The sequence below is a fragment of the Afipia dichlorophenoxyacetatis genome, from assembly GCF_055386385.1.
On sequence record NZ_AP029250.1, the window covers coordinates 1,421,752 to 1,479,140 of the forward strand.

52 protein-coding genes (2 of these 52 only partly in view) are annotated in these 57,389 nt (G+C 58.7%); 42 read left to right on the forward strand and 10 right to left on the reverse strand.

The annotated features are described in order from the left end of the window. The 6 genes from ACZ5C3_RS06600 to ACZ5C3_RS06625 all read left to right on the forward strand — a co-directional run. Positions 1–634, forward strand: partial view of an adenylate/guanylate cyclase domain-containing protein gene (locus ACZ5C3_RS06600; protein WP_464044608.1) — the 3' end only. 707 nt of this gene lie to the left of the window's left edge; the window shows 634 of its 1,341 coding nt (coding positions 708–1,341); its start codon lies off the left edge, out of view; it ends in the stop codon at positions 632–634. A 404-nt stretch (positions 635–1,038) separates the two neighbouring features. Beyond that, positions 1,039–1,851 carry an ABC transporter ATP-binding protein gene (locus tag ACZ5C3_RS06605; protein ID WP_464038274.1) on the forward strand — a complete coding sequence of 271 codons (813 nt, stop codon included), beginning with the start codon at positions 1,039–1,041 and terminating at the stop codon, positions 1,849–1,851. Beyond that, positions 1,851–2,639 (forward strand): ABC transporter permease, encoded by a 789-nt coding sequence (locus tag ACZ5C3_RS06610; protein WP_464036238.1) that lies wholly within the window; start codon positions 1,851–1,853, stop codon positions 2,637–2,639. The genes ACZ5C3_RS06605 and ACZ5C3_RS06610 overlap by 1 nt, the downstream gene beginning before the upstream one ends. A gap of 92 nt (positions 2,640–2,731) precedes the next feature. After that, complete coding sequence (locus ACZ5C3_RS06615; RefSeq protein WP_464044780.1) at positions 2,732–3,736, forward strand: ABC transporter substrate-binding protein; 1,005 nt, start codon at positions 2,732–2,734, stop codon at positions 3,734–3,736. A gap of 538 nt (positions 3,737–4,274) precedes the next feature. Next, complete coding sequence (locus tag ACZ5C3_RS06620; protein ID WP_464038275.1) at positions 4,275–5,393, forward strand: efflux RND transporter periplasmic adaptor subunit; 1,119 nt, start codon at positions 4,275–4,277, stop codon at positions 5,391–5,393. Further along, positions 5,390–8,542: an efflux RND transporter permease subunit gene (locus ACZ5C3_RS06625; protein ID WP_464036240.1), complete on the forward strand. Its 3,153-nt coding sequence runs from the start codon at positions 5,390–5,392 to the stop codon at positions 8,540–8,542. Before ACZ5C3_RS06620 ends, ACZ5C3_RS06625 begins: the two co-directional genes overlap by 4 nt. Positions 8,543–8,576: 34 nt before the next feature. Here the strand turns inward: ACZ5C3_RS06625 and ACZ5C3_RS06630 are convergent, their stop codons facing one another. Continuing rightward, on the reverse strand, positions 8,577–9,350 hold the full coding sequence (locus tag ACZ5C3_RS06630) for a FadR/GntR family transcriptional regulator (RefSeq protein ID WP_464036242.1): 774 nt from the start codon (positions 9,348–9,350) through the stop codon (positions 8,577–8,579). Positions 9,351–9,494: 144 nt separating this feature from the next. Here ACZ5C3_RS06630 and ACZ5C3_RS06635 point away from each other — a divergent pair, with 144 nt between their 5' ends. The 10 genes from ACZ5C3_RS06635 to ACZ5C3_RS06680 all read left to right on the forward strand — a co-directional run bounded on the left by ACZ5C3_RS06635 (position 9,495) and on the right by ACZ5C3_RS06680 (position 19,956). Then, positions 9,495–9,995, forward strand: a complete 501-nt coding sequence (locus ACZ5C3_RS06635; RefSeq protein ID WP_464036244.1) for a TIGR02444 family protein — start codon at positions 9,495–9,497, stop codon at positions 9,993–9,995. 234 nt (positions 9,996–10,229) lie between these two features. Further along, entirely contained in the window at positions 10,230–11,618 is a 1,389-nt protein-coding gene (locus tag ACZ5C3_RS06640; protein ID WP_464036246.1) for a UbiD family decarboxylase, read from the forward strand. 133 nt (positions 11,619–11,751) lie between these two features. Next, positions 11,752–12,768, forward strand: coding sequence for an ABC transporter substrate-binding protein (locus ACZ5C3_RS06645; protein ID WP_464036248.1), 1,017 nt, complete (start codon positions 11,752–11,754; stop codon positions 12,766–12,768). 38 nt (positions 12,769–12,806) lie between these two features. Further along, on the forward strand, positions 12,807–13,607 hold the full coding sequence (locus ACZ5C3_RS06650) for an ABC transporter ATP-binding protein (RefSeq protein ID WP_464036249.1): 801 nt from the start codon (positions 12,807–12,809) through the stop codon (positions 13,605–13,607). Beyond that, positions 13,604–14,389 (forward strand): ABC transporter permease, encoded by a 786-nt coding sequence (locus ACZ5C3_RS06655; RefSeq protein WP_464036251.1) that lies wholly within the window; start codon positions 13,604–13,606, stop codon positions 14,387–14,389. The genes ACZ5C3_RS06650 and ACZ5C3_RS06655 overlap by 4 nt, the downstream gene beginning before the upstream one ends. A 26-nt stretch (positions 14,390–14,415) precedes the next feature. Continuing rightward, on the forward strand, positions 14,416–15,039 hold the full coding sequence (locus ACZ5C3_RS06660) for a UbiX family flavin prenyltransferase (protein WP_464036253.1): 624 nt from the start codon (positions 14,416–14,418) through the stop codon (positions 15,037–15,039). A gap of 137 nt (positions 15,040–15,176) precedes the next feature. Further along, entirely contained in the window at positions 15,177–15,869 is a 693-nt protein-coding gene (locus ACZ5C3_RS06665; RefSeq protein ID WP_464036254.1) for a GntR family transcriptional regulator, read from the forward strand. Positions 15,870–16,036: 167 nt separating this feature from the next. Beyond that, on the forward strand, positions 16,037–17,146 hold the full coding sequence (locus ACZ5C3_RS06670) for a phosphotransferase (RefSeq protein WP_464044609.1): 1,110 nt from the start codon (positions 16,037–16,039) through the stop codon (positions 17,144–17,146). Between the two features lie 4 nt (positions 17,147–17,150). After that, positions 17,151–18,479 (forward strand): aspartate aminotransferase family protein, encoded by a 1,329-nt coding sequence (locus ACZ5C3_RS06675; protein WP_464038276.1) that lies wholly within the window; start codon positions 17,151–17,153, stop codon positions 18,477–18,479. 52 nt (positions 18,480–18,531) lie between these two features. Beyond that, on the forward strand, positions 18,532–19,956 hold the full coding sequence (locus tag ACZ5C3_RS06680; protein ID WP_464036257.1) for an amidase: 1,425 nt from the start codon (positions 18,532–18,534) through the stop codon (positions 19,954–19,956). Between the two features lie 49 nt (positions 19,957–20,005). Here ACZ5C3_RS06680 and ACZ5C3_RS06685 read toward each other — a convergent pair whose 3' ends face one another. Continuing rightward, a complete protein-coding gene (locus tag ACZ5C3_RS06685) occupies positions 20,006–20,488 on the reverse strand; it encodes an N-acetyltransferase family protein (RefSeq protein ID WP_464036259.1) in 483 nt (160 codons plus the stop codon). 120 nt (positions 20,489–20,608) lie between these two features. Between ACZ5C3_RS06685 and ACZ5C3_RS06690 the strand changes: the two genes are divergently transcribed. From ACZ5C3_RS06690 to ACZ5C3_RS06700, 3 genes are all read left to right on the forward strand, one after another. Continuing rightward, entirely contained in the window at positions 20,609–21,991 is a 1,383-nt protein-coding gene (locus ACZ5C3_RS06690) for an aspartate aminotransferase family protein (protein ID WP_464036261.1), read from the forward strand. Positions 21,992–22,055: 64 nt separating this feature from the next. Continuing rightward, positions 22,056–23,648 (forward strand): gamma-glutamyltransferase, encoded by a 1,593-nt coding sequence (gene ggt, locus ACZ5C3_RS06695; RefSeq protein ID WP_464036262.1) that lies wholly within the window; start codon positions 22,056–22,058, stop codon positions 23,646–23,648. 45 nt (positions 23,649–23,693) lie between these two features. Further along, positions 23,694–24,473, forward strand: coding sequence for a GntR family transcriptional regulator (locus ACZ5C3_RS06700; protein WP_464036264.1), 780 nt, complete (start codon positions 23,694–23,696; stop codon positions 24,471–24,473). On the opposite strand, the gene ACZ5C3_RS06705 is transcribed toward ACZ5C3_RS06700, so the two are convergent. Continuing rightward, positions 24,474–24,935: an Lrp/AsnC family transcriptional regulator gene (locus ACZ5C3_RS06705; RefSeq protein ID WP_464036266.1), complete on the reverse strand. Its 462-nt coding sequence runs from the start codon at positions 24,933–24,935 to the stop codon at positions 24,474–24,476. 130 nt (positions 24,936–25,065) lie between these two features. Between ACZ5C3_RS06705 and ald the strand changes: the two genes are divergently transcribed. From ald to gabD, 6 genes are all read left to right on the forward strand, one after another. Beyond that, positions 25,066–26,181 (forward strand): alanine dehydrogenase, encoded by a 1,116-nt coding sequence (ald, locus tag ACZ5C3_RS06710; RefSeq protein ID WP_464036268.1) that lies wholly within the window; start codon positions 25,066–25,068, stop codon positions 26,179–26,181. A 330-nt stretch (positions 26,182–26,511) separates the two neighbouring features. Further along, positions 26,512–27,336, forward strand: a complete 825-nt coding sequence (locus tag ACZ5C3_RS06715) for an ABC transporter ATP-binding protein (RefSeq protein ID WP_464036270.1) — start codon at positions 26,512–26,514, stop codon at positions 27,334–27,336. Further along, entirely contained in the window at positions 27,336–28,190 is an 855-nt protein-coding gene (locus tag ACZ5C3_RS06720) for an ABC transporter permease (protein ID WP_464036271.1), read from the forward strand. Before ACZ5C3_RS06715 ends, ACZ5C3_RS06720 begins: the two co-directional genes overlap by 1 nt. A gap of 35 nt (positions 28,191–28,225) precedes the next feature. Further along, positions 28,226–29,272: an ABC transporter substrate-binding protein gene (locus ACZ5C3_RS06725; protein WP_464036273.1), complete on the forward strand. Its 1,047-nt coding sequence runs from the start codon at positions 28,226–28,228 to the stop codon at positions 29,270–29,272. A 351-nt stretch (positions 29,273–29,623) separates the two neighbouring features. After that, a complete protein-coding gene (locus ACZ5C3_RS06730) occupies positions 29,624–30,070 on the forward strand; it encodes an acyl-CoA thioesterase (RefSeq protein ID WP_464036275.1) in 447 nt (148 codons plus the stop codon). Between the two features lie 226 nt (positions 30,071–30,296). After that, positions 30,297–31,760 (forward strand): NADP-dependent succinate-semialdehyde dehydrogenase, encoded by a 1,464-nt coding sequence (gene gabD, locus ACZ5C3_RS06735; RefSeq protein WP_464036277.1) that lies wholly within the window; start codon positions 30,297–30,299, stop codon positions 31,758–31,760. An 81-nt stretch (positions 31,761–31,841) separates the two neighbouring features. On the opposite strand, the gene ACZ5C3_RS06740 is transcribed toward gabD, so the two are convergent. Beyond that, on the reverse strand, positions 31,842–32,972 hold the full coding sequence (locus tag ACZ5C3_RS06740) for a M20 family metallopeptidase (protein WP_464036279.1): 1,131 nt from the start codon (positions 32,970–32,972) through the stop codon (positions 31,842–31,844). 259 nt (positions 32,973–33,231) lie between these two features. Here ACZ5C3_RS06740 and ACZ5C3_RS06745 point away from each other — a divergent pair, with 259 nt between their 5' ends. The 6 genes from ACZ5C3_RS06745 (at position 33,232) to ACZ5C3_RS06770 (ending at position 38,391) form a co-directional block, all read left to right on the forward strand. After that, a complete protein-coding gene (locus ACZ5C3_RS06745; RefSeq protein WP_464036281.1) occupies positions 33,232–34,461 on the forward strand; it encodes an ABC transporter substrate-binding protein in 1,230 nt (409 codons plus the stop codon). A gap of 18 nt (positions 34,462–34,479) precedes the next feature. After that, a complete protein-coding gene (locus ACZ5C3_RS06750; RefSeq protein ID WP_464036282.1) occupies positions 34,480–35,379 on the forward strand; it encodes a branched-chain amino acid ABC transporter permease in 900 nt (299 codons plus the stop codon). Next, positions 35,379–36,350 carry a branched-chain amino acid ABC transporter permease gene (locus tag ACZ5C3_RS06755; protein ID WP_464036284.1) on the forward strand — a complete coding sequence of 324 codons (972 nt, stop codon included), beginning with the start codon at positions 35,379–35,381 and terminating at the stop codon, positions 36,348–36,350. Before ACZ5C3_RS06750 ends, ACZ5C3_RS06755 begins: the two co-directional genes overlap by 1 nt. After that, positions 36,347–37,066, forward strand: coding sequence for an ABC transporter ATP-binding protein (locus ACZ5C3_RS06760; RefSeq protein WP_464036285.1), 720 nt, complete (start codon positions 36,347–36,349; stop codon positions 37,064–37,066). Before ACZ5C3_RS06755 ends, ACZ5C3_RS06760 begins: the two co-directional genes overlap by 4 nt. Then, positions 37,063–37,806 carry an ABC transporter ATP-binding protein gene (locus ACZ5C3_RS06765; protein ID WP_464036287.1) on the forward strand — a complete coding sequence of 248 codons (744 nt, stop codon included), beginning with the start codon at positions 37,063–37,065 and terminating at the stop codon, positions 37,804–37,806. The genes ACZ5C3_RS06760 and ACZ5C3_RS06765 overlap by 4 nt, the downstream gene beginning before the upstream one ends. A gap of 69 nt (positions 37,807–37,875) precedes the next feature. Continuing rightward, complete coding sequence (locus tag ACZ5C3_RS06770; RefSeq protein ID WP_464036289.1) at positions 37,876–38,391, forward strand: ureidoglycolate lyase; 516 nt, start codon at positions 37,876–37,878, stop codon at positions 38,389–38,391. 26 nt (positions 38,392–38,417) lie between these two features. On the opposite strand, the gene ACZ5C3_RS06775 is transcribed toward ACZ5C3_RS06770, so the two are convergent. Continuing rightward, positions 38,418–39,320: a LysR family transcriptional regulator gene (locus tag ACZ5C3_RS06775; RefSeq protein WP_464036290.1), complete on the reverse strand. Its 903-nt coding sequence runs from the start codon at positions 39,318–39,320 to the stop codon at positions 38,418–38,420. Between the two features lie 129 nt (positions 39,321–39,449). Between ACZ5C3_RS06775 and ACZ5C3_RS06780 the strand changes: the two genes are divergently transcribed. The 3 genes from ACZ5C3_RS06780 (at position 39,450) to ACZ5C3_RS06790 (ending at position 43,565) form a co-directional block, all read left to right on the forward strand. Further along, entirely contained in the window at positions 39,450–40,673 is a 1,224-nt protein-coding gene (locus ACZ5C3_RS06780) for an HlyD family secretion protein (protein ID WP_464036292.1), read from the forward strand. Between the two features lie 115 nt (positions 40,674–40,788). Continuing rightward, positions 40,789–42,390, forward strand: a complete 1,602-nt coding sequence (locus ACZ5C3_RS06785) for an MDR family MFS transporter (protein WP_464036294.1) — start codon at positions 40,789–40,791, stop codon at positions 42,388–42,390. A 35-nt stretch (positions 42,391–42,425) separates the two neighbouring features. Continuing rightward, positions 42,426–43,565, forward strand: a complete 1,140-nt coding sequence (locus tag ACZ5C3_RS06790; protein WP_464036295.1) for an adenylate/guanylate cyclase domain-containing protein — start codon at positions 42,426–42,428, stop codon at positions 43,563–43,565. Here the strand turns inward: ACZ5C3_RS06790 and ACZ5C3_RS06795 are convergent. From ACZ5C3_RS06795 to ACZ5C3_RS06805, 3 genes are read right to left on the reverse strand one after another with little or no spacing between them, the layout of a single operon-like run. Continuing rightward, entirely contained in the window at positions 43,562–44,437 is an 876-nt protein-coding gene (locus ACZ5C3_RS06795) for an ABC transporter permease (RefSeq protein ID WP_464036297.1), read from the reverse strand. The genes ACZ5C3_RS06790 and ACZ5C3_RS06795 overlap by 4 nt on opposite strands. Further along, complete coding sequence (locus ACZ5C3_RS06800) at positions 44,434–45,243, reverse strand: ABC transporter ATP-binding protein (RefSeq protein WP_464036299.1); 810 nt, start codon at positions 45,241–45,243, stop codon at positions 44,434–44,436. The genes ACZ5C3_RS06795 and ACZ5C3_RS06800 overlap by 4 nt, the downstream gene beginning before the upstream one ends. Before the next feature lie 5 nt (positions 45,244–45,248). Next, positions 45,249–46,256, reverse strand: coding sequence for an ABC transporter substrate-binding protein (locus tag ACZ5C3_RS06805; RefSeq protein ID WP_464036301.1), 1,008 nt, complete (start codon positions 46,254–46,256; stop codon positions 45,249–45,251). A 193-nt stretch (positions 46,257–46,449) separates the two neighbouring features. On the opposite strand from ACZ5C3_RS06805, the gene ACZ5C3_RS06810 reads away from it, so the two are divergent. Then, positions 46,450–47,790, forward strand: a complete 1,341-nt coding sequence (locus ACZ5C3_RS06810) for an acyclic terpene utilization AtuA family protein (protein ID WP_464036303.1) — start codon at positions 46,450–46,452, stop codon at positions 47,788–47,790. Next, the gene (locus tag ACZ5C3_RS06815) at positions 47,791–48,123 is read left to right on the forward strand and encodes an AtuA-related protein (protein ID WP_464036305.1); all 333 of its coding nucleotides are present in this window, start codon (positions 47,791–47,793) and stop codon (positions 48,121–48,123) included. 8 nt (positions 48,124–48,131) lie between these two features. Here ACZ5C3_RS06815 and ACZ5C3_RS06820 read toward each other — a convergent pair whose 3' ends face one another. Then, positions 48,132–48,818 carry a GntR family transcriptional regulator gene (locus ACZ5C3_RS06820; RefSeq protein ID WP_464036307.1) on the reverse strand — a complete coding sequence of 229 codons (687 nt, stop codon included), beginning with the start codon at positions 48,816–48,818 and terminating at the stop codon, positions 48,132–48,134. Positions 48,819–48,995: 177 nt separating this feature from the next. Between ACZ5C3_RS06820 and ACZ5C3_RS06825 the strand changes: the two genes are divergently transcribed. From ACZ5C3_RS06825 to ACZ5C3_RS06850, 6 genes are all read left to right on the forward strand, one after another. Beyond that, positions 48,996–49,844, forward strand: coding sequence for an alpha/beta fold hydrolase (locus ACZ5C3_RS06825; RefSeq protein WP_464036309.1), 849 nt, complete (start codon positions 48,996–48,998; stop codon positions 49,842–49,844). Between the two features lie 43 nt (positions 49,845–49,887). Then, on the forward strand, positions 49,888–50,664 hold the full coding sequence (locus ACZ5C3_RS06830; RefSeq protein ID WP_464044610.1) for an SDR family oxidoreductase: 777 nt from the start codon (positions 49,888–49,890) through the stop codon (positions 50,662–50,664). A gap of 81 nt (positions 50,665–50,745) precedes the next feature. Further along, positions 50,746–51,909, forward strand: coding sequence for an alpha-hydroxy acid oxidase (locus ACZ5C3_RS06835; RefSeq protein WP_464036310.1), 1,164 nt, complete (start codon positions 50,746–50,748; stop codon positions 51,907–51,909). A gap of 12 nt (positions 51,910–51,921) precedes the next feature. Next, positions 51,922–52,890: a 2-hydroxyacid dehydrogenase gene (locus ACZ5C3_RS06840; RefSeq protein WP_464036312.1), complete on the forward strand. Its 969-nt coding sequence runs from the start codon at positions 51,922–51,924 to the stop codon at positions 52,888–52,890. A gap of 90 nt (positions 52,891–52,980) precedes the next feature. Then, positions 52,981–54,183 (forward strand): ABC transporter substrate-binding protein, encoded by a 1,203-nt coding sequence (locus ACZ5C3_RS06845; protein WP_464044611.1) that lies wholly within the window; start codon positions 52,981–52,983, stop codon positions 54,181–54,183. Between the two features lie 202 nt (positions 54,184–54,385). Continuing rightward, entirely contained in the window at positions 54,386–56,833 is a 2,448-nt protein-coding gene (locus ACZ5C3_RS06850) for a bifunctional diguanylate cyclase/phosphodiesterase (protein ID WP_464036316.1), read from the forward strand. A gap of 21 nt (positions 56,834–56,854) precedes the next feature. Here the strand turns inward: ACZ5C3_RS06850 and ACZ5C3_RS06855 are convergent, their stop codons facing one another. After that, positions 56,855–57,389: the 3' end of an NAD(P)H-dependent oxidoreductase gene (locus tag ACZ5C3_RS06855; RefSeq protein WP_464036318.1), read on the reverse strand. Its footprint extends 827 nt past the window's final position; 535 of the gene's 1,362 nt are visible here — the last part of the coding sequence; its start codon lies beyond the right edge, outside the window — the gene reads right to left on this strand; its stop codon occupies positions 56,855–56,857.

The window sequence follows — 57,389 nt, forward strand, 5'->3', positions numbered from 1 at the left end:
GCACGCGCGCTACATGGCCTCGCATATTCCCGGTGCGAAGCTTGTTGAATTGCCAGGCGAAGATCACATGCCATGGTTTGGCAATCAGGTCTCGGTTCTTGATGAAGTCGAGCAATTTCTGACGGGCCGGCGGCACGCGCACGAACCGGATCGCGTACTGGCGACCGTTCTATTCGCGGATATCGTGGACTCGACAGCGCAGGCGGCGGCGCTGGGCGACAGTTCGTGGCGAGAGTTGCGCAATGCATTTTATATCAAGATACGCCGGGTGCTGGAGCAATACCGGGGCCGTGAGATCAACACGTCAGGCGACGGATTCCTGGCAGCGTTCGATGGGCCCGCACGCGCGGTCCGTTGCGCCACCGCGATCCGCGATGCAGTGCGTCCGCTCAATCTCGAAGTGCGCTGCGGTCTGCACACTGGCGAATGCGAGGTGGTCGGCGATGACATCGCCGGCATTGCGGTTCATACCGGCGCACGCGTTGCTGCACTTGCCGCTCCGGGCGAAGTCCTGGTCTCGCAAACAGTCTGTGATCTCGTCGCCGGTTCTGGGCTAGCGTTCGAAGAAGGCGGCACCTTCAAGTTGAAGGGCGTCCCGAATGAGTGGCGCCTGTTCAGAGCAGTCGCGACCTGAGCCGCTCAATCTTTTCGTCGCGCCTTTCCAGATGATTCTCGGAAAAAGCGCGTAGCGCAGCGGTGACATCGGATAGTCCGATGGATCGAAGAATACGTTGCGTAACGAATTAATGAAGCGCTGATCGTCGCCTGTGGCCTGGCTCTATGCCGCCCTTGGTCGCCATTTATCGAAAATATGTCGTTATTTCAATGCCTTGTGACGTGACCGATGTGTCCGGCGCGGACCTCACTACACCGCACCATCATAGAGTCCAAGCTCCGCCGATGAGGCCTTGGACCTGAAAGTCGGGCTTTCTTCCAGGCATGCGCTTCCCTCGCGGTTTTGATATGCACCATCAGAGGCTTCTCACAGAAGAAGGCCGGCGAGGGAGGGAGCAGATCTTGGCAGGTACGACAACGGGGCTGCATTCAGCCTCGCACGCAGCCGTCGCCCTCACAAATGTCGATGTCACGTTTCGGCTGACTGGCGGCGCCAGCTATCGCGCCGTGGAAGGCGCGACGCTGAACGTGGCCGACGGAGAATTCGTGGCTATCGTTGGCCCGACAGGCTGCGGCAAGTCGACACTGCTCAACATCGCCGCCGGATTGATCGCCCCCGCTGCCGGGCGCGTTGAGATTTTCGGGACGCCGATCATCGGCCTGAATCAGCAGGCCGGCTATCTGTTTCAGGCCGACGCGTTGTTTCCCTGGAAGACGGCCATCGAGAACGTTGCTATCGGTCTGGAAACAGCCGGGATGCATTCTTCGGAAGCGCGCGTGAAAGCACAAAGCTGGCTAGTCCGCGTTGGCCTCGGCAACTTCGCCAACCATTATCCACATATGCTGTCAGGCGGACAGCGCAAACGCGTGGGTCTCGCTCAGGTTCTGATCCGCGATCCAAAAATTCTCCTGATGGATGAGCCATTCGGCCCGCTCGACGCGCAAACACGTCAGATCATGGGCAATCAGCTGCTGGACCTCTGGAGCGCGGACCGCAAGGCGGTGATATTCGTCACGCACGATCTTGAGGAGGCCATCGCGCTGTCCGACCGGGTGGTCATCATGTCGGCGGGACCATCGGCCCGCATTCTCGGGGATTGGAAAATAACGCTCCCGCGCCCGCGCGACATCGCCGAAGTGCGATTGGACGCCGCTTTTTTCGACATCCATCGTGACATCTGGCGCACCCTCAAGGCAGAAGTCCTGAAAAGCTACGAACAGACGGCGGTCGTGTAATGCAGCGTTTGAAACTCGGTCTCCTGCAAATTCTCGTCGCGGTCGTCTGTGTCGTCGTCTGGCATTTAGCAACAACTATCCCGGTCAACGGAAAGCCGCTGTTTCCGCCGTTCTTCTTTTCGACGCCGCTTGATGTCGCTTCGCGTATCGTGAAGTGGTTTGCGGACGGTACCATCTGGCGTCATCTCTGGATCACGCTCTCGGAGTCGATGCTGGCGTTTGTTGCGGGCTCTGTCGGTGGTGTGCTGGTCGGGTTCTGGTTCGCGCGTCAGCCGCTGGTGGCGGCGATCTTCGACCCTTACGTAAAGATGGCGAATGCTCTGCCGCGCATTGTGCTGGCGCCGATTTTCACCCTGTGGTTCGGGCTCGGAATCTGGTCAAAAGTGGCGCTCGGCATCACGCTGGTGTTCTTCATTGTGTTTTTCAACGTCTACCAGGGTGTTAGGGAAGTCAGCCCCACGGTGCTTGCCAACGCCCGCATGCTCGGAATGAACGAACGGCAACTGATGCGCCATGTCTACTGGCCTTCAGCCATGTCGTGGATGTTCTCGTCCTTGCATACATCGGTCGGCTTTGCCGTGGTGGGCGCTGTCGTGGGCGAATATCTCGGCTCTGCGGCAGGGCTCGGCTATCTCATTCTGCAGGCGGAGGGCACTTTCGATATTGCCGGCGTTTTTGCGGGCATGTTCGTGCTGGCGGCTTTCGTGCTCGTCATCGACGCCATCGTGACGATGGTAGAACGGCGGCTTCTGGTCTGGCGGCCGGTGCAGGCTGATGGGCGGACTTGAACGCTTCCCAGACCACGCCTGGTCGCTTAGTGTTGGAAACCAATGGTGGCCAAACAAACAGGATCACCAATCATGCGGAGAAAACGATCATGATGGCGCTCTGTCTGCGGCGAATGGTGTCTTGCCTGGCCGCGCTTGTGCTGATGTCCGGTGCTGCGTTCGCGCAGGCGAAAGTGACAATCGCTGTCGGCGGGGCCGCCTGCCTCTGTTATCTACCAACCGTGCTGGCAAAACAGATCGGCGAATACGACAAAGCCGGCTTGAACGTCGAGATCGTGGACTTCAAGGGAGGCTCGCAGGCGCTGACGGCGGTGCTCGGCGGAAGCGCGGATGTAGTCTCCGGCTATTTCGATCACTGCGTCAATCTCGCGGCCAAGAACCAGAGCCTGCAGGCCTTTGTGGTCTATGATCGGTATCCCGGGCTGGCGCTTGTCGTGGCACCGAAAAATACCGCTGCCATCAAGTCGATCAAGGATCTTGCCGGCAAGCGCATCGGTGTCAGTGCGCCCGGGTCGTCCACTGACTTCTTTCTGAAGTATCTGTTGAACAAAAATGGTGTCGATCCGAACTCTGTCGGTGTGATCGGCGTCGGACTTGGTGCGACGGCCGTCGCGGCGATGGAGCAGGGCAGTGTCGACGCAGCCGTCATGCTCGATCCGTCGGTCACCTTGCTTCAAGGCAAGAACAAGGATCTCAAAATTCTGAGCGATACGCGCACGCAGCATGACACGCTGGAGGTGTTCGGTGGCGAATATCCGGGCGGCGCGCTCTATACGCGAGCGGACTGGATCGCCGCGCATCAGAAGGAAACGCAGGCGCTGACCAATGCGATCCTGGCGACGTTGAAGTGGATCCATTCCCACACGCCGGAAGACATCATGGCGAAGATGCCTCCTGAACTCGTCGGTGCGGACAAGGAGCTTTATCTCGCGGCGCTGAAGAACACGATTCCGATGTTTTCACTGACCGGAAAAATGGACCCCAAGGGCGCGCAAGCGGTGCTCGACGTTTTCAGTCAATCATCTCAGGAAGTGAAGAACGCCAAGATCGACCTGTCGAAGACATATACCAACGCATTTATTGAAAAAGCCAACTAGGAGAGACCAGAGTTTGCGCGGCGATCCGGCAGGATTGCCCGCGCTCCGGAGGAAACTCTCATTCGTTGTAAAGTCTTTGCAATGGCTGCTCAGGCGCGCATGACTATGCAGTGAGCTGCATGCGCGGCCGCTGTCATTTCGCATCCAAACGCAGCTTTGTCTAAAAGAAAACAGTTCCCGTCCGGACAGAACCGAGGAATAATCGTCATGAGCGACCGGTACGAATAAACTGGTCGGCCTAGTGTGGTGGTTCAGAAGTTCGCTTCAATTTCTCGGCGCGTCCTCTGAGCGAACTTCTGAACCTAAACCACACTAGAATTATGGGTTGCTAGTGTCCTTTCGAATCCGAAGTTCGCTAGCGGGTGCGCTGCACTATGAGGCGAACTTCGGATTCGGGACACCTGATCGCTGCAAGATAATTGCCCTACGGTTCTTTATTTGTGCGGAGATGGTCGTGAATGGTTTTCTCAATTCGCCCGGCGTTTCGGGCTTGGTCGCAGCCTCTTCACATCGGCGCCTTCAGGTTTTCCCACTTCTTGTGCTGCTCACGCTTGGGGCGTGCGGCGAAAAGAAGGAACAGGCCGCAGCTCCACCCCCGCCGGTTACCGTCGCAGAACCCACCAAGCGGGTCGTAACCGATTGGGATGAATTCACCGGACGCTTCGACGCCATCGAACAGGTGCTGATCCGGGCGCGGGTGACCGGCTTCGTCATGAGCGTGGACTTCAAGGACGGCGCCATCGTCAAGGAAGGAGACCTTCTCTACACGATCGATCCCCGGCAATACGAGGCCGCCGCCGAACAGGCACAAGGTCAGCTTAATGACGCGAATGCGAAAATCGACTTTGCGAAGCGTGAGCTGGAGCGTGCTGAAGCCCTGGTCAAGACCTCGGCGGTATCCGAATCCATTGTCGATCAGCGGCGCCAAGCTCTTCAGGTCGCTCAGGCTGCAGCATTGCAGGCCGAAGGCGTGTTGAAGCGCGCCCAGCTCGATCTCGAGTACACCAAGGTTCGCGCGCCGATCGATGGACGCATCAGTCGCCACCTCGTGACGATCGGAAATCTGGTGCAGGGAAGCGAAACCGGCGCGACGCTGCTGACTTCGATCGTGTCCATGGACCCGATCCACGTCTATTTCGATATGGACGAGTCCATTTACCTGAAGAACAGCCGTTTGTGGTTTGAGGGCAAGCGGCCAAGTTCGCGGGACACGCCAAACCCGGTGCAAGTTTTGCTCGCCGGTGAGACCAAGCCTTCCCATGAAGGCCGGATGGATTTCCTCGACAACCGACTGGATCTTGGGACCGGCACGTTGCGGGGCCGCGCGCTGGTGGACAACCACGACCTGTCGATCCTGCCCGGGCAGTTTGCCCGTGTCCGCGTGCTTGGCAGTGCGCCATATGAAGCGTTGCTATTGCCGGATACGGCCGTTGCCACGGACCAGTCGCGCAAGATCGTCTTTGTCGTAAAGAGCGACGATACCGTTGAAGCCAAGCCGGTGACGCTTGGTCCATTGGATGATGGCCTCCGGGTGATCAGGGAAGGGCTGAAGCCTGAAGACAGGGTGATTGTCGAAGGTCTGCAACGCGCACGCATCGGGGCAAAGGTTGCGCCTCATGCACAGACAACCGCCAGCAACAGCGGCGCAAAGCCATGAATCTCGGCCGTCTGTCTATCAACCAGCCGATCTTAGCGATGGTGCTGTCCATCGTTCTCCTGATCGTCGGCGCAATCGCCTATACGACATTGCCCGTTGCGGAGTATCCGCAGATTGCACCGCCGACGGTCGTTGTCACCACGCAATACCCTGGCGCATCAGCACAGACAGTCTCGGATACGGTTGCGACGCCGATTGAACAGCAGATCAACGGCGTCGAGGACATGCTGTATCTCTACAGCCAGGCGACCTCTGATGGCCAATTGAACATCACGATCACCTTCAAGCTCGGGACTGATCTCGATAAAGCACAGGTTCTTGTCCAGAACCGGGTGGCCATCGCGCAGCCGCAGTTACCGGAAGAAGTGCAGCGAAACGGCGTCACCACACGGAAGAACAGCCCCGACCTCCTGATGGTCGTTTTCATGCTGTCGCCGGATGATACCTACGACCAGCTCTACATCAGCAACTACGCGCTCCGGCAGGTGCGCGATCAATTGCTGCGTCTTGATGGCATCGGCGACATCCAGATATTCGGAGCGCGCGATTATTCGATGCGGCTTTGGTTGGATCCTGACAAGATCGCAACCTTGGGGATGACGGCGGGCGACGTCCTGACCGCCATTCGCGCGCAGAACCTGCAAATTACCGGCGGCAGAGTTGCTGAGCCTCCGATTGCGGATCGCGCGTTCCAGCCAAACCTGACTTTCACCGGCCGCTTAAAAGACCCGCAGCAATTTGAAAACATCGTCATCAAGGCAGGCGCGGATGGCCGCACGGTGCGACTGCGCGATGTCGCGCGTATCGAGCTGGGCGCGTTGGCCTATACCACCAACAGCTTCTTGTTACGCAAATCAGCGGTTGCGATGCTGGTCTCGCAGCGCCCCGGTTCGAATGCGCTGGCCACCGCGAAGAACATTTCCGACGCGATGGTCCGGCTGAAGGCCGATTTCCCTCCGGGGCTCGAATACAATATTGGCTATAACCCGACCGAATTCATCGCACAATCCGTCCACGAATTGATCAAGACGATCTACGAGGCGATGGTTCTGGTGGTCATCGTTGTGCTGGTGTTCCTGCAGGGGTGGCGGCCGGCGATCATTCCCATCATCGCTATTCCGGTGTCTCTGGTCGGCACCTTCGCTGTCATGGCCGCTCTCGGCTATTCGATTAATAATCTGACGTTGTTCGGCCTGGTGCTGGCGGTTGGCATTGTGGTCGATGATGCCATTGTCGTCGTCGAAAATGTTGAACGTCATCTCGGGGCCGGGATGGGGCGCCGTGATGCGGCGCTTCTCACCATGCAGGAGGTCGGTGGTGCATTGGTGTCCATCGCGCTCGTCCTGTGTGCGGTGTTCGTGCCGACGGCTTTTCTGGGAGGAATCTCTGGCCAGTTCTTCCAGCAGTTCGCGGTGACCATTGCAGTCGCGACCGCGATTTCGTGCTTCTGTTCACTGACGCTATCACCGGCGCTCGCCTCATTGATCTTGAGACCGCATGAACACCATCGCCCGCCGGCGAGCTGGAATTTCATCGCGCGCGGATGGGAAAAATTCACCGGCGCGTTCAATCGCCTCTTCGATCGTCTGTCCCATGGCTACGCAGCCACCGCTGAATTCGTCATCCGGCATTCGGTTGCGATGTTGCTGGTTTATGCCGTCCTGATCGGAAGCGCGGGATGGCTGCTTGTCACCACGCCACAAGGGTTCATCCCGGCGCAGGACCGGGGCTACGTCATCGTCTCCGTGCAATTGCCGGGGGCAGCGTCGCTGGCGCGCACCACCGAAGTCGTCCGCCAGATCGAGAAGATCGCGCTCGAGGTGCCCGGCGTTGTTCGTGTGCCGTCATTTGCGGGTCTCAACGGCGCAACGCGGACGTCAGCCAGTAATGCTGCGGCGCTCTTTCCCGTGTTTGACGAGCCAGAGGCGCGCGTCAAGAAAGGCCTGACGGCCGCTGTCATCACCGCTGAATTGCGCAAGCGGCTGTCGGCGATTGAGAACGCGTTTGTCATCGTCGTGCCGCCGCCCGCCGTTCCTGGTATCGGCACCGGCGGTGGTTTCGCCATGCGCGTGCAAGATCGTCAGGGGCGGGGACCCGAGCTGCTCGCTGCTGCGACCGATGAGCTGGTGAATGCGGCGCGTAAGGCGCCTGGCCTGACCGCAGTGTTCTCGCCGTTTAGCGCGGACACACCGCAGGTTTTCGTCGGCATCGATCGCCAGAAAGCGCAGATGCTGAGCGTGCCGATCCAGAACATTACCGATGCTATCGAAACTTATTTCGGCTCGGCTTACGTTAACGACTTCAATATTCTGGGGCGCACCTATCACGTCACTGCGCAGGCTGATTTTCCGTTCCGCAAGGAGACCGCTGATCTGGCGCGCCTGCAGACGCGCAATTCGGCTGGCCAGATGGTTCTTCTCGGAAGCGTAGTCGATTTCCGCGATATATCGGGTCCTGATCGCGTCGCGCGCTATAATCTCTATCCGGCAGCGGAGTTGCAGGGCGATACACTGCCGGGCACAAGCTCGACGACCGCACTCAACATCATGCAGCAGCTGGCACACGAAACACTGCCGAGCGGCTTCTCATTCGAATGGACGGATCTTTCCTACCAGCAGGTAACCGGCGGGCAGACCGGTCTCTATGTGTTCCCGATCTGCGTGCTGTTCGTGTATCTGGTGCTGGCTGCCCAGTATGGCAGTTGGAGTCTGCCGTTTGCTGTGATTTTGATCGTACCGATGTGCCTGCTGGCGGCGACGATCGGTGTTCGCATCATGGGGCAGGACATCAACATCCTGACCCAGATCGGCTTCGTTGTGCTGGTGGGACTTGCCGCGAAGAATGCCATTCTGATTGTCGAGTTCGCGCGGGACATCGAACGCGAGGGAAGCGATCAGCTCTCAGCCGTGATCGAAGCGTGCCGGCTGCGCTTGCGCCCCATTCTGATGACGTCGTTCGCCTTCATCCTTGGCGTGCTGCCGCTTGTCATCTCGACAGGGTCGGGCTCGGAAATGCGTCAAGCCGTAGGCGTGGCAGTATTCTTCGGCATGCTGGGTGTGACGTTGTTCGGCCTGATTTTCACGCCGATCTTCTACATCCTGGTGCGGCGCCTTGCGGGCGGAAAGTTCGAGCCGGTCGAGAAGACCTGATCTCAAGCTAAGCGGCCTCAAGGTGACGAGCGGATCACCTGAGCGAGGGCTTCTCGGCAGCCGGCCCCGCCTTGTCGGAAGTCTTTCGTCCCTGCGCCTGCAGACTGTTCTGCATTCTCCGAAGGGTGCCTTCGAGCACGCTTCTCACGGCAATGCGCGCGCGGCGCTTATCGCCGGCCGCAATGGCGTTGTAGATTTCGAGATGTTCGTCGTAAGCAGCTTCTGCGGTGTCTGCCTTCTTGGCAGAGGTCGCCCTTGCCGAGGCAATGGCCTCGTACAAATGCGGCTGAAGGAATTCCACGAAGCCGATAATCAGCGGATTTTGCGTGGCAACCGCAATGGCGCGGTGAAACTCGATATCAGCCGACAAAGCTTCGTCGAATGATTTCCGCGACGGCTCCATGGCCTTCAGGCACTTCTCCATTTTCTTGAGATCGGCAGGTTTTCGCCGCTCGGCTGCAAGGCTGGCGGCCTGAACCTCGACACCCATGCGCAACTCCAGCACCTCCAGAATGGCGCGAGCCTTCTCATTGGACTTGGCCAACCGGAACGGCCGATCGATGGTGTCCTTGGCAACGAACACGCCTTTGCCTTGGCGCGAGTCCACAAGGCCATCGGCCTTGAGGCGCGACAACGCCTCGCGAATGACTGTGATGCTCACGCCATAGTTCAGCGCCAGATCCTTGCCCGCGGGCAGCTGCTCGCCAAGTCCGTATTGACCGCTCACGATCGTCTCTCGCAGAGCAATGGTGATGCGGTCTGCGAGACTCTGCGGCGCAACGGTTTGTTCAATTCGTCTGGAAGGCATGATTGCTTTCGGGTGCGCGTGTCATTTCACCGAGGAATGTGCTTTGCCAGAATTGCCTTAACTCAATGAAGTACAGCATAATGCTTACTGCAATACCTAGGAAATTCGCAAACGACCTTCAATGTCTCCCCCAAGGTAGTCCTGATGGCTCAGCCAAGCGTATCGTTCTGGGAATTCTCACTCTCTGTCTATTCAAAGTCCGGTGTTCCGGAGGCCTGCCTGGAGCTCCAGGACAAGCACGGGGCTGACGTCAACATCGTGCTGTTCATGCTGTGGGTCGCGGATCAGGGGCGCCGCCTGAGCGCCGATGACATCGGCAGGATAACCAACCTCATCGCGGATTGGCAAAATGAGCTTGTGAGGCCGCTTCGCCTCGCGCGGCGTTTTTTGAAGGCGCCGGCTTCCGAATGGCAGCTTCAGGAAACGGCCGCGCTTCGGGCGCGGATCAAGGCCGATGAGCTGGAGGCTGAACGCTTGCAGCAAAGTGTCATGGCAAACTTCTTTCATAGTCATTCCATGGGGCAGGCGGATGAGGTCGATGCTGCTGCGATCGCCAATCTCGAAGCTTATGCAGCGTCACTCAACACTGTTTTCCCCAAACAGATTGTCTCACTGCTGATGAAAGCGGCACGTCACGAGGTGTGAGACAGTTCGTCTGCAACGCGCTGTGTGACGACGATTTATCTTTTCAATTCTGCTGTTTGCTTCGCATTTCGTGCTGTTGCTGCGGTTGCAGTGTGCTGCCTAAACTTCATTGTGTGCTGCAGAAGAGCTTGCGCGGTGCATCATATGTAGTCAGCCGCTGCCTCTGATTTAGGATTGCCTCGGTCAACTTATAATATAAGCTGATAAGATAACCTCAGCCGGGGAGATCTTCAGGTGTCGGACAATCAGAGTTTACGGGGCTTCCTAGAGAACACCGAAAAGCAATTTCCGGATGAAGTCCTCAGGATCAAGGAGCCAGTTAGTAAGCAGCTTGAGATGACCTCGGTGGTCTTCGAGCTCGATCGCCTGAACAAAAGCCCGGTGGTGATCTTCGAGAATGTCGAAGGCTCCGATATGCCGGTCGTGACCAATATCGCGGGTAACCGGGATCTGTTGGCGCACTGTCTCAAGACGAGTGTCGCCGATTTGCCGACCACATTCCGGAACCGGTGCCAGAACTACATCCCTTGCGATGTTGTCCCCAAAGGCGAATGGGATGACGTTGTGATCGAAGGCGATGACATCGATCTCACGAAGTTGCCGATTCCGTTCCAATTCACTGTGGATGCTGCGCCTTACATTACGGCAGGGCAGATCACGGCGCGCGATCCGGAGACCGGCATCGATACCACCGGTTTCCACCGCCTGATGTTGAAAGGCAAGAACAGGCTCGGCGTTTCGCTCCACTCGCGCCGGCGCATGTATGAATTTCATCGCCGCGCAGAGGCGCGAGGACAGTCGCTGCCGGCTGCGATCGTGATCGGCAATCATCCCCTGCATTACATGGGATCGATGGTCTACGCTTATCCGCCGAATGTCCGGAAATATGAGATTATCGGCGGACTGTTCGGCGAACCCTACCGCGTGGCGCGTTGCGGTGTAGGCGATCTGGAGGTTCCCGCGGGCGCGGAAATCGTCATCGAAGGCGAGATCCTGGCGAACGTCCACGAGCCGGAAGGTCCGTTCGGCGAGTTTACCGGATACGCGTCTTACCGCAGCACACAAAATGTTTTCGTTGCACATCGCGTGCGGATGAAGCGAGATGCATTCTTCCACAGTGTGGTGTCCGGCATGTCGCGTGACCACATTCTGATTTCGTGCATTACGCGTGAGGGCGAGATCCTCAACGCGCTTCGGCGGAATCTGCCAAACGTACGGGCTGTGCATGTGCCGCACAAAACCTGCGGCGCATTCCTCGCCATCGTCTCGATGAAGAAGATCGCGGAAGGCGAGCCGAAGATGGCCATGCTGACGGCGCTTGGAACGGAGCTCTATACGAAGCAGGTCATCGTAGTCGATGACGATGTTGATATCTTCGACATGGAGGACGTGATGTGGGCGGTGGCCACGCGCGTGCGGGCCGAGAAGGACATTCTCCTGGTGCCGGGCGTAAAGTCGGCGATCATTGATCCGACATCGGACCCCAAGAATTTCACGGTGACCAAGATGGGCATCGATGCAACTGCTCCGACCGAGGATGGGTTCGCTGAGCGGCTGGTCATCTCAGACGAGCAGCGTGCACGTGCGCGTGAGATTTTGGCGAAAGCCAACGTCGCGGTGTGATGCACAGTAGCATCACATCGGATGGACTGAAGACGATTGCGACGAAGGAAAATTCAAGAAGCCGGGGAATTGGCCCGGTTTGTGCAACACGCAGGCAACTAACGACTGATACACATCTTCATGGAGTAGAATGATGAAACGACGTTATATTGCGTGGCTTTCCTTAGCTCTTGCGATCGTTGCCGCGCCACACTCCGCAAGTGCACAGACGAAGGTGAAATTCACCCTCGACTGGATTCCGGGAGCAACGCATGGCGCTTTCTTCGTTGCACTCCAGAAAGGCTATTACAAAGCCGAGGGACTCGATGTCACCATCGACCGCGGCAAGGGATCGGCTGAAGTCGTGCGGCAACTGGCTGCCGGTTCGTACGACATGGGATTTCCCGACATCAACGTCGTAATGGATTTCAACTCGAAGAATCCCGAGCAGGGCTTTCCGGTATTGATGAGCGGATATGAAGAGGCGCCTGCGGCGATCTTCGTACTGAAGTCGAGCGGCATCACCGAGCCCAAGCAGCTCAACGGCAAGAAGCTCGGTTCGGCGGCGAACGACTCGACCTTCAAGCTGTTCCCGATTTTCGCCAGCAAGACTGGTATTGACCCGGCTTCGATGCAAATCCAGTACATTGAGCCTAGCCTTCGTGAAGTGCTTCTTGCGCAGAACAAGGTGGATGCCATCCCCGGTCAGGTCTTCAACTCCTTGCTCGAACTGCAGGCCAAGGGCGTCAAAAAGGACGACATCAAGTACTTCATGTACAAGGATTACGGCCTCGAGCTCTACGGCAACTCGATTGCGGCCTCGCGCACGTTCCTGAAAGAGCATCCCGATGCGGTTAAGGGATTTCTCCGTGCCACTTTGAAGGGCCTGAAGGATATCGCGAAGGATCCTGAAGTTGCCGTGAAGGCTGCCCTGACGTTCGAACCCCTGTTGAACGCGGATATCGAGCGGGAGCGCCTCCGTGTCGCGCTCGATTGCTGCATCATCACGGACCACGTCAAGAAGGATGGCTTCGGCGACGTCAATCGCGAGCGGTTGCAGAACATCATCACGCTAATCACCAAGGCCTACAACCTGCCGCGCCAGCCTTCTCTCGAGGAGGTATTCGACGGATCCTATCTGCCGCCCAAGGCAGAGCGGATGGTCAACTGACCGAAAGCGTTCTGCAGGTCGAGAAGGGTATCCCGCCGATGTCGTTTATCCAACTGACTGACGTTGATTTGGTCTATGGATCATCCTCCGGCGGAAAGCCATCCGGCGATCAGACGCTCGCTGTCTCCGGGGCCAATATCACCATTGGACATGGCGAGTTCATCGCCATCGTCGGTCCGAGCGGTTGCGGAAAGTCCACGCTGCTCAAGCTGATTGCGGGATTGGTTCGGCCGAATCGCGGAAGCGTCAAGGTTAGTGGCGAGGAAGTTTGCCGGCCTCAGAAAGTCGGCATGGCGTTCCAGAATGCCACGCTGCTGCCGTGGCGAAATATCCGCGACAACGTGATGTTGCCGCTCGAAATCGTCGAGCCCTACCGCAGCCGTCAGAAGGCAGATTACGAGAAGAATTGCGCGCGGGCGGAGGAACTGCTGGCCACTGTCGGGCTGTCGGGCTTCGCTGACCGTATGCCGTGGCAACTCTCTGGAGGCATGCAGCAGCGTGCGCAGCTCTGCCGGGCCCTTATTCACGAGCCGTCGATCCTGTTGCTGGATGAGCCGTTCGCGGCGCTCGATACTTTTACCCGCGAGGAGCTCTGGGGCGTGCTGCAGGACCTATGGTCTTCGCGAAAGTGCACGATCATCCTGGTGACGCATGAACTCCGGGAAGCGGTTTATCTCGCGGAAACGGTTCACGTGATGAGTGCGCGTCCCGGACGGATCGTGAAAACCAGCAGTGTCGATATCGCGCGCCCGCGCACGTTGGAGTCCACGTTCCAGCCGGACTTCGTCGAACTGGTTCACGATCTGCGGGATCATATCGGCCGGGGGAAGAAATCTTGACCAACGAATCGATCGGGCGCCTCGCTCCGTGGCTGACAGCGCTGGCCTGTGTATTTCTATGGTGGTTGGTCATAGCCCTATTCGGAATCAAGAGTTTTATCCTCCCGACACCGTGGGAGACCCTGAAGGCTCTTTACACGTTTCGCGGACCGCTCTTTACGAATGGAATGGCGACGCTTTTTACCACGCTTCTAGGGTTCGGCATCGCGGTCGGCGTCGGCTTGCTACTCGGCATTCTGGTCGGGTCGTCGCGTCTCGCTTATCAGGCGCTTTATCCGCTTCTCGTCGCGTTCAATAGCGTGCCGAAGGCCGCGCTGGTGCCGATCTTCGTTATCTGGTTCGGGACGGGAACGGTGCCGGCGGTGGTCACGGCATTCATGCTGTCGTTCTTCCCCGTGGTCGCGAACGTGGCGACTGCGTTTGCAACCATCGAGCCAGAGTTGTTGGAGGTGATGCGGTCGCTGGGCGCCTCGCAGCGGGACATGACGATCAAGATCGGGATTCCGCGGTCTCTGCCATTCTTCTTCGCATCCTTGAAAATTGCGATTACGCTGGCGTTCGTGGGATCGGTGATCGCTGAGATCGTGGCGGGTAACAGCGGCATCGGCAACGTGATGCTGGTCGCGGGATCGAACTTCAATGTGCCGCTGGTTTTCGCAGCTTTGTTCGTGGTCGGCGCAATGGGCGCCGGCATGTATGCAATCTTCGATTTTCTGGAACGTAGGCTGACGAGCTGGTCGGTACGTGGCGCAGGCATGGCGCAGCACGCGACAGGCGGATGAATTGTAACGATATGCGCAGAGAGATCATGAGCAATCAGACGGGCGTGCGGAAGGCGAAAGAGACGAATGCCCCGCGTGTCATCGTGGGCATTACAGGGGCGTCGGGAGCCGTTTACGGTCTGACTGCGCTGAAGGCCCTGCGCGCTGCCGGAGTAGAGACCCACCTCGTCGTGTCCCGGTCCGGACAGATCACCATGGCCCATGAGACCGAGACCAAGTTCTCGGATTTGTCGGCTCTGGCTGATGTCGTCTATCGGATAGACGATATTGCGGCCGCCATTTCCAGCGGGTCGTTCCAGACCATGGGCATGATCATCGCGCCGTGCTCGGTTCGTTCGCTGGCAGAGATTGCAAGCGGCGTGACGTCCAGCCTGTTGACGCGTGCTGCCGATGTGGTCCTGAAAGAGCGCCGGAGGCTGATCTTGATGGTGCGCGAGACGCCGTTCCATCTGGGCCATCTCCGGTCGATGACACAGGTCACCGAAATGGGGGCCATCGTTATGCCACCGATACCTGCGTTCTACGCTCGTCCGGCGACACTGGACGACATGGTCAATCACTCGGTTGGCCGTGCGCTCGATCTGTTAGGAATCAACAACGATCTGGTGCGGCGATGGGGCGAGACGGTCGGAATTGGCGACGGGCGTTGAACTTGAAACCTGAACTTGCCGATTGCATTCGTTCGCGGCCACGGTTCTTTAGGCCGGAATGGGATATTCGGTAAACTTCCAACGATGCATGAACATCTTGTATGATGGGGCAAGTGTTTCCATCACTGGATGTTCAAATGGACGTTGAACTGAAAACCATCGACCATGAGAACCTCAGTCGAACAGTTTACCTCGCGCTCTGCGATGCGATCACGAAGGGCCAGTTTCGCTCGGGCGACCGGCTGAAGATTCGCGATATCGCAGCCCAACTGGGCACGAGCGTCACGCCGGTGCGGGACGCCATCCTGCGGCTTGCGCATGATGATGCCGTGGTCTTTCGCTCGGCACGCGATATCCGCATCCCGCATCTCAGCAAGGCGCGTTATCTCGAAATCCGCTCGATCCGTCTAAAGCTGGAGGGTCTCGCGGCGGAGAATGCCGCACGGCTGGTGACGGACGAAGATATCGCCGAGCTGGAAGCTATCGTAAAAAGCAACGAAGAGGCGCTTGCCCGCGGTGATTTCATCCGTGGGGCTGAACTCAATCAGGCCTTCCATTTCCGGATCATGCAGATCGCCAGAATGCCGGTGTTGTCCGGCGTCATTCAGCGCATCTGGCTGCAGATGGGGCCGGTGATAGCGGATGCTTACATCGATGGCGGACGCTCGATGATCGAGCACCATTATCCGGTGATCGACGCGTTGAAGCGGAGAGACCCTGACGCTGCGGCGGCGACCATCATGAATGACCTCATCAAGGGCGGACAGGCTGTCTACGACCGCGTCTCGACACTTGATCAGGACAACCAAAGCGACGAGGCCGCGAAGTAGGTTCTTCTGCGTAGCGCTGTGAAGATCAGCACGTATCGAGGCAGGGATGGTTAGATATCTAAGTATAAAGGCTTGCCGACATCTCGATTATGATGCATCATACATCAAATTGACTAGGCGAGCTGGATAAGAGGTTAAGGGCCTCTATCCGCTGGAGTTTTCGTCCGATGACGTTGAATGCAAGTCGACACGAACGGCCAGCTTCAAACGGCGATGCCGATGGCGGAGCGACGCTGGAGAAGCTCGGGGAGCTGCTTGAGGTTGCGGCGCCGCCCGTCTCCGACGCTGAAGCGCGAGAGCTTGCGCGTGTGCATTTTGGCCTCGATGTTACCGTCGAGCCGCTGGTCGGCGAACGCGACCGCAATTTTCATCTGCGCGACAGCAACGGCCGCGAATACGTGTTGAAGGTCATCCATCCGGCTGAAGATGAGGCGGTGACGGATTTTCACAGCAAGCTGCTGTTGCACATCCAAATTGCGGATCCGGAGCTGGCGGTGCCGCTGCTCATACGTCCGCGCAACACCGATGCGAATGAGGCGGTGTGGCGAACGGAACAACATCCGCCGCGTCGCGTGCGATGCCTCACTTATCTTGCAGGGTGTCCGCTCTATCGGGCGGAGCGAAGCGCCGCTCAGAAACGAAGCATCGGTACATTCCTCGCCCGGCTCAATCTCGCGCTTCGTGGCTTCCGCCATCCGGCAGATGGTCATGAGCTGTTGTGGGACACCAAGCATGCCGACCGGGCGCGTGCTCTGCTGAGTAATCTGGACGAAGCGCGCAAGACCTTGGCCAATCGTGCGCTCGACCGTTTCGCGGAGCATGTCTTGCCGCAGCTATCGCAGTTCCGCACGCAAGTCATTCACAACGATTTCAATCCGCACAACGTGCTTGCGGGCGAGCCTCGCAATGAAGAGATCGCAGGCGTGATCGATTTCGGCGATTCCGTGCATTCGCCGATCGTGCAGGATCTTGCGGTGGCGGCGGCTTATCAATTCGAGCCAACCGGTCATCCGCTCGAAGGTCCTGCCGAAGTCGCTGCGGCCTTTCACAAACTGCATCCGCTGCTGCCGGAAGAGGTCGAGATCCTGCCGGACTTCATCGGCGCACGGTTTGCGCTCGCCATCGCAATCAGTTTCTGGCGTGCCGCAAGGCACCCCGACAATGCGGCCTACATCATGCGGAACCAAAATGCCGCATGGTCCGGACTTCAGCGCTTGAACGAAATCTCCCGTGATGAAGCCATCGATTGGCTTCACACCCGTATCGGAACGAGGTGACCAGATGACGATGATCAATGCCTTCGATGCCTCAAACGCAACGAATATGGCAGAGCAGGAGCGCGCGCTGATTGCGCGCCGTGAGCGTGCGCTCGGTCCTGCGTATCGTCTGTTTTACGCCAATCCTGTGCATCTGGTGCGCGGCGAGGGCGTCTGGCTGTACGATCCTGATGGCAATGCGTATCTGGATGTCTACAACAATGTCGCCTGCGTCGGTCATTGCCATCCTCATGTGACGGCGGCGCTCAGCAAGCAGGCTGCGACGCTCAACACGCATACGCGTTATCTGACCGACGGCATTGTCGATTATGCCGAGCGGCTGTTGTCGAGTTTCCCGAAAGAATTATCCAACGTGATGTTCGCCTGCACGGGCAGCGAAGCGAACGATCTCGCCTATCGCGCGGCACGGACATACACCGGCGGAACCGGCGTGATCGTCACGCAGCTTGCCTATCACGGCGTGACGATCGCGATTTCCGAAATGTCGCCCTCTCTCGGCAGCGGGATCGAATTAGGTTCGCACGTCCGCACCGTGCCGGCCCCGGATCTTTATCGCAGCGGCGGCAAGGATGTCGGCGAGACTTTCGCAGAGAATGTGCGCAAGGCGATCGCGGATATGCAGGCGCATGGCATCAAGCCTGCCGCGCTGCTCGTGGATTCGATCTTCGCAAGCGATGGCGTCTTCTCCGATCCGGCCGGCTTCCTCGCTCCGGCTGTCGAGGTGATCCGCAAGGCTGGAGGCGTGCTCATCGCTGATGAAGTACAGCCCGGCTTTGGGCGCACCGGTGAGGGCATGTGGGGCTTTGCGCGCCATGGCCTGATCCCCGAGATCGTGACCATGGGCAAGCCCATGGGGAACGGTCATCCCATGGCGGCGATGGTCGCCCAGCCGAAAATTCTGGACGTGTTCGGGCAGCGCACGCGTTACTTCAATACGTTCGGCGGCAATCCGGTGTCCTGTGCAGCAGGGATGGCGGTGCTCGAAGTCATCGAGCGGGAAGGGTTGATCGCGAACGCAAAGGATGTTGGTTCACACATGCGTGATGGTTTGCGCGCGCTGGCGCAGCGCCATGCATTGATCGGAGATGTGCGCGGGGCGGGACTGTTCGTCGGCGTTGAACTGGTCAAAGATCGCACCACGCGTCAGCCTGCGCCGAATGAGACCGCTCGCCTCGTCAACGGCTTGCGGGAGAAGCGTGTGCTGATCAGCGCTTGCGGTCCGGGCGCGAACATTCTGAAAATTAGGCCGCCGCTCGTCTTCTCGCGGGCAAATGCCGATATTTTCCTCAACGCGATGGATGAGGTGCTGACGGATATTGCCCAAGGCAAATGATCGACGCATAGTGCCGCCCGTCCAAAAAGGATGATCCAAAAAGGAGACAAGGATGTCTGGTGGCAATGAGCTGATCCGTGCAACCGCCTGCGCGATCGTTGATAAGTTGAACGCAGGCGACGTCACGCCGCTCGAGCTGCTGGACGTGCTGGAAGCGCGTATCGCCGAGGTGGACGGCAAGGTCAATGCGCTGCCGACCCTTTGCTTCGATCGCGCGAGAAAGAACGCCAAGGCGCTGATGGAGAGGCCGCGTGGCCAGCGCGGCGTTCTCGCGGGCCTGCCGGTGCCGATCAAGGATCTGACGGACGTGGCTGGGGTGCTGACCACCCAGGGCTCGCCGATCTTCAAGGACCGCGTTCCTGAACAATCCGGCACGGCGGTGCTGCAGCTCGAATCCAGCGGCGGCATTGTCTACGCCAAGTCCAATACGCCGGAGTTCGGTGCCGGCGCCAACACTTTCAACGAGGTTTTCGGCCCGACGCTCAATCCATGGGATCTGTCGAAGTCGGCAGCGGGATCGTCAGGCGGCGCCGCTGCGGCGCTTGCCAGCGGCACGGCCTGGATTGCCCATGGCTCGGACATGGGCGGCTCGCTGCGCAATCCGGCAAGCTTCTGCGGCGTGGTCGGCATGCGGCCCAGCATCGGCCGCGTTGCAGTGACGCCGGCGGCTGCGATTGCCCGGACACTGAACGTCAACGGGCCGATGGCGCGTAACGTCGAAGATCTCGCGCTGATGTTAGACGCCATGTGCGGCGAGCACATCGGCGATCCGGTGTCGCTGCCCGCGCTTCCAATTTCCTATCTTGATGCGGCGCGATCGGGCCGCAAGCCCAAGAAAGTTGCGTATTCACCCGATTTCGGAATTACGCCTGTCGATCCGGAAGTTAGAGCACTCACGCGCAAGGCCGCGGAGCGTTTCGCGGAAGCGGGTGTGATCGTCGAGGAAGCGCATCCGGATATGAAGGAGGCGCACGAATGCTTCCAGACTTTGCGTGCCTATGACTTCGCCATCAGCAAAGCTCAACTGCTGCGGACCAAGCGCGATCTGCTCAAGCCGGAAGTGATCTGGAACATCGAAAAGGGGCTGAAGCTCACGGTCGAGGATCTGGAGCGTGCCGAAGCCCAGCGCCTTGCAATGATGAACCGCGCGATCGAGTTCTTCAAAACCTACGACCTGTTGCTGGCGCCCGCCACCATCGTGCAGCCGTTCCCGATTGAAAATCGCTATGCCGCCGAATGCGACGGCGTGAAGTTCGACAACTACGTCCAGTGGCTGGCAATCGTGTATGCCATCACTTTGATCTGCAGCCCGGCGATGTCGATCCCCTGCGGATTTACAAAGTCTGGCCTGCCAGTCGGACTGCAGGTTATTGCCGCGCCGCGTGGCGAGGCGCAGCTTCTGGCCGGTGCGAAAGTGCTGGAAGACATTCTCGGATTGCGCGGCTCGACGCCGATCGATCCGCGGCCAGCGCGCTAAGTCTCTCATCGATCAACGACGGCGGGCGTCTTTGGCGCCCGCTGTTTCATTAGATGTCCCGCGACCAGAGATAGAAGTCCTGGCCGTGCCAATGGTTCTTGAGCTCGCAGAGTGGCTCGAACCCAAGTTCTTCCAACAGCGCGATTGAGCCGACGTTGTTTGTCCGCGTATCGCACCAGATCCGCGTTCCTCCGCGCTCAGGTGCAGAGGCGATCATGTGCTGCAGGATCGCCCGCCCGACGCCGTGTCCGCGGTGATCGGGATTCACGCCGTACCAATGGATCCAGATCGGTCCGTGCTGGTCTTCGGTGATCGCAAATCCTGCGAGTTTATCGTTCACAATGGCGAGCGAAATTGCGCGGGCATCTTCAGCGATCCGCCGCTGTAATTCGGCTTGCGAGAATTTCCGGATTTCATCCGACCGCGCCGCTTGCGAATAAATGTCGAGCGGCTCGACGACGCGAGAGAATAGCGCCACGATGTCGTCGGCATCTTTTGCGGTTGCGTACCGGATATCGATTGCCGAATTCATGGGCAGCTCCCTGATGTTGAGAAGCCTAAACGCCGATTTACATGGATGCAAGATCGTATACAATATTGATCTTATCCCCCGGGGCCATGGGCTCATTCCAGGAATTCGCGGAGCAATATCATGGGCATACGTCCAAATTCGATCGAGGCACGGGACGTCGCTCATGTTCTGCATCCCTATACGAATGCCATAGTCCACGAGAAGGAAGGCCCCCTCGTTATTTCACATGGCGATGGGATCTATGTCGTCGACAACGAAGGCAATCGGTACATCGAAGGCCTTGGCGGACTGTTCTGTGCGTCCCTCGGTTTCAGCGAGAAACGGCTGGTGGATGCTGCCGTCGCGCAGATGCAGAAGCTGCCGTTCTATCACTCGTTCGGTGGCAAATCGCATGAGACCGCTATTGAATTGGCCGAGCGGCTGATCGCGCTTGCGCCCGTTCCGATGTCGAAAGTGTTCTTTGCGAATTCGGGATCGGAAGCGAACGACACGGCGGTCAAGATCGTCTGGTACTACCACAATGCAATCGGGAAGCCGGCCAAGAAAAAGATCATTTCGCGCATCCGTGCGTATCACGGGGTGACGGTCGCTTCAGCGAGTCTCACGGGGCTGCCGAACAATCACCGCGCGTTCGACCTGCCGATCAACGGCATTCTGCACACGGATTGCCCGCATTACTATCGCTATGCCAATCCGGGCGAGACGGAAGAGGAATTCGCGACGCGTTGCGCGGACTCACTTGAGCAGATGATCCTGCGCGAAGGGCCGGAGACTGTCGGTGCGTTCTTTGCAGAGCCGCTGATGGCGTCAGGTGGCTGTATCGTGCCGCCGCCGACCTATTACGAGAAAATCCAGGCCGTCCTGCGCAAATACGATGTTCTGTTCGTCGCTGACGAGGTGATCTGCGGCTTCGGGCGCACCGGCAACATGTTCGGCTGTGAAACGTTCGGCATCAAGCCGGACATGATCTCGATGGCGAAGCAGCTTTCAGCGGCATACCAGCCGATCTCGGCACTGATGATCAACGAGAAGGTGTATCGCGCAATCGCTTCCGAAAGTGGAGCAATCGGCACCTTCGGTCATGGTTTTACCTATGGCGGACATCCTGTTGCAACCGCCGTGGCCGTCGAGACTCTGAAGATCTACGAAGAGCGCGACATCGTCGGCCACGTTCGTTCCATCGCTCCGGCCTTCCAGGCCGGGATGCGAGAACTCGGCAATCATCCGCTGATTGGCGAAGCGCGCGGGGCGGGCTTGATCGCAACGCTGGAAGTGGTGCGTGACAAGGCGACGAAGGAACCGTTCGATCCTTCCTTGGGTGTGGCCACCTATGCCGGCAAGCGGGCGCAGGCGAACGGCGTGATCACGCGGGCGTTGGGGGACACCGTGAACCTTTGTCCGCCGCTGATCATTACCGCAGCGCAGATCGAGGATATGCTGGAAAGAATCAAGCTATCGCTTGATGAAACTCTGGCGTGGCTCAAGAATAGTGGTCTTAAATAACGGCACGACTCTGCTGGATCATTGCGAGTCGCCGACGACAATATTTGGGAAGGGTTGAACACTGATGCGGAATTTTGAAGCTCCTGGCCGTTCATTGGCTGTCGCGCGAAACGGCATGGCGGCGACATCTCATCCGGCTTCAACCCTTGTCGCGGTGGATGTGTTACGGGCAGGCGGCAACGCGATGGACGCGGCTATTGCGGCCTGCGCGGTCCAATGCGTTGTGGAAGCAGGATCGACCGGCATCGGAGGCGATTGCTTCGTGTTGTGGTCGCGCGGTGGCTCAACCGACATCGTGGCCTACAACGGCTCCGGCAAAACTCCGGCTGCCGCGACGCTCGACTGGTACCGCAACAAGGGCATCACGACGATCGATCGGCAGACGCCCCATGCCGTCACCGTGCCGGGGGCGGTTGAAGCCTGGTGCCGTCTCAACAAGGATCATGGCCGCATGCCGATGGCGGAGGTGCTGGCCCCCGCGATCGAATTGGCGCGCGGTGGTTATCCCATTACGCCGCGTGTCTCCTCGGACATTGCTAATCAGCTTGATCTTCTGAAGGCGGATCCATCGTCGCGGAGGACTTTCCTGACTGGAGATCAAGCGCCGCCTGTCGGCCACATCCAGTATCAGCGTGAGCTCGCGGCAACGATGGAACTGATCGGCCGCGAAGGCCCTGATGCGTTCTATCGTGGCGATGTCGCCGACGATATGGTGAGCTATCTGCAGAGCATCGGCGGATTGCACACGAAGCAGGACTTTGCAGAAGCCAAGGGCGAATACGTCACCCCCATCAAGACGAATTTTCGCGGACGTACCGTTTACGAGTGCCCGCCGAATGGCCAGGGCATCATCGCGCTGATGATCCTGAACATCCTGTCGCGCTTCAAGGTGAAGCCAGATCCGCTCAATGCGGACAATCTCCACATCGAGATCGAGGCGACGCGGCTTGCCTATGCAGCGCGCGATGCGTTCGTCGCGGATATGGCGATATCGCACGTGCCCGTTGACTATCTTCTCTCGGACAAGCTCGCCGATGAACTCGCCGCAAAGATCGATCTGTCCAAGGCGATTCAGCCGATGCCGGCGTTTGAGGCAGCCGAACACAAGGATACGGTCTACATCTCCGTCGTCGACAAGGATCGTAACGTCGTCAGCTTCATCAACTCGCTGTTCCATCCGTACGGCACCGGACTGATGGCTCCGAAGTCAGGCGTGCTGTTCCACAATCGCGGCATCAGCTTCGTTGTTGAAGAGGGCCATCCGAATGCGATTGGGCCGCGGAAGCGCCCGATGCATACGATTATCCCGGGGATGGTGGTCGAAGGTGACAAGGTCTGCATGTCGTTTGGCGTTATGGGCGGACACTATCAGGCCATGGGCCACGCGCACTTCCTATCGAAGGTGTTCGACCATGGTCTCGATCTTCAGAGCGCGATTGATCAGCCGCGCCTGTTTCCCTTGCCGGGAACGGCCAATGTGGAAATGGAGAAGATCCTGCTCGATTCAGTCGGGCCCGAACTTGCGCGTCGCGGCTTCCATGTCCAGCCGCCACGGTGGCCGATCGGCGGCGCGCAAGCGATCTGGATCGACTGGGACAATGGCACGCTTTTCGGCGGCTCGGATCACCGCAAGGACGGTTGCGCGCTCGGGTTCTGAACGGATAAGGATGATGGGCTTGAATTGGCAAGCCTGAGAACATTGATGAGCAAACCGGCGATCGTCAAAAAGCAGTCGCGCCAATCGGTGCGGCATACGACTTATGACCGTCTCAAGGACATGATCCTGACGGGGCGGCTGCGCCCGTCGGAACGATTGTCGGAAAGCCGACTTGCCGAACGCATCGGTGTCAGCCGCACGCCGCTGCGCGAAGCCCTGATGAAGCTCGAGGAAGAGGGGCTTGTCATCGGGCAAAGGAACGTCGGTTACACCGTCGTCGACCTCAACGTTGAAGCCGTTTGCGATCTTCTTGTCGTGCGCGAAGCGCTCGATGCGTGTGCGGCTGAACTCGCCTGCAAGACCGCAACGGACCAAGATCTCGACGTGATCCGCGACATTGTCGCGCAGATGGCGGAGCTTCATAAGAGCAAGAAAACCACACCCGCCGATGTCGCACGTGATCTCGAACTCGGAATTCGAATCCATAAGGTGATCGTGGAATCGACGCGCAATATTGCGCTCATCAAGATGTCCGAGCAGGTTTATCAGCAGCTTCAGCTCGCGCTGTGGCTCGAAGTGCTGTGGGTCGATATCGAGGACACCGGCCTCGACGAACACCGCGCTATTGCAGATGCGATTTGCGCGCGCGACGGTGCGGCAGCGGCCAAGGCAGCACGTCGCCACGTGCGCAGCTCGCTGCAAAACATGACCAAGGTGCAGGAAGTTTACCGCTATCGCCGCATGGCTGTTGATGGTGAGGCGGCAACCGCCGTGGTTGCTGCTGCACGCCCCCGGCGTGCAAGGAACGGTGCGAAAACAGTTTAACTAAACAGGAAGCGCGGGCCGATCGATCACCTGCCGCAGCGCGAAGCTCGACTGGATGCGAAAGACGTGAGGCAGACGGGACAGCTGGCTCTTGTGGATGTGTTCGTAGTCTTCGATATCGCGAGCCGCGACGGTGACGAGATAGTCGTCAGGGCCTGACATCAGAAAGCAGCGCACCACGGACGGGCATCGCTCGATGGCCTGCTCAAAACTGCGGAGCACGTCTTCGCTCTGGCTGTCGAGTGTGATGCGGACGATAACGTGGACGCCCAGACCAAGAGCCTTGTCACCGAGAATAGCCTGATAGCCGGTGATTACGCCTTCTTGTTCGAGCGCCTTTTGGCGGCGCGCGCAGGCGGTGGGAGACAGGCCTATCTTTTGTGAAAGTTCGACGTGACTCGCGCGTCCGTCCTTCACCAACTCCTTCAGGAGGGCGACGGAAAATCGATCAAGTTCACTCATGTTAGTTTCGATCTTGAATTTGCAGATCTGCGCCCGAAACGGGCGTATGTAATCCAGTGTTCATCATTATAGCCCGAAAAGCGCGCGGACGTCGCGGTAAAATTGCGTCATCAAATCGGAGATGACTGCAATGCTGATCGGCGTTCCCAAAGAAATCAAAGTCCATGAATACCGTGTCGGCCTGACGCCGGAGGCGGTCCGTGAATACACCGCAGCGGGTCACTCGGTGCTGGTGCAGAGCGGTGCAGGGGCCGGTATCGGCGCCACTGATGCTGCCTATGAAACCGCCGGCGCAACGATCGCGCCATCCGCGACGGACGTGTTCGCGAAAGCGCGAATGATCGTGAAGGTGAAGGAGCCTCAGCCTTCAGAGTGGAAGCAGCTGCGCAAGGACCAGATCCTTTTCACCTATCTTCATCTGGCTCCCGATCCTGATCAGGCGCGCGGGCTGGTTGAATCCGGCGTGACAGCCGTTGCCTATGAAACAGTGACCGACAAGGCCGGCGGTCTTCCGCTACTGGCGCCGATGAGCGAAGTTGCGGGACGGCTCGCCATCGAAGCCGCGGGGCAGTCGCTGCAGCGTCACGTTGGTGGCCGTGGCCTTTTGCTGGGTGGTGTTCCGGGCGTTTTGCCGGCGCGCGTGGCTGTGATCGGAGGTGGTGTCGTCGGCACCCATGCAGCGCGAATGGCCGCAGGTCTTGGCGCCGATGTCGTGGTTCTCGACAAGTCGTTGCCTCGTCTGCGTGAACTGGATGAATTGTTTAAGGGCGGCGTACGCACACGATTTTCAACGCTGCAAGCGATCGAGGACGAGGTCGTCGCCGCGGATGTTGTGATCGGCGCAGTGCTTGTTCCCGGTGCAAGCGCACCGCGGCTTGTCTCACGCGCGATGCTGGGCGGGATGAAGCGTGGTGCAGTTCTGGTGGATGTGGCCATTGACCAGGGCGGCTGCTTCGAGACATCCCATGCGACGACCCACGCGGAGCCGACTTACGAAATCGACGGCGTCATTCACTACTGCGTTGCGAATATGCCGGGTGCGGTTCCGTTGACCTCAAGCTATGCGCTCAATAACGCGACCTTACCGTTTGGGCTGGCGCTCGCAGCGGGTGGGATCGATGCGGTCATGTCCAATCCGCATCTTGCGGCGGGATTGAATGTTCACCGCGGCGTCATCACCAACCAAGCTGTCGCGGAAAGTCTGGGTGTGTCGTTCGTGGCGCCTCAAACCGCGCTCGCGGCCTAAGCTGAAAATAATTTCGAGATGAATGTCGGTGTTCCGATGCTGCTTCTTTGATCAGCGCGTGCCGTCGTTTTGCTCTCAGCCCGCAGGGTCTTTGGCCTTGCGGGCTTTTTTCATGTTCCGCTGCCTTGAAGATGGTCACCCATGCTGAAACAGCAGAGGGTCGGGGCCTCTATCTCGCTGATGCAAAAAGGTTTTCAGGGTTGACAGGAAACTGGCTACGATTTTGTATACAATCTAGGATTCAAATTGCGGTGATGGTTGCTTGATGCCAATATGTCGGTATCAACCGCCACGTAAAAAATAAGGCGGAGCGAGGGAGTTGAGTTGCTGATGCCCACACAGGCTGCCGCTGCGGTGGAAGAACCGCTTACTCATCACGGCGCCGATGGTCAGGCCATCGTCGTCAATCAATTGTCGAAGCGCTTCCGTGTTGATGACGGTGTCGTCACCGCGCTCGACAAGGTCTCTCTCGATGTTCGTCAGGGCGAATTCGTTGCAATCGTCGGCCCCTCGGGCTGCGGCAAATCCACGCTGCTGAAAATTCTCACCGGTCTATTGACGCCGAGCGCGGGTGAAACGCGCATTGGCGGCATCGTCACCACGGGACCGCGCCGCGACATCGGAACGGTGTTTCAGGCACCGTTGCTGTTTGCATGGCGCACGGTGATCGAGAACGTCATGCTGCCCGCCGATGTGCAGAAGCTCGACCGTGAGCGCTCTCTGCAGCGGGCGCATTCGCTGCTCGATCTCGTCGGCCTGACGGACTTCAAGCGCCGTTATCCGAACGAACTGTCGGGCGGCATGCAGCAGCGTGTCTCCATTGCGCGGGCACTGCTGCATGATCCGGCGATCTTGCTCATGGATGAACCGTTCGGTGCACTCGACGCTATGACGCGCGAGCGCATGAATCTCGAGCTTCAGCGGCTCTGGCTCGAGAGCAACAAGAGCATTCTGTTCATCACGCACTCGATTCCTGAAGCGGTCTTCATGGCGAACCGCGTCGTGGTGATGACGCCGCGTCCCGGACGCGTCGCTGAAATCATGGACATCGATCTGCCTGCAGGGCGAGGCCTGGAAATCATGAACTCCCCTGAATTCGGTGCCTATGTCAGCCGCATCCGGGCGCACTTTGGCTCAAGCGGAGTGATCGACTGATGAACAGCGACAGCCCGATCCGTCCGACATTTCTCCATCGTGCCATCAGCATTGCGCTGTTCTTTGCCCTGCTCGGATTGTGGGAACTCACGGTCCGCTACTTCAACGTTCCAGCCTTCGTGATCCCGAAACCTTCATCCGTTATGGTTGCGCTCTATAACGGCCTCGCCAGCGGGCTCTATCTTTGGCACATGGGCATTACGCTCGCTGAAGTCCTTGCGGGATTTGCCATCGGATCAGGGATCGGCTTCCTGCTCGGTGTCGGCATCGCGACCAATCGCTACGTCGAATACTTCGTCTACCCTTACGCGATCGTCCTGCAGTCGTTGCCCAAGGTCGCGCTCGCGCCGCTCATCGTGTTGTGGTTCGGCCTCGGCATCACGTCGAAGGTGATTGCGGCGGCGTTGATCTGCTTCTTCGCGGTGATGGTGAACACGATCGCGGGCCTGCGCTCGGTCGATCAGGATCGCGTGGATCTCGTGCGTTCTCTGGATGGATCGAATTTCCAGGTATTCTGGATGCTGCGCCTGCCAGCTGCGCTGCCGTTCATTATGGCAGGTTTGGAAATCGCGCTGACCTTCGCCTTGATCGGCGCGGTAGTCGCGGAATTCATCGGCGCGGAAAACGGCCTCGGCATGCTCGTTCAGAGCATGAATTTCTCGATGGATGTCGCAGGGTCGTTCTCGGTGCTCGTGGTGCTCGCCGTTGTCGGTCTCGTGCTCAACTACCTCGTTTCGCAGCTTCGCAAGCGATTGATCTATTGGGAGCGGCGGCCAGACACGACCGCGCCTGAACCCGAAGATGTGGACGCTGCTCACAACGTTGTTCAGACACCGTCCCGAGTAACATCCTGAATAAAGAACGCCGTATCATCCCGAAGGAGTCCCTGATGTATTCACGAATGATGTTGGCGCTTGCTGCCAGTCTCGCCGTTGCTGTTTCAGCAGGTCCCGCCAGCGCAGCGAACAAGCTCCGGTTTGGCTGGTGCTCGAATACATACAGTGTGGCGATTGCCCAGCTTGCGGTTGCCCAGAAGAAAGGCTGGTTCAAGGAGAACAATATCGACTTCGATCTGTTCACCTTTGGCGGATCGAACGATTGCTTGCGTAATCTGGCGACCGGTGAGCTCGATGTCGCGCTGGCCTCCCCGGAGCCGCTGGGAATCCTCGCATTGCAGGGCGTCAAGGCGAAGGTGTTTTACTCCACCTTTCGCCGTAACGTTTTCGGCCTGGCAGTCGCTGCTGACAGCAATTTCAAGACCTACGCTGATCTGAAGGGGCAGTCGATCGGCGTCACCTCTATGTCGTCCGTCGGGGTGACAGTCGCTCGCGCACTGGCAGCCAATGCAGGCCTTAATCCGCAGACTGATATCAGGATCGTGGTGACGGGAGAGCCAGCGCAGACGGCGACGCTCATGCGCCGCGGCGATGTGAAAATACTGAGCCTGTTTGATACCTACTACACCCAGGTTGAACGCGCAGGCATCAAGTTGCGCCGTATTCAGGATCCAGAGATAAAGGCTTTCCCGAGCAATGCCATGGTCGCGATGGACAGCACGATCGAGAAGCGCCGGACCGATCTTGTGAATTTCGCGCGTGCAGTTGCGATGGGCACAGCTTACTGCATCGCTCATCCGCGCGAGGCAATCAAGATCACCTATGAGATGTATCCGCGCCTCAAGCCCTCCGATGGAAATATCGAAGAGGCGATCACCAAGGACGAGCCCATCCTCAACGATCGTATCGAGTCATGGCGGCTCGACAACCCGAAGACGGAGCAATGGGGCTCAGTCGACGTCGGCGCCTTCCAATCCTATTTCGACTGGCTTCAGAAAAATGAACTGCTGAAGGGCAAGGTCGACGCGGCTCAGGTGACGACAAACGATCTGATCGCGGACATCAACAACTTCGACAAGAAGCTTATCGAAGCGGAATAAGCGGGAGCACCCGCTCCCTGATCGGACGCCCGGCTGTGCTGCAGGGCGTCCCGTCCATTGAGACTTCCCCGCTGCCGATCGCCGTAAAGCGAGCCGCGCGGGCGGTGTGCTCCTGCAGGCCTGCCCTTCATCGACAAATCTGGTGGAGCGGATTTGACATTCGCTACCGGTCACGCAGCAGGTTCGTTCGGCGAATGTCAAATCCTGAGCTCCACCAGGAGTTTATATTTGCTAGTGGTTCTTTAATTCTAACATTTGCAAGCGCACCCGCGAGACAGGATGCAAATGTTAGAATTGAACCACTAGGGAAAATTACTTACACCGATGCTTCGTAATCAACGGAGCATTGCTGTGACGGAACGTCCAAAGCCGGAGACCCGCGCGTCTTTTCCGCATTTTCGTATGATCACGACGCGCTGGATGGACAATGACGTCTATCGCCACATCAACAATGTTACCTACTACTCGTTCTTCGATACGGCGGTTTGCCAGTATCTGATCGAGTCAGGCTATCTCGATATCGATAAGAGCCCCGTGATCGGTCTGGTGGTGGAAACCACGTGCCGTTACTTCCAGTCGATAGCTTTCCCTTCCACTATCCATGCGGGTGTGCGCGTGGGCCACGAGGGCAACAGCAGCATTCGATATGAGATCGGGTTGTTCAAGGACGAAGAGGATGTGGCGTCGGCTCAAGGCCACTTCGTGCACGTTTATGTCGATCGCATGACCAACAAACCCGTGCCGTTGCCAGAGGCGCTCAAGGCCGCGATCGCGCCGCTGAAACTGCAAAAGGTATGAGGCGCGATGCCGCGCAAGCGATGCGCCTGCGCGGCATCGTTGCAGAAAGCAGGGCTGCCATCGTTTTGGGGGACGCTGGAAGGATTGCCGCGGGCGAATATCGGCCTATAAATCACAGTCCATCGGTTCATTTTGACCGAAGAATTTCACGCGCCGGCTCTGGGAAGATCGTCCGTTTCAAGCTGCGGAAGACGCTCGCTGCTCCGGTCAACAAGGCATCATCAGAATGGCTTCAAAACTGACACTCAAGGATTCGACATTGTTGCGTGACGCCTGCTTCGTGGGCGGCGAATGGGTTGCGGCCGATGGCGGCGGCTCCATTAAGGTCGACAATCCGGCAACGGGTGAGATCGTCGGCTCGGTGCCGAACATGGGCGCGGCCGAGACCAAGCGGGCGATTGAGCTGGCCAATGCCGCGTTGCCGGCCTGGCGTGCCAAGACTGCGAAGGAACGCTCAGTTATCCTGCGTAAGTGGTTCGACCTGATGATGGCCAATCAGGATGATCTTGCGGCCATCATGACCGCGGAGCAGGGCAAGCCGCTGGCGGAGAGCAAGGGCGAAATCGCCTATGCCGCAAGCTTCATCGAGTGGTTTGCCGAGGAAGGTAAGCGCGTCTATGGCGACACCATTCCGCCGTTCACCGCCGACCGCCGCATCGTGGTGCTGAAGCAACCGATCGGCGTCTGCGCCGCGATCACGCCGTGGAATTTCCCCGCTGCTATGATCACCCGCAAGGCGGGCCCGGCGCTTGCCGCCGGTTGCACCATGGTGGTGAAGCCCGCGAGCCAGACACCGCTGTCGGCGCTGGCACTGGCTGTGCTGGCAGAGCGTGCTGGGGTGCCGAAGGGCGTGCTCTCGGTGGTGACGGGCTCTGCAACCGCGATCGGCGGCGAGATGACCTCAAACCCGATCATCCGCAAGGTGACGTTCACCGGTTCGACTGAAATCGGCAAGAAGCTGATGGAGCAGTCGGCCTCGACCGTGAAACGGACCTCGATGGAGCTCGGCGGCAATGCGCCGTTCATCGTGTTCGACGATGCCGATATTGAAGCCGCGGTGAAGGGCGCGATGGCGTCGAAGTACCGCAACGCTGGTCAGACCTGCGTCTGCGCCAACCGTCTCCTTGCCCAAGAAGGTATCTATGACAAGTTTGTCAAGGCGCTATCGCAGGCGGTGAGCGAGCTGAAAGTTGGCGACGGTTTCGAGACCGGCGTCACCATCGGCCCGCTGATCAACATGGCGGCGGTGGAGAAGGTGGAAGAGCACATCGCGGACGCCACTGCCAAGGGTGCCAAGATCGCCGTTGGCGGCAAGCGCCACGCGCTCGGCCACTCGTTCTATCAACCGACCGTGCTGACCGACACCACGCCGGACATGCTGATCTTCCGCGAGGAGACGTTCGGTCCTGTCGCGCCGGTCTTCAAGTTCAAGACCGAGGAAGACGCTATCCGTCTTGCCAACGACACTGAGTTTGGTCTCGCTGCCTACTTTTATGGCCGCGACATCGGCCGGGTGTGGCGTGTGGCCGAAGCGCTCGAATATGGCATCGTCGGCATCAACGAGGGCATCATCTCGACTGAGGTCGCACCATTCGGTGGCGTAAAGGAGAGCGGCAACGGCCGCGAAGGCTCCAAGTACGGCATCGAGGATTACCTCGAGATCAAGTACCTCTGCATGGGTGGGATCTGAGCCCGCCACGCGCTAGCCTTTAACAAGAGATCAGGATGATGCGCTCAGGCGCATCATCCTTTTTTTGTGGCTGGGATCTGCTCAGGTCCCGCTGCTCCACTTCGCCGCAAGTTTTGAATAGATGTCGGTCGCTTCGCGAATGCGCTGGACCGAACAGTATTCATCCGTCTGGTGAGCTTTGGCTGCTTCGCCCGGCCCGAGGATGATGGTCGGCGGATTTGCGAAGGCCGGCGTCAGTGCCGACGCATCGGTAAAGTACGGAGCGGTTTTCGGCTCAATGCCAACGTCCTCGCCGGTAACCTCGCGAACAACGGCATAGACATCCTTGAACCAAGGTGACGACGGGTCGGTCCAGACCGCGCCAACATCAACCGTCGGCTCCAGCGTGATGTCGTCACCCAACTCCGCTCTCAGGTGTTCCTGAATGCGTGCATGATCGAGTGCGGGAATGCTGCGAATATCGATCCCGATCTCGGTGCGGTCGGGCACCGAGTTCACATTGAGCCCGCCGTGAATGGTGCCGACGTTCAACGTTGGCGCACCGAGATATGGATGCGGCGCGACGTTGAACTGAAATTTTTCGAGCACCAGCAAAGCGCGCGCGGCTTTGTAGGCGGCGTTGACACCGAGATGCGGCATCGACCCGTGGGCGGTCACGCCCTTTAATGTGAGCTTCAGCCACAACGCGCCCTTGTGCCCAACAAGCGGGACGTTCGATGTCGGTTCGGCCACGACGATCGCGCCGGCGCGGCCGAGCTGGCCGCCGCGGGCCAGATGAAACGCGCCTTCGCATCCGATTTCCTCGCCTGCCGTAATGACCAGCACGGCTCCGCTGGTGTCGCGCAGTTGCTCCGCCATGTTCCCGATTGCGGCAACGAACGCAGCGACCGCGCACTTCATGTCGCTGGCACCGCGGCCATACATTTTGCCGTCCACGATCTCGGCGCTGAACGGATCGACGCTCCACGGCGCATTGCCGAGCGGCACGGTATCAACATGACCTGTGAAACAGAGGGGAGGCTTCTCGTTCGCTCCGCCGATCCGAGCGATGAGATTGGCGCGATTGGGTGCGAAGCTATGAATGGATGTCTCAAGCCCCGCGCGCGTCAAAATCTTTTCCAGATGCGTGATGCAGGCCAGTTCATTCCCCGGCGGATTGATGGTGTTGAACGCGATCAGTTCACGCGAGAGTTCGACGGGATCAATGGTCATGAAGGGAGAACCTGCATTGGTTGGAATTTCACTCTGCGGTATTTCTATCCGCGAAGTGAGGCTCAGGCCACTCGTGTGAGAGTTTTGCGGAATTTTGCTGTGCAACGTAAGCGCCGCAGATCTGTTTCGTCGTGCGAAAGAGATTAATTATCAGTCGATTATCCAATGGTCGGCTTGCCAAGGTGCATGCACTTTGTTCATACTGGTTCCCAAGGCGCAGGCACAAAATAAAAATGCGCCACCAACCGGGAGAAGACAAATGCCAATCGGATCGATCCGTACGGCCCTGCGGGCCGGCTTTATTGCGTCAGCATCGCTGCTGCTGCTTTCCGCCGCACAGGCGGCTGACCCCATCAAGATAGGCGTCACCGTCACGCAGTCTCCGCCGGGATCGGTCGTTCAGGGCACACAGGTCAAGGACGGCCTCGAAGTCGCCGCCAAGATCATCAACGACGCTGGCGGCGTAAACGGTCGCCCGATTCAGCTGGTCGTCGAAGACACCCAGGGCTTGCCTGAAAAGGCGCGCGCTGCGGTCGAGAAGCTAATCACGCGTGACAAGGTCGTCGCGATTACAGGCGAGCATCAGAGTTCAGCCGCGCTTGCCGGAATGGAAGTCGCCAAGCGGTACCATATTCCGTACGTCAACACGAACGGCTGGTCGGATACGATCCGCGAGAAGGGCTACGCGGAAGTCTTCAATCCCGGCAACTACAACAATCGCGTCGGTGATGCTGTCGCAACATCGATGAAGGCGCTCGGCGCCAAGCGTGTCGTCGCATTTGTTGAGAATACGGACTACGGCATCGGGCTTGCGAAGGTCATCGGGGCCAAAATCAAGGAGCAGGCGCCGGAGATCGACTACAAGTTCGAGACGCTCGATCGCGCATCGAAGGATTTCCTGCCTGCGATTCTGCCGTTGCGTGCCAATCCGCCGGATGTCGTGATTGATATCATGCTGCCGCCGGCGTCCTATATCATGATGAACCAGGTGTATGAGCAAGGTATCGCGCCGTCGCCTAAAACGTGGTTCTACGACGCTTCCGGTCTCGCCGACTATCCGGACTTCTGGCAGAACGTGAAGGAAGCCGGCAAGGGCCTGCTGGTGTTCGGCCTTTATCATCCGAAGATGAGCCAGCCGCCGCTGGGCAAGCAGGTTGGCGATGCATATACCGCCAAGACCAAGAATGAGCCGAACCGGCTGCTATTCCAGGCTGCGGATTCGCTCTTCGTCATTGCTGACGCCATCAAGCGGGCCAACTCGACCGATGCTGACGCCATGATCAAGGCCTTGGAAGACACCAAGCTGGTCGGTACACGTGGTGAAGTCACCTTCTCGAAGGACGCCGGCTACAAGAACCATCAGTGGCTGCAGGTTCCTTACGTCACCTTCCAGATGACGGACATCAACCAGAAGGTCTCCGACTCGGTGCTGGTTGAGGAGCCGGGCAAGCCGCTCGACCCGTCGAAGCTCTGGAAGCCAACCAAGTAACGATAACTGGCATTTACGATGACTGGAGCACTTGCCGTTGACCTCGCGGTCAACGGCCTCATCACAGGTCTATTCTATGCGTTGATGGCGATCGGTCTGTCGCTGATCTTCGGCATTTTGCGCATCGTGAATTTCGCCCACGGCGAATTCTACATGGTGGGCGCGTATGCCTACACGATTGTGGCCCTGGCCGTCGGCGTGCCGGTCTGGATGTCGCTGCCGATCGCTTTTCTGATCGGCGCGGCGTTCGGCTGGCTGACCGAACGCCTGCTGATGCGTCCGCTCTATGCGGGCTACGCCTCATGGGGGCTGATGCGTGACGAATACGCCGTCATCGTCACGTTCGGTTTGTCCCTGTTCCTGATCAACCTCGTCGACAAGGTGATCGGTCCTTATGCAATGCGCGGCCCGACGCTTGTGGATGTCAGCCGCGTCACCATCGGTCCGATCCTGATCAGCGGTCACCGGCTTGCGGCCGCGGGCATCGCAATCGCTGTGATTGCGACAGTGGCCGCGCTCATCAAATGGTCGTTCTGGGGCAAGCAGATTCGCGCCGTCGCGCAAAACCGCCTTGGCGCATCACTTGCTGGTATCGATACGGCGCGGGCCAGCAGCATCGTCTTCATGCTGTCGGGCGGACTGGCTGCCTTTGCCGGCGCGTTGCTGTCGCCGGTGATCAACGCATCACCCGACGTCGGCGCGTTCCCGGCAATCAAGTCGTACATCATCGTGGTGTTGGGCGGCATGGGCTCCGTGCCCGGCAGCATCATCGCGAGCCTTCTGCTGGGCGTGATCGAAAGCTTTGGCGCGGTGTATTTGTCCTATGACTACCGTGACGCATTTGGCCTCGGACTGCTGATGCTGTTCCTTCTGTTTCGTCCGCAGGGCCTGTTCGGCGAGAAGGGGAGGGAGGTCTGATGTCAGATCAATCTTCCATCAAGCCGTCATCCTCGAAGCTGTCGAATACGAAGACGGAGACAGAATTTCGCGCCGCTCTGGTCGTTCTCGCTGTGGTAGCGCTGATCCCAGTCGTGGTCAGCAATCCTTATTGGCTCGGCGTGTTGGTCGTCTCGATGTACTTCGCGATCCTGGCCGGCGCGTGGAATCTCCTTGCCGGCTACACCGGGCAGTTTTCGCTGGCGCCGGCAACCTTTGCGATGATCGGAGCTTATGCCACAGGTCTTCTGGCAACCTATTTCGGCGTGCCGCCGCTGCTCGGCATCATCGCTGCCATTCTGATTGCGGGTCTGATTGGTCTAGTGCTGGGCCAGATTGTGCTGCGTCTCAAGGGTCCGTATCTCGCGCTTACCACACTGAGTTTCGCGGAAATCCTGCGGCTGATCGCGTCGAACTCGATCAACGTCACCCGCGGCGATCTTGGCCTGAGTGTTCCCGGCCTCTTCAACAGCCGCCTTGGCTGGTACTATCTCTTCCTTGGCGTGCTCGCGGCACTTTTGGTGGGGCTCTACGCGCTGCTGCGCTCCAAGGCCGGGCTCTTCCTGCAGGCGATCCGTGACGATGAGGTTGCTGCCGCGCGCAGCGGTGTCGACGTGGTGTTCTGGAAGACGGCTGCGTTTGCGATCTCGGCGGCGGCATCCGGCTTTGCCGGCGCGCTCTATGCGCACTTCGCGGAACTGGTGACGCCTGAACTGGGGCTGATCGGGCAGACGGGCTTGATCGTCAGCATGACGGTGATCGGCGGCATCGGGACCTTGGTCGGGCCGGTGGTTGGAGCGTTTCTTGTCTATGTCCTGTCCGAGTGGCTGCGTGACATTGGTGGTTATCAGCTCGTGGTCTTCGCGCTTCTGGTGATCATCTTCGCGCGGTTCTTCCGCGACGGTCTGTGGGGAATTGCGAAACTCACGGTGCAGCGCTGGAGGTCAGCATGAGCCTGCTGTCAATTCGGGGCGTTGTGAAGCGCTATGGTGGGCTGATTGCTGTCAACAATGTCAGCTTCGACGTCGAGCAGGGTGAACTTGTGGGTCTGATCGGTCCCAATGGGTCGGGCAAGACGACGCTGCTAAATATTCTGAGTGGTCACGCAGAACCCAATGCAGGCGACATTCTGCTCGACGGGAAAAGCTGTATCGGGCTGAAACCCGAGCAACTGGCCCATCGCGGCGTGATGCGGATGTTCCAGCTCACACGCGTCTTCCGCCGTATGAACGTGGTCGACAATCTGCTGGTGGCCGGTCGTGCGCAGGGACTGGATGCTGTTGCCGCGATGGTGCGTGCCAATGAGCTGATCGACGAATTGCGCCTCGGCGTGGTCCGCCATCTCGATGCGGGGCAGCTGTCCGGCGGCCAGATGAAGCTGCTCGAATTCGGCGTGTGCTTCATGGTGCCGCCCAAGGTGGCGCTGCTCGACGAGCCGTTCGCCGCCGTGCACCCGATCATGAAGGAGATCATGAGCACGTTCATCCGTTCGCGGCATGCCAGCGGGCAAACGTTTATCCTCGTGAGCCACGACATGCCGGTGGTCGTCGAGCTTTGTCCGCGCTCGGTCTGCATGAATGCAGGCGCGGTGATTGCCGATGCATCAACGCGTCACGTGCTGAGCGATGCCCATGTCATCGAAGCTTATCTTGGAGGGCATGCCGCGTGAGCAGTGTTCTCGCTCTTGATAATGTCACCGCCGGCTATGTCGGCGACATCGATGTGTTGCGCTCGCTGAGCTTAAATGTTGAAGCGGGATCCATCACCGGTCTGATCGGGCTGAACGGCGCCGGAAAATCCACCGTGATGAAGGCGATCTGCGGGTTTCTCGCGCCCAAGGCTGGCCACGTCATCTATGAGGGCAACGACATCACGGGTCTTGCACCTCATCATCTGTCCGCGCGCGGCATCTGGTATATTCCGCAGGAATCCAGCCTGTTCCCCTTCATGACGGTGACAGAGAATCTGCGGTTACCGATGGAGGGTCTTGGCCGGGCGACGGGAAGCCCGAACCGTGCGGAAATCGATCGCCGCTTCGAGGAAATGCTCACCAAGTTTCCGGGCCTCAAACCGAAACTCAAGGCACAGGCGGGCGATCTGTCGGGTGGCCAGCAAAAGATGGTCGAGTTCGCCAAGGCCTGGCTGATGCGGCCGCGCCTTTGCCTGATCGATGAGCCGTCGATCGGCCTCTCACCGAAGATCGTCGAAGAAGTCTTCGAATGGATTCGTCTCTTTGCCTCCGAGCAAATGGCGATCCTGCTGGTGGATCACAACGTGCGCCGCGTGATCGCCATGTCGCAGCGAATTTATGTGCTGAGTCTTGGCGAGATCACGGCGTCCGGCGCGCCGGAAGATTTCCAGGGCAACCTCCACGAGCAGGTGAAATCCTGGCTCGGAATTAATTTTTAACGGGTTTGAACGGTTTGCTGTTGGCTGTAGGCTCTGCCGGTTTCAGTGCCGCCGGAGCCGCCTGCATCAATGTCTGTCGCGTCCCAAATCATCCGCGCTGAGCCGCTCACCGCGGCGCGCTTCTCCACGTTCGGCACTGTGCTTGAGGTTGGCGATCAAACCGGCAGGCTGGTGAATCAGGGACGTGCGCGGCGGCTTGAGGGCATCAGGACTTTTTCGCATCAGCCGGCGATGAGGCCTGTCGTCGATCTGTATCAGGTCGATCGCTCCTATCTTCCGTTCAAAGTCAGTTGCTTCGAACGGCATCCCTTGTCGGATCAGGTTTTCACGCCGATGGAATGCGCAAGCTATCTGGTGATTGTGACTCCTGACGATGGCACCGGGCGGCCCGATGTGTCGCGGGTGCGTGCATTTGTGGCAGGGCCGACGCAAGGCGTCTGCTATCGCAGTGGCGCGTGGCACGCGCCGATGATCGCGCTCGATGCGCCTGCGCTGATGACGATGCTGATGTGGGAGGCGGGGGACAGCCGTGACTGCGAGGAGTTCTGGCTTGAGGCGGATCGCGATCTGATCGTAGAAGCCTAATCGGGAAAAAGGTCAGCTTCGTGCTTTCAAGCCATCCATTTGTGATGTTCCGCAAATCGGTCGGCCAGCAGGTCGATAAAGATGCGCACCTTGCTCGAAAGGTGACTGCGGTGTGGATAGATCGCATTGATGGCGAATTCGGTCGGCCGATGGTCCGGCAGCAGCCGAATGAGGCTGCCGTCGGCGAGTTCATCGGCGACAAGGAAGCTCGGCGCGAGAAACAGTCCGTGTCCCTTCAATGTCAGAAAGCGTAACAGCTCGCCATTGGTTGAGGTGACATTGCCGGTGACGCGAACCGCGACCATCTGCTTGTGCGGTCCTTCGAAACGCCATTCGTCTCCATAAGGATGAAACGTGTATTGCAAGCAATTATGATTGGCGAGGTCAGACGGATGTTTGGGCTCTGGATGGCTCTCAAGATATGCGGACGTGCAGCATAGGAAGAGGCGCCACGGTGAGAGCTTGCGGATAATCAGGCTGGAGTCCGGTGGCGCGATCGTGCGGATCGCAAGATCATATCCCTCTTCGATCATGTCGATCATCCGCTCGCCCGTGGTGAGATCAATCGAGACGCCGGGATAGAGTGAGAGATATTCGTCGAACACGGGCGACAGGAAACGCACGATGTGACTATTGGTATGCACCCGCAGCGTGCCGCGCGGGGTCGAGTGCAGAGCGTCGGCAATCCGGTCCGCCTCGTCCAGGTCCATGAGGATCTGACGCGATCGCTCGTAATAGGCCTTGCCGATTTCGGTCAGGCTGACCTTTCGGGTCGTGCGATTCAGGAGGCGGGCGCCGAGCCGGTCTTCCAGCGACTGGATATGGTTGCTGACCATGGTCACGGACATGTTCAGCCGCCGTGCTGCGGCTGAAAACCCTCCGGTTTCAACGACTTGGCCGAATACCGTTAAACTCGTCAGTCGGTCCATGGCCGCGTCGGATTATCCGCTCCTGGTTGATGATCCTTTCGGATTTTCCCAGATTATCAGATCGCGGAACCCGCTGCATCCTCCTGCCATCAGATCAACGCCGGCCCCGGCAGGCGACAGGAGGATAAAATGGTCGAGATGCCCCGCACTGAAAACTTCCAGCAAGCAGCGGAAGTGAACCACGACGGGAGCCAAGCTTCCGAACAACAAGCGAAGCCCGCACCGGTGCTCGTGCGCGCACGGATCAAGCGTGCGGCGCTGGCGATGGTGCTTTTGGCTGGTACGGCCTTTGGTGGGTATTACGGCCACAGCTACTGGACGACGGGCCGGTATCTGGAATCCACCGACGACGCCTATGTGAAGGCTGACTACACAACGGTCGCGCCCAAGGTCGCGGGGTACATCGCCGACGTGCTGGTGCAGGACAACCAGCCGGTGACGGCGGGGCAATTGCTCGCCCGGATCGACGATCGTGATTTCCGCGCAGCGCTCGCGCAAGCCGACGCTGACGTCAACGCCGCGGCTGCCGCGGTCCGCAATCTCGACGCGCAGATCAATCTGCAGCATTCGTTGATCGAACAGGCTCAGGCCGCGATCGATGCTTCCAAAGCGACGCTCGATTTCGCGGATGCCGATGCTGTGCGCTATCGCGATCTCATGAAGACCGGATCCGGCACCACACAGCGGGCACAGCAGACCGAATCCATCCGTGGCCAGGCCGCAGCCCAACTGCAGCGCGATCAGTCTGGCCTCATCGCCGCACAGAAGAAGATCGCAGTACTCACCACGGAACGCGACCAGGCGCAGGCGCAGCTTGAGCGCAGCCGCGCGCTGGCGCAGCAGGCAACATTGAATCTGTCCTATACGACAATCTCTGCGCCGGTGGATGGAACTGTGGGCGCGCGTTCTCTGCGCGTTGGTCAGTTCGTGGCGGCAGGAACGCAGCTGATGGCGGTGGTGCCGCTGCATGCCACTTATGTGGTCGCCAACTTCAAGGAGACCCAGCTCACCTATGTGCGCGACGGCCAGCCGGTCGAGCTGCGGGTCGATGGTTATCCGGACGTCAAGCTGACGGGACACGTAGACAGTCTTTCCCCGGCCAGCGGCCTGGAATTCGCGCTGCTGCCGCCGGACAACGCGACAGGCAACTTCACCAAGATCGTGCAGCGCATTCCTGTGAGGATCACGTTGGATGACTCCCGCCTGACTGGAATGCTGCGGGCCGGTATGTCGGTCGAGCCGACCGTCAACACCAAGCAGACCGCTGTCGCCGAGCGAGATCGCACTCGCAACGAGAATCCAACCGCTGCGGGATCGGCACCGCACCGCGCGCCCGTCATTGCGAGCAACTGAGAAGCTATCCGGCCGATCTTCAACTCCGGCCGGATAATCCTTTTCGACTTTCCTCGATTATCGCCTGCCGGCCCATTCGGCATTGTGTCTGGCATCAGCCAGATGGAGCTCAGTCATGACCGCTCAAGCCATTTCTTCCAGCAGCACAGAAACCGCGTCCGCACAAACACCAAGCCACAGCGCGCTCAAGATGTGGGTCGCCGTGGTGGGATCGACGCTCGGCGCGTTCATGGCAGTGCTCAACATCCAGATCGTCAACGCGTCACTGGCCGATATTCAAGGTGCGATTGGCGCCGGCATCGATGATGGCGGCTGGATCTCCACTTCCTATCTCATCGCTGAGATCGTCGTCATTCCGCTCTCGGCTTGGCTGGCACGCGTCTTCTCGGTGCGGATCTATCTGCTGACGAACGCCGTGCTGTTCCTGGTGTTCTCCATAGCCTGTGCGTTCGCGGCCAATCTCGGTCAGATGATCGTCCTGCGTGCCATTCAGGGCTTCACTGGCGGCGTGCTGATCCCGATGGCCTTCACCATCATCATCACGTTGCTGCCCAAGGCTAAGCAGCCGATCGGCCTGGCACTGTTCGCACTCTCCGCGACCTTCGCGCCTGCCATCGGCCCGACCATCGGCGGCTATCTCACCGAGAATTGGGGTTGGCAGTACATCTTCTACGTCAACCTCGTGCCGGGTGGGATCATGATTGCAATGCTGTGGGCCTCGCTCGATCGCGCGCCGATGCAGCTCAACCTGCTGCGTGAGGGCGACTGGCCCGGCATCGCCACCATGGCCATCGGACTTGCCGCACTCCAGACCGTGCTCGAAGAGGGCAACAAGGATGACTGGTTCGGCTCTGAATACATCGTGCGCCTGTCGATCATTGCCGCAATCGCATTGTCTCTCTTCCTGGTGATCGAACTCACCAGCAAGAAGCCGCTGCTCAACCTGCGCTTGCTTGCCCGCCGCAATTTCGGCTTTGGCATTCTCGCCAACTTCCTGCTCGGTATCGCGCTGTACGGATCGGTGTTTATACTGCCGGTCTATCTCGCTCGCATCCAGGGTTACAATTCCGAACAGATCGGCATGGTGTTGGCATGGACCGGATTGCCTCAGTTACTTCTGATCCCGCTGGTCCCCCGGCTGATGCAGCGCTTCGACGCACGATTTATCATTGCCATCGGCTTTGCCCTGTTCGCCGCGAGCAATTTCATGAACGTGCACATGACGATCAATACTGCGGCGGATCAGTTGCTGTGGCCGAATGTCGTCCGCGCTGTCGGTCAAGCCTTGGTGTTCGCACCGCTCTCTGCTGTCGCGACCGCCGGCATCGAGCCGGAGAACGCCGGATTAGCCTCTGCCTTGTTCAACATGATGCGGAATCTTGGTGGTGCGATCGGCATTGCCGCGCTGCAGACGTTCCTCACCAAGCGCGAGCAATTTCATTCGAACGTCCTGACCCATTCTGTCTCGCTGTTCGAGGAAGCCACCCGCAGCCGTCTCCAGAAGCTGACGTCTTATTTCCTCAGTCACGGCGTCTCGGATTTGGCCACCGCTCAACACAAGGCAATCATCGCGGTCGCTGCTCGGGTCAAGCAACAGGCGAACATCATGGCGTTTAGCGACACCTTCTATCTGCTGGGTATCGCGCTGATCGTCGCTCTCGTCGCAACGCTTTTGCTCAAGAAGCCCGGACATCTGTCGGGTGGCGGAGCTCACTAAGGATCACGTTAATCAGCCTTGAGAGGAGAGTAGTCATGAAAGCTCACGATCGGTCCAGCATCGCCATTCGCTCTGCATCGGAGCGCGCGTCAACAACGGCATCAGCATTGGCAATCATCGAATGGCTTGGCGGAAACGAATGTCACAATCTCGATGATGCCGCGCTGGTCGGGGAGTTAGGGCGTCGACTCAGCCTTGCCGGGTTGCCGCTGGATCGGCTGTCGCTTCATTTTCGGACGCTGCATCCAGAGCTAGCCGGGCGCACCATTGCGTGGGCTCCGGATGAGCCAATCGAAGTTTACGAGGCTGGGCACACAACGGCGGCGTCCATGACGTTCCGGGAAAGCCCGGTTCGGCAGGTGATGGCTCAAGATGGATATCTCGTCGTTCGAGCAGGTGATCCATCCTTCCCAAGCTGGAACGGGATTGATCTTTTCAAAGGCCGGGCGTTGCGGGAATTTTTCGTTGCGCCTCTGAGCAGCGGAGATGGTGTCGTTGGCGTCGCCGTATTCGGCACGTTGCGCGTGAGCGGCTTCAGCGTGATTGATCACGCCTTACTGGAGCGCATTTTGCCATTTCTCCGAACAGCGTATGAGTTGCGTGCTTTGCGTCGGCTCGAACTGCCGCTCCTTGACAACTTCGCCGGTGCGCGGACGACGGAACGGATGCTGGCTGCGGAGCTTCTCGGGAATAAGACGGAGTCGACGCAGGCCGTCCTAATGTTGGTGAAATTCAACCTCGGCATGCATTCGTCAAACCTTGTTGCGGAACTCGATCCTGCGATGGTGGAAGAGTCGATCAGGCAGGTAGCGTCCATGATCTCGGCACATGGCGGATTTGTCTTGAGCATCGATGACGATTCAATGCTCGCGATGTTTCCGCACGAAGCAGAAGCGGCTTCCAAGGCGGCGTTGACAGCAGCCGAACGCATCACGGGACAATTCAGGAGCGATCATGCGTTGTCCGAGCCGTCACCCGACGTTGTTCTCCATTATGGAGAGGTCACATACGGTCAGATCAATACGCCTCTCGGGACGCGCCTCGTGCTGAGCGGCCGCGATGTCCATCATCTCAGGAAACTTGGGCAAGCCGTTGCAGCAGACCACATCACTTTGTCCCAGCACTTCTCCGAACTGGCCGGGACGGAGAAGCGTGCTGGTCTGGTCAGCGCTTAATTCTGCATTCCCCAGCGCTGGACGGTTCTCTTTGCAATGACGCGGAAAATGAGATTCTCCACCGCGAGGCCGATGAGAATGACCATCAGCAGACCGGCGAAAACTTCTGGCACCTGAATCAGGTTCTTGTTCTCGAAGATGTACCAGCCCAGCCCGCCCGATCCGGACGAGACACCGAACACCAGTTCCGCGGCGATCAGCGTGCGCCACGCGAAAGCCCAGCCGATCTTGAGGCCGGCGAGAATGCTCGGGAAGGCAGCAGGCAATAGGATTTTGCTGACGAGCGAGATGCCGCTGAGGCCGTAGTTGCGGCCAACCATGCGCATGGTGTTGGAAACCGAGCGGAAGCCGGAATGGGCGTTGAGCGCAACCGGCCACAGCACCGAATGGACCAGAACGAACACCAGGCTTTCCGTTCCAAGTCCGAACCACAGCAGCGCCAGCGGTAGCAGGGCGATGGCCGGCAACGGATTCAGCATGGATGTCAGGGTCTCGAGCAGGTCGTTGCCGATGCGTGAGGTGATAGCAAGCACCGCGAAGGCGAATGCCAACACAAGCCCAAGGCTATATCCGATCAGCAGAATCTTGATCGAGTCCCAGCTGCGCAAGATCAGGTCGCCGCTGCTGATGCCCTTCCATAGCGCCCGGATGGTCTCACTGAAGGTCGGGAACAATAGTGAATTATTTAGCCAGCTCGCGTAGACCTGCCAGATCACGCAGAGCAAGACAACGATCACCGTCTTGCGGATGAAGCCGCTGTTATAGAGGTGTTCCCAGAACGGCAGCGGCTTGTGCAGGATGGTGTTGTCGCCGGCCCGCACCACCTCGACGATGAAATCCTCACGCCCGTCCGCCGCTTGCATGGAGTTCATGAGTGCATGTCCTCTTGCTCGGAAGCGCTCTGGCCGAACAGCAGGTGATCGATCGTGTCGGAAAGTTTACGGCCGGACAGGGGATGAAGGGTGTCTTCGCCGCTGCTGCTTAGTTCCGCTTTCACCTGACCTGGATGCGGTGACAGGAGAAGAATGCGGCTGCCGATCTTGATCGCTTCAGGAATCGAATGGGTAACGAACAGAACCGTGAAGCGCGTATCGTCCCACAGGCGCAACAGATCATCCTGCATCTTGCGCCGGGTCAGGGCATCGAGCGCCGCGAAAGGTTCGTCCATCAAGAGAATATCCGGCTCCATTGCCATGCCGCGCGCGATAGCCACGCGGGCCTTCATGCCGCCGGACAACATGTGCGGGTAGGAATCGGCGAATTTTGCAAGGCCGACCTTGTCGATGTAGTGCATCGCCTTGTCTTCGGCCGGTTTGCCGGACATCCGCCCGCTCGCGGTCAGCGCAAAGACCACGTTCTGCTTCACGGTTTTCCAGGGCAGCAACTGATCGAATTCCTGGAACACCATCATGCGGTCCGGACCTGGCCGCGACACCGTGTTGCCCTTGAGGCGGATTTCCCCCTCGACTGGCGAGAGATAGCCGCCGACGGCCTTGAGCAGCGTCGACTTTCCACATCCCGATGGCCCGAGCAACACATAGCGATCTGATTGGTGCACCGTGAAATCGACGCGGTAGGTCGCGGTGATCAGGATCTCAGTGGTCTTGTACTGGAGCGTAACGCCCATGACCTCAAGCAGCGGGGTCGAGGGCGTCGCTTCGCCTCGGGGAGAAGGCATGTGCATCAATCGCCTTTGAGACCGGCGGCTTCCGGAAAGAACAGGTCCTCAACAGACCTCGGAGCCTGCTTGATGGTGCCGACCTTGGCCATGAACTCAGCGGTTTTCACCACCTTCGCAGGCTTGAGCGTATATTCGTAGTCTTTGTCGGAAATCATCTGATAGATGTCATCGACCGAGTTCTTGGTGTCTTTCGCGACATCGAGATAGAGCTGCGCGGCCTTCCGCTTGTCCTTGTTGATGATGTTGATCGCTTCGCCGAGCGCATCATAGAAAGCGCGGTAAACTTTGGGATTGGCATCGCGGAACTTGGTGCTGGTGGAGAGCACAACGGCAGTGGCGGGGCCACCCAAGGCCTCATAGTTCGTCGTCACCAGATGAGCGCCTGGCAGCTTCATTTCCTGCTCGTAGAATGGCGACGAGGTGTAGTGCGCGTTGACGCCCGCGGTATTGTTGGTCAACGCGAGTAGGCCATCAGGATGCGCCAGTGAAATCGTGAGCGGATCGAGCTTGGTGTAATTGCTGTCGCCGAAAGCCGCGGCTGCGGCGATCTGGAGCATGATCGCCTGCGTCGAAATCTTCACGGACGGCACGGCGATCTTGTCCTTGGAGGTGAAGTCCTTGATGGTCTTCACGTCCGGATTGCGGCTGACAAGATACAGCGGATAAGTCGTCATTGCCGCAACGCCCTTGATACCAACGTTGTTGCGCGTCTTGTCCCACAGCGTGATGAGGGAAGGGGCGCCTTGGGCGGCGAAATGGATGGTGTTCGAGATCAATCCGTCATTCATGACGCTCGGGCCTGCAACCTTGGCCCAATTGACCTTGAGATCAGAAAGCCCGGCAGCTTTCGCGTTCTTCTCCACAAGTCCTTCGCGTTCCATCACCATCAGTGGCAGGAAGCTCACGCCGTATTGCTGGGCGACGACGAGTTCGCTCACTTCCGCGCGCGCAGCCGTCGTGACGGAAAACGCAGCGACAGCCGCGATGACGAGACTTGTGATTGTCCGCATGAATTCCTCCAGATGCTTATTGTGTCTTGCGTCCTTGTTAAGTCAGACGCTGTTGATGTGTCTACCGGGGCAAAAGTATTGCTCGCGACAGGCATCTTGACCGATGATTATCGATAATCTAATCGATATTCAAGGTCGAAGTTGGCAGGTATTCCTTTGCCTGTAAGGCCGCAAAATAACGGGCCGTCACAACATGAAAAAAGTCAGAATAGGGTCGGGAGCAGGTTTCGCCGGGGATCGTATCGAGCCCGCGCTCGAACTCGCTGAGCGTGGCGATATCCAATATCTTTCATTCGAATGTCTCGCGGAGCGCACGATTGCGCTTGCTCAGCAGGCGCGCCGCAAGGACGCTGAAGCCGGTTTCGATCCGCTGTTGATCGATCGCTTCAATGCGGTGCTGCCAGCGTGTCACAAGCGCGGCATCAAAATCATCACCAACATGGGCGCAGCCAATCCGCAGAGTGCTGCGAAAACCGTTGCGGCGATTGCTAGGAAGCACGGAATTACCGGCCTTAAGATTGCAGCCGTTCACGGCGACGATGTGATGGGTCAGATCGTCGGCAGCGACCTTCCGCTGATCGAGCGTAAGGGGCGCGTGTCGGATCTCGACGGCAAGATCGTCTCAGCCAATGCGTATCTCGGCGTCGAGTCGATTGTCGAAGCGCTCAGAGCCGGCGCGGATGTCGTGATCACCGGGCGGGTCAGTGATCCTGCGCTGTTCGCTGCTCCCTTGGTTCATGAGTTCGGCTGGAGCTTCGACGACTGGCACCGTGTTGGTCAGGGCGTCCTGGTCGGGCACTTATTGGAATGCGCTGCTCAGGTGACGGGCGGGTATTTCGCCGATCCCGGCTACAAGAACGTCGCGAACCTTGTGCGGATCGGTTTCCCGTTCGCCGACGTCTCCGAGGACGGCTCGGCCGTTATCAGCAAGGTGGATGGGTCAGGCGGGCAGGTCAGCGTGAGAACCTGTAAGGAGCAGTTGCTCTATGAGGTGCATGATCCGTCGTCTTACATTCAGCCGGATGTCGTGGCGGATTTTTCCGGTGTGACCTTCACGCAGGAGGGGCCTGATCGCGTGGCAGTTCACGGCGGCAGTGGACGTCAACGAACCGATACGCTGAAAGTGACCATTGGCTATCTCGACAGCTATGTCGGCGAGGGACAGATTTCCTACGCAGGCCCGGGCGCGCTCGCGCGTGGACAGCTCGCGCTGGAGATCGTCAAGGAGCGCCTGAAGATAACAGGTGTCGCGACCACTGAGACACGCTTTGACTTGATCGGGGTTAACTCCGTCCATCGCGGCGCTGCTGTCGGCACCGGTCCCGAACCCGAAGAAGTACGTCTTCGTGTTGTGGGGCGCACGGAGACGATGTCGGAAGCGATCAAGATCGGTAACGAGGTTGAATCGCTGTGGCTGAATGGTCCGTCCGGTGGTGCAGGCGCCTGGAAATCGGCGCGTGAGGTGATTGCAGCGGCCTCGGCCTTGCTGCCTCGCTCGGGCATCAAAACCCATGTGACCTATGAGGTTGTCTAAATGAAGTTGCGCGAGCTTGCCCATGCCCGAGCCGGCGATAAAGGGAACGTCTCGAATTTGGCGATTTTCGCTTACGAGACTGGGGACTACGCCTATCTCGCCGAGCACGTGACGGCGGAGCGGGTGAAGGCTCATTTTTCCGACATCGTTGGCGGTGAAGTTGTGCGTTACGAGCTGCCGAATCTCGCGTGCCTGAATTTCGTTATGCAGGAGGCGCTTGGCGGCGGCGTGACGCGTTCGCTGTCCCTTGATGCGCATGGCAAGGCGTTGAGTTCGGCGCTGCTCGAAATGGAAATTCCGGACAAACAGTCCGAACCGAAAGCTACTCCGTAGGACACCGTTTACGTCGCGCCGTCCTCATAGAGCGACAGGTAGAATTCCTTCGGGTGCTGAATGTGCTTAAGGCAAAGGGCAGCAAGCGCTTTGCTGTCCTTTTCCGCGAGAAGCTTGATCATCGCCCAATGCTGGCGAACCGCTTCCTTGCGCCATGTCTTGTCTGACATGTTGCGCATGCGGATGGTGTGGGTCAGCAGTGAGTACATGCGGATGGCATCCGCCAGCACTGTGTTCCCGCAAGCATGATAAAGCGTCTCGTGGAAGAGATTGTTGGTCTCGAACAACTCGACCACGTTGCCCTTGTCGCTGGCGCGCTCGTGTTTGGTCTGGATGGCCGTCAGGCGCCCGATAAGTTCTTCTGAGGCGGGCAGCCGAATGCCGGCTGCGGCTCTGGCTTCGAGAATGCCGCGTACCTCGTAGAGATCTTCAACTTCCTTGCGCGTGTAGCTTCGGACGCGAACCCCCTTGTTCGGCTGGCGGATCACCAGGCCATTGCGCTCCATCTCCTCGAAAGCCCGGCGGACCGCATGCCGCGACGTTTTCGTCCGCTCCATGATCTCATCTTCGATGAGATGCTCCTTCGGCTGAAGCCGCCCAAAGATGATGTCGCGCTGCAGCGTGTTCGCGATCTCCAGCCACGCTCCTGTGGCGCGGGCTGGTGTTTGACCTGCTGCTTTTGTTTCGGATGGCATCGATCTGGATTCGGGAATGCGTTGGTCTAGAGGATGATTTGAAACGGATGCTCTGGCAATGCCGTCCTGCTTCGCACGCAAACTGGGTATGACGCAACAGGCATGCCCTTAACAGCAACGGCGCTGGCAAGGCCATAAAAGGAATGTCTATAGTGCCTTCAAAAAGGGAGCACTTGGATGGCATATGTCGAGGCGTCCGGCGCACGGCTTTATTACGAAGAAACGGGGCGTGGATATCCCATCATTTTTGTCCACGAATTCGGGTCGGACTGCCGCGAGTGGGAAACACAGGTCCGCTATTTTTCGCGGTCCTATCGATGCATTGCCTATAACGCACGAGGCTATCCGCCGAGCGACGTGCCAGAAGACCTCAATCAGTATGGCTGGGAATTCTCCGTCGACGACATTGCCGCGGTGATGAAAGGCGTCGGCGTCGAGCGGGCGCATATCGTCGGTCTCAGCATGGGTGGTTACGCTGCGCTCCAGTTCGGATTGCGGCATCCTGGCAAGGCCTCCGCGATTGTCGCTGCCGGAGCAGGCTCCGGATCGCCTCCCTCTCATCGTGAGGCCTGGTTGCGGGATACGCCCGTCACCGCGCGCGGCTTTCTCGAACGCGGCATGGATGCCATGGCCAAGGAAATGGGCAACAGTCCCACGCGCATCCAGCTCAAATACAAGGACCCTCGCGGCTGGCAGGATTTCGTCGATCACCTGCGTCAGCATTCGGCACGTGGAATGTCGAACACCATGGCGCGGTATCAGACACTTCGTCCGTCGTTGCACGATTTTCAGGATCAGTTTGCGAAGCTGACGACGCCGGTGTTGCTCGCAGTTGGCGATGAAGATGCGCCGTGCATCGAGACCAATCTGATGCTGAAGGCGGCCATTCCGACCGCGGCTTTATGGATGTGCCCAAACACCGGGCATGCCATCAATCTTGAAGAGCCCGCAGCCTTCAATGCGGAGCTGGAGCGTTTCTTCAGTGCGGTTGAACGCGGAAGCTGGCGGGCGGGCTGGTCCCGGTAATAGACTCACGAAATATCACTCATAAACTTGGTACGAGGTTGTCATGGATCTAAATCTTCGCGGTCAACGTGCACTGGTCACAGGTGCGTCCAAAGGTATCGGTGCGGCAACCGCGGAAAGCCTCGCGGGAGAAGGATGCAACCTTCGTCTGGCTTCACGCAACAAGGCAGAGCTTGAAAAGGTCGCCGAGAGATTGCGCAAAGCGTATGGGGTCGAGGTCGATGTTCATCCCTCGGATCTACGCAAGCAGGAGGACATCGAAGCACTCGCCTCGGTTGCGTCCGATATTGATATCCTCGTCAACAATGCGGGCGATATTCCCGGCGGATCACTGGACAAGATCTCGGAGGAGGTCTGGCGCCACGGTTGGGAGCTCAAGGTGTTCGGCTATATCAACATCACGCGGCGCATCTATCAGCAGATGAAGGCGCGAGGCCATGGTGCGGTCGTCAACATCATTGGTGCGGCTGGTGAGAAGTTCGACTTCAATTATATCGCGGGCACTGCAGGCAACGCGGCGTTGATGGCGTTTACGAGAGCGCTCGGCAGTCGCAGCCTCGACGACAACATCCGGGTTGTCGGCATCAATCCCGGCCCGGTCCAGACCGATCGCATCATCACGCTGATGAAAACCCAGGCGCGGAATGTGCTTGGTGATGAGAGCAAGTATAACGAGTTGCTTGGGCGGCTTCCGATGGGCCGCGCCGCCAAGCCGCGGGAAATCGGCGATATGGCGGCGTTCCTTGCATCTGCACGCTCTGGTTACACAACCGGTGTGATTGTCACCATTGACGGTGGCATCAGCGCGAAGGCCGGATAAGCTTCATTGCATTGTCTGTCATAATCTGAGATGAGCGCGGACCAGCTCACGATTTTGATTGTTCAAATTGGATTATAATTGATGGGATATCCCGAGCGTCAGCTCGCACGCGCTCAATCGATTGCAGACCTGAGGTTGCTGGCACGGCGCCGATTACCGAAAGCGGTATTCGATTTCATCGATGGTGGTGCCGCGGATGAACGCACGCTTCGTGGCAATGAAAGTGCGTTCGATGATTGGTTCTTGATCCCGCGCGTCGCGGTTGACGTCAGCAACCGCGTCCTGGAGGGCCGCTTTCTCGGCTCACCGTCGACGATGCCGATCATGCTGTCTCCGACCGGGCTTGCGGGATTCTTCTGCCGCAACGGCGAAGTGCTGGCAGCACAGGCTGCCGCGCGCAGCGGTTTGCCGTTTTGCCTCTCCACGAATTCCATCGCCTCAATCGAAGAGGTGGCGCGGTCCGTGCCGGACGGTGATCGCTGGTTTCAGCTTTACTTCCTGCGCGATCGTGAATGGATGGACGGCCTGCTTCGACGCGCATCCGACGCGCGCTACCGCGTGCTGTGCCTGACTGTCGATTTGCCGCTGACGGGCAAGCGTGAACGAGATGTCCGCAACGGCTTCACGCTGCCGCTTCGTCCCACGCTGACCTCTGTATTCGATATGGCTTGTCGGCCGGGATGGCTGTTGGACGCGATGAAGTCGCCGCCGAAATTCGGAAATTTCGAGATGGCGTCGTCGGGCAGCTTTACGAGCGTCGCACAGCATGTCGCCTCGCTGTTCGATCCCAGCGCGAATTGGGATGACGTCGCCCGCATCCGGGAGCGCTGGAAGGGGCCCATGGTGATCAAGGGAATCCTTCATCCTGCGGATGCCGTGAAAGCCGTCGAATTGGGCGCCGAAGCCGTGATGGTTTCCAATCATGGCGGACGGCAGCTCGATCACTCACCGCCCGCCTTGACCGCGCTGTCGGAGATTGCGCAGGCCGTGAGTGGCCGCGCGGAAATCATTCTCGACGGCGGCGTACGACGGGGAACCGATGTTCTTAAAGCGATTGCGCTCGGGGCGACCGCTTGCGCAAGTGGGCGGTCCTTTTTGTGGGGACTTTCTGCAGGCGGAGAAGCCGGCGTGAGGCGCGTCATCGACATATTTCGTCAGGAGATGGACAACGCCATGGCGTTGCTCGGAACGCCGAATATTGCCAGCATCACGGGCGATCATACCCGCCGTTGTTCCAGTTTTTGAAGGAGGTGCACGATGACTCGACGAGTCGCACTGGCCTGCCAATTGCCGTCCGAAGTTTTAGAGAAATTTTCCGAGCAGTTCCATCTGGAGTTGATCGCAGGCTCTGGGCCGGGCCAACGCCCGAGCCGTCATGAGATTTTGGCCGCACTCGACGGATGTGATGCGCTGGTCGTTGCTCCACCCGTGCAAGTGGATCAGCCGCTTCTCGATGGATGTCCTGAATCGGTGCGGGCAATCGGCACTTACTCAGTTGGCCACGATCACATCGATCTCGCCGCATGCCGGGCGAAAGGAATGCCTGTTCTTTATACGCCGGATGTACTCACGGATGCCGTTGCGGAAACCGCGATACTGCTGATGCTCGGTGCCGCGCGGCGCGTCACGGAATCCGAAGCGCTGGTGAGATCAGGGCAATGGACTGGCTGGACCCCGACGCAGCTCGTTGGTCAGGGTCTGACCGGTAAGGCCCTGGGTATCTTTGGCATGGGGCGTATCGGGCGCGGTGTAGCAATGCTGGCCAAGGCGTTCGGCATGAGCATCCACACCTACGATCCGCGAAAGAAAGATAATCCGAACGCCGACGTCGCCGACGTACACGAGGATCTAGATGGGTTTCTCTCCACCCTCGATGTTTTGCTTTTGGCGTCACCGCTTAACGATGAAACGCGCTATTTTCTCGACAAGGACAAGATCGATCGCATGAAGCGCTCGGCCATTGTCGTCAACGTCGGCAGAGGCGATCTGATCAAGGATGACGATCTGATCGATGCCTTGCGCAATCAAAGGCTATTTGCTGCCGGCCTGGATGTCTTCAGCAACGAGCCGAAGCTCGATGTGAGATATCTAAGTCTTCCAAACGTGTTCATGCTGCCGCACATCGGAAGCTCGACCATCGAAACGCGCGTGATGATGGGGCAGGCTTTAATCAGCGGTTTGCAGGATCTGTTTGCCGGACGCGAGCCAGTAAACAGGCTCGCTTAGGCCAAACAATAATATGGCGGTGAAGGCCGCTTGATGGGATTGGAAATGCGACGCCGGTTCGGATGTCGCCATGAGAGGATTGGGACAACAATGAAGAAAAGCATCAGGGCGTCACTGCTGACGCTTGGCCTTTTGATGGGATCGACCGGCATTGCGATGTCAGCGGAGCCGCTCAAGATCGGCGTCATGAACGATCAGAACGGCATCTTTTCCGATCTGGCCGGACCGGGCTCGGTCATCGCGGCGCAGATGGCGGTGGAAGATGCGGGTGGAGAGGTGCTCGGCCGCAAGATCGAGGTTCTCGTGGCGGATCACCAGAATAAGCCAGACGTTGGTGCGACCATCGCGCGCCGCTGGTATGAGGCCGACAATGTCCAGGCCATCTTCGATATTCCCGTATCGTCAGTCGGTCTGGCGGTTCAGAACATCGCGCGTAATCAGAAACGTATCGTCGCATTCTCGGGGTCGACGAGTTCGGAATTGATCGGCAAGGCCTGTTCGCCGACTGGCTTCCAGTGGACATTCAATACGGTATCCGCGGCCAAGGGAACGGCGTCCGCCATTCTTAAAGACGGCGGCGACACGTGGTTCTTCGTCTCCACCGACTATGCGTTCGGCCATGCGCTTGAGCGTGACGCCTCCGCCGTGGTCGAGGAGCATAAGGGCAAGGTGCTGGGGACTGTGCGTCATCCGCTCGGCACGACGGACTTTGCCTCGTATCTCCTCGCTGCGCAGGCCTCAAAGGCCAAAGTCGTTGCGCTGGCGTCATCAGGATCGGACCTGATCAACGTGATCAAGCAGGCGGATGAATTCGGAATCTCGGCCGGTGGCCAAAAGGTCGCAGCTCTTCAGACCTTCATTACGGACACGCACAGTCTCGGTCTGGAGAAAGCGAAGGGGTTGCTCCTGACCTCGGCGTTTTACTGGGATCTGGACGATGCCACGCGCGCATGGTCACGCCGATTCGCCGAACGCAATAAGGGGCGCATGCCGACCATGGTTCAGGCGGGTGTCTATAGCGCGGTCGCGCATTACATCAAATCCGTCGCCAAGGCTGGTACTGATGATGGCGTCACCGTTGCGAAGATGATGCATGAAATTCCGGTCAACGACTTCATGACGCATAATGCACGTGTCCGGAACGATGGCTGGGTGCTTCGTGATCTCTACCTGTTTCAGGTCAAGACGCCTGCGGAGTCCAAGGCGCCTTGGGATTACTATCGCTTGATCCGGTCCATTCCAGCCGCCGATGCGGCGCCGCCCGAGACCACAGACTGCAAGGCAGCGCAGTAAGAAATCCTTGAAAACTACTTAAGAAAAGCCTGTCATCAGAAAAGATGGCGGGCTTTTTGAGTTCGCGATCAATAGTGAGCGGAATCTGTTCAGTCGCAACTCAAAACCGCTGCTTATTCTTCTTCGAAAATTTACTCTACTTTTCAACCCCGGTTTAGGCCAACGCGCGTAGTCTTGCTCGGCTTTTGGGCGTGGGGTTGTTATGGGACCGTCAACAGGTATCGCGCAGATGTTCGCCGCATTGAATGCGACGAATGAGGCGATTCTTCGAACGACCTCGCAGGATGATCTCTATCAACGGGTCTGTGACGCGGCGGTCCACGAAGGACGATTTGTTCTTGCGGGTGCTCTTTTGGCCCGTGGAGAAAAGCTGGAGCTTGTTGCCGGAACGGGTGGTGACGAGCTGATAGCGCTGCGCGACTGTGTCATCTCGACCAGAGAAGATACGATCGAAGGGCGCGGCCTCGCTGGCACGGCATTCCGCACAGGGCGCTCAAGCGTCACAGATGATTACCAAAACGATCAGCGGCTGAAGCCCTGGCTGGAAAAGGGAAAGTATCTCGACATCAAGTCTGGAGTCGCTGTTCCCATTCTGAAGAATGGGTCGAGCATCGGTGTATTTCTGTTCTACCTCAGCGAAGTGAACACACTCAACCACCAGATCGTTTCGCTGATGGAGCGCATGGTCGAGAACGTATCCTTTGCACTGGGCAACTTTGAACGCGAACGGCAGCGCGAGCGGCTTGCGCTGATGTTCGGTGCGCTGAGCGCAACCAATGAGGCGATCCTGCGTTCGCGGTCTGCGGAGGAGATGTTTCAGCAGGTTTGCACCGCGGTCGCAGGTCCGGGTAAGGCCCTTGGCGTGGGCATCTTCCTCAAACAACCCGCTTCATCGTGGCTCAAGCTGGAGGCGGGCTCGGGCGGTCTCATTAAATATGTTAGCCAGATGCGAGTTTCCTGTGACCCTGATATCCCGGAAGGGCAGGGACTGACTGGAACAGCTTTCCGGACGGGGATACCCTGCGTCAAAGCTGATATTACCGCGGATCAGAGCGTCGATCACTGGAAGTCATTGGCGCTTGCAGCGGGAGTCCATGGCGCCGCAGTATTTCCATTGCGGAATGCGAACAATATCGTTGGCACGATTACCTTGTTCTTCCATCGCGATGCCGGTGCGCTGGACGATGAAATGATCGACCTGCTTCAGCGGATTGCTGCGAACGTTTCCTTCGCGCTTGAGAATTTCGACATTGCGGAGGAAAAGATGCGCGCCGAGCAGCGCATCAAGTATCTTGCATCTTTCGATACGTTGACCGGTCTTCCCAATCGCGTGTCATTCAATGACAGCCTGAAGTCCGCAATTCAGGTGGCGAAAGCCAAAAGCGAAAAGCTAGCGCTCCTGTTCGTCGATCTGGACAGATTCAAGGTGATCAACGACTCCCTTGGGCACGCCGCCGGCGACGCGCTTTTGATCGAGATCGCGGATCGTTTGTCGTCGATTTCTCAGGTGAACAACCGGATTGCACGGCTCGGTGGCGATGAATTTGTTATTACGCTGGAGGGAATTGCCGACAGGGATCATGCCTCGCTTGTCGCCCAATCGGTTCTCGGTTGCTTCCGCCATCCCTTCTATCTGAGTGGGCAGGAATGCCGAGTCACGTCCAGCATCGGTATTGCGCTATATCCTGAAGACGGCAATGACGGGGAAGCGTTGATCCGCAATGCGGACCTCGCAATGTATCGTGCCAAAGAGGCCGGGAAGAATTGCATCCAGTTCTTCGACCAGGCCATGGATGTCCGCTCCATCGAACATCTGGCGCTGGAATCTTGCCTGAGCCACGCGCTGGAGCGTCAGGAGCTCAGCCTGCATTATCAGCCTAAGCGCAATGTGTTCACCCAGAAGATTACAGGCGTGGAAGCGTTGCTGCGCTGGAATCATCCGGCGCGGGGACCGATCTCGCCGGCCGAATTTATTCCGCTTGCGGAAGAGACCGGCCTGATCGTTCCGATCGGCATCTGGGTACTGAGAAAGGCATGTTCGCAGAGTGTCGCATGGCAACGTGAAGGACTTCCTCCGATTCCGGTTGCCGTCAACCTATCCCCGCGCCAGTTCGCGGATGAAAATCTGCTGAAGGACATTGACGATGCACTAGCTGACAGTGGCCTGGCATCCGAACATCTGCAAATCGAAATCACCGAAAGCATGGTGATGCATAACGTCGTCAAGGCGAGTGCAACACTGACGGAAATCCGCAAGCGCGGCATCACCATCGCTATCGACGATTTCGGTACCGGCTATTCGTCGATGTCTTTGATGAAGAAGTTCCCTATCGATACAATCAAGATCGATCGCTCCTTCGTCCGCGATATCCCGCATGACGAGGAAGACAAGGCGATCACCAAAGCCATCATCGGGATGGGGAAGGCGTTGGGCCTAAAGCTTGTGGCCGAAGGTGTTGAGACCGCTGCTCAGGAGAGATTCCTGATGGCTCACGGTTGCGACGAGATCCAGGGCTATCTGTTGAGCAAGCCGGTGCCGCCGGAAGCATTGGTGGAATTGTTTGCGGATTGGACGGCGGATGCGCCGTCGCTGGAGCCGGATCTCGAGCCTTCCAAAAAGCCGCTCTTCCTCAGGGCTTCAGCGCCATGATCGTGGAGCATATCGCTCCCGCTATGATCGGGTCACTTTTATCGACGCGTTGAACATGGATTCCATCTCCTTGCGTAGCTTATAGGCATGGGTGGACGTATCCATGGCGATATCCGCCCAGCTCAGGCTTTGGCCTTTCTTTACCGGTTTTGTGACCTTCACGTCATGGGCGAGACCGAGCGGCAGGCCGCCTAGCTCGACGGATGTCGCGGCCGGCAACAGCTTCCCCCAGACGGTATAGCCGCCTTCGCCATCGAGAACATCGCCGGGAGCAAGGTCGCGCTTGGCGGTCGCGACCACGTCGGCGTTCCATTGTTTCGCCACGCCCGTGGCTTCGCCGCGGAGCGCTACACTCGCCACCGACATGCCGACCTCCAGGCCGATCAGATGCCAGCGCTTGTACAGAGTGAAATAGCGGCCGGATGAATCCGTGTGGGCGTTGTATTCCTCGAAGCAATTTTTGATGTAGTCGGTCTCAGCTTCGACGGTCACCCACACGCCCATGCGGATGTCGTAAGGGATCACGCGACCGTCGGCTTCGAGGGAGGAGATCACC

Bases quoted from the DNA above. Each gene is read 5' to 3' on its own strand.
- ACZ5C3_RS06835 (WP_464036310.1), top strand. From the start codon at position 50,746: ATGGGATATCCCGAGCGTCAGCTCGCACGCGCTCAATCGATTGCAGAC.
- ACZ5C3_RS06690 (WP_464036261.1), top strand. From the start codon at position 20,609: ATGGGCATACGTCCAAATTCGATCGAGGCACGGGACGTCGCTCATGTT.
- ACZ5C3_RS06785 (WP_464036294.1), top strand. From the start codon at position 40,789: ATGACCGCTCAAGCCATTTCTTCCAGCAGCACAGAAACCGCGTCCGCA.
- ACZ5C3_RS06845 (WP_464044611.1), top strand. From the start codon at position 52,981: ATGAAGAAAAGCATCAGGGCGTCACTGCTGACGCTTGGCCTTTTGATG.
- ACZ5C3_RS06750 (WP_464036282.1), top strand. From the start codon at position 34,480: ATGACTGGAGCACTTGCCGTTGACCTCGCGGTCAACGGCCTCATCACA.
- ACZ5C3_RS06680 (WP_464036257.1), top strand. From the start codon at position 18,532: ATGTCTGGTGGCAATGAGCTGATCCGTGCAACCGCCTGCGCGATCGTT.
- ACZ5C3_RS06760 (WP_464036285.1), top strand. From the start codon at position 36,347: ATGAGCCTGCTGTCAATTCGGGGCGTTGTGAAGCGCTATGGTGGGCTG.
- ald (WP_464036268.1), top strand. From the start codon at position 25,066: ATGCTGATCGGCGTTCCCAAAGAAATCAAAGTCCATGAATACCGTGTC.
- ACZ5C3_RS06775 (WP_464036290.1), bottom strand. From the start codon at position 39,320: ATGGACCGACTGACGAGTTTAACGGTATTCGGCCAAGTCGTTGAAACC.
- ACZ5C3_RS06745 (WP_464036281.1), top strand. From the start codon at position 33,232: ATGCCAATCGGATCGATCCGTACGGCCCTGCGGGCCGGCTTTATTGCG.
- ggt (WP_464036262.1), top strand. From the start codon at position 22,056: ATGCGGAATTTTGAAGCTCCTGGCCGTTCATTGGCTGTCGCGCGAAAC.
- ACZ5C3_RS06790 (WP_464036295.1), top strand. From the start codon at position 42,426: ATGAAAGCTCACGATCGGTCCAGCATCGCCATTCGCTCTGCATCGGAG.
- ACZ5C3_RS06800 (WP_464036299.1), bottom strand. From the start codon at position 45,243: ATGCCTTCTCCCCGAGGCGAAGCGACGCCCTCGACCCCGCTGCTTGAG.
- ACZ5C3_RS06675 (WP_464038276.1), top strand. From the start codon at position 17,151: ATGACGATGATCAATGCCTTCGATGCCTCAAACGCAACGAATATGGCA.
- ACZ5C3_RS06830 (WP_464044610.1), top strand. From the start codon at position 49,888: ATGGATCTAAATCTTCGCGGTCAACGTGCACTGGTCACAGGTGCGTCC.
- ACZ5C3_RS06780 (WP_464036292.1), top strand. From the start codon at position 39,450: ATGGTCGAGATGCCCCGCACTGAAAACTTCCAGCAAGCAGCGGAAGTG.
- ACZ5C3_RS06670 (WP_464044609.1), top strand. From the start codon at position 16,037: ATGACGTTGAATGCAAGTCGACACGAACGGCCAGCTTCAAACGGCGAT.
- ACZ5C3_RS06615 (WP_464044780.1), top strand. From the start codon at position 2,732: ATGGCGCTCTGTCTGCGGCGAATGGTGTCTTGCCTGGCCGCGCTTGTG.
- ACZ5C3_RS06715 (WP_464036270.1), top strand. From the start codon at position 26,512: ATGCCCACACAGGCTGCCGCTGCGGTGGAAGAACCGCTTACTCATCAC.
- gabD (WP_464036277.1), top strand. From the start codon at position 30,297: ATGGCTTCAAAACTGACACTCAAGGATTCGACATTGTTGCGTGACGCC.
- ACZ5C3_RS06700 (WP_464036264.1), top strand. From the start codon at position 23,694: ATGAGCAAACCGGCGATCGTCAAAAAGCAGTCGCGCCAATCGGTGCGG.
- ACZ5C3_RS06850 (WP_464036316.1), top strand. From the start codon at position 54,386: ATGGGACCGTCAACAGGTATCGCGCAGATGTTCGCCGCATTGAATGCG.
- ACZ5C3_RS06650 (WP_464036249.1), top strand. From the start codon at position 12,807: ATGTCGTTTATCCAACTGACTGACGTTGATTTGGTCTATGGATCATCC.
- ACZ5C3_RS06740 (WP_464036279.1), bottom strand. From the start codon at position 32,972: ATGACCATTGATCCCGTCGAACTCTCGCGTGAACTGATCGCGTTCAAC.
- ACZ5C3_RS06635 (WP_464036244.1), top strand. From the start codon at position 9,495: ATGGCTCAGCCAAGCGTATCGTTCTGGGAATTCTCACTCTCTGTCTAT.
- ACZ5C3_RS06720 (WP_464036271.1), top strand. From the start codon at position 27,336: ATGAACAGCGACAGCCCGATCCGTCCGACATTTCTCCATCGTGCCATC.
- ACZ5C3_RS06755 (WP_464036284.1), top strand. From the start codon at position 35,379: ATGTCAGATCAATCTTCCATCAAGCCGTCATCCTCGAAGCTGTCGAAT.
- ACZ5C3_RS06805 (WP_464036301.1), bottom strand. From the start codon at position 46,256: ATGCGGACAATCACAAGTCTCGTCATCGCGGCTGTCGCTGCGTTTTCC.
- ACZ5C3_RS06705 (WP_464036266.1), bottom strand. From the start codon at position 24,935: ATGAGTGAACTTGATCGATTTTCCGTCGCCCTCCTGAAGGAGTTGGTG.
- ACZ5C3_RS06825 (WP_464036309.1), top strand. From the start codon at position 48,996: ATGGCATATGTCGAGGCGTCCGGCGCACGGCTTTATTACGAAGAAACG.
- ACZ5C3_RS06810 (WP_464036303.1), top strand. From the start codon at position 46,450: ATGAAAAAAGTCAGAATAGGGTCGGGAGCAGGTTTCGCCGGGGATCGT.
- ACZ5C3_RS06625 (WP_464036240.1), top strand. From the start codon at position 5,390: ATGAATCTCGGCCGTCTGTCTATCAACCAGCCGATCTTAGCGATGGTG.
- ACZ5C3_RS06610 (WP_464036238.1), top strand. From the start codon at position 1,851: ATGCAGCGTTTGAAACTCGGTCTCCTGCAAATTCTCGTCGCGGTCGTC.
- ACZ5C3_RS06725 (WP_464036273.1), top strand. From the start codon at position 28,226: ATGTATTCACGAATGATGTTGGCGCTTGCTGCCAGTCTCGCCGTTGCT.
- ACZ5C3_RS06645 (WP_464036248.1), top strand. From the start codon at position 11,752: ATGAAACGACGTTATATTGCGTGGCTTTCCTTAGCTCTTGCGATCGTT.
- ACZ5C3_RS06840 (WP_464036312.1), top strand. From the start codon at position 51,922: ATGACTCGACGAGTCGCACTGGCCTGCCAATTGCCGTCCGAAGTTTTA.
- ACZ5C3_RS06820 (WP_464036307.1), bottom strand. From the start codon at position 48,818: ATGCCATCCGAAACAAAAGCAGCAGGTCAAACACCAGCCCGCGCCACA.
- ACZ5C3_RS06630 (WP_464036242.1), bottom strand. From the start codon at position 9,350: ATGCCTTCCAGACGAATTGAACAAACCGTTGCGCCGCAGAGTCTCGCA.
- ACZ5C3_RS06815 (WP_464036305.1), top strand. From the start codon at position 47,791: ATGAAGTTGCGCGAGCTTGCCCATGCCCGAGCCGGCGATAAAGGGAAC.
- ACZ5C3_RS06795 (WP_464036297.1), bottom strand. From the start codon at position 44,437: ATGAACTCCATGCAAGCGGCGGACGGGCGTGAGGATTTCATCGTCGAG.
- ACZ5C3_RS06685 (WP_464036259.1), bottom strand. From the start codon at position 20,488: ATGAATTCGGCAATCGATATCCGGTACGCAACCGCAAAAGATGCCGAC.
- ACZ5C3_RS06770 (WP_464036289.1), top strand. From the start codon at position 37,876: ATGTCTGTCGCGTCCCAAATCATCCGCGCTGAGCCGCTCACCGCGGCG.
- ACZ5C3_RS06660 (WP_464036253.1), top strand. From the start codon at position 14,416: ATGAGCAATCAGACGGGCGTGCGGAAGGCGAAAGAGACGAATGCCCCG.
- ACZ5C3_RS06665 (WP_464036254.1), top strand. From the start codon at position 15,177: ATGGACGTTGAACTGAAAACCATCGACCATGAGAACCTCAGTCGAACA.